The organism is Anaerocolumna xylanovorans DSM 12503, from assembly GCF_900143645.1.
Classification (GTDB): domain Bacteria; phylum Bacillota; class Clostridia; order Lachnospirales; family Lachnospiraceae; genus Anaerocolumna; species Anaerocolumna xylanovorans.
Window position 1 is genome coordinate 1 of the sequence record NZ_FRFD01000012.1, and the last position, 57,671, is coordinate 57,671.

49 protein-coding genes (1 of these 49 running past the window's edge) are annotated in these 57,671 nt (G+C 41.9%); 20 read left to right on the plus strand and 29 right to left on the minus strand.

Annotated elements, in window-relative coordinates:
• From BUF11_RS19015 to BUF11_RS19105, 19 genes are all read right to left on the minus strand, one after another.
• Positions 1-456 (minus strand): hypothetical protein (locus BUF11_RS19015; protein ID WP_139243462.1); only part of this gene is annotated, 456 nt, incomplete at its 3' end.
• 20 nt (positions 457-476) lie between these two features.
• Positions 477-4,529 (minus strand): DUF5702 domain-containing protein, encoded by a 4,053-nt coding sequence (locus BUF11_RS19020; RefSeq protein ID WP_073590458.1) that lies wholly within the window; start codon positions 4,527-4,529, stop codon positions 477-479.
• A 100-nt stretch (positions 4,530-4,629) separates the two neighbouring features.
• On the minus strand, positions 4,630-11,625 hold the full coding sequence (locus BUF11_RS19025) for a carboxypeptidase-like regulatory domain-containing protein (RefSeq protein ID WP_073590459.1): 6,996 nt from the start codon (positions 11,623-11,625) through the stop codon (positions 4,630-4,632).
• Positions 11,626-11,628: 3 nt separating this feature from the next.
• Entirely contained in the window at positions 11,629-12,072 is a 444-nt protein-coding gene (locus BUF11_RS19030; RefSeq protein ID WP_073590460.1) for a hypothetical protein, read from the minus strand.
• A 41-nt stretch (positions 12,073-12,113) separates the two neighbouring features.
• The gene (locus BUF11_RS19035) at positions 12,114-12,521 is read right to left on the minus strand and encodes a hypothetical protein (RefSeq protein WP_073590461.1); all 408 of its coding nucleotides are present in this window, start codon (positions 12,519-12,521) and stop codon (positions 12,114-12,116) included.
• Positions 12,522-12,535: 14 nt separating this feature from the next.
• Entirely contained in the window at positions 12,536-14,239 is a 1,704-nt protein-coding gene (locus BUF11_RS19040) for a serine/threonine protein kinase (RefSeq protein WP_073590462.1), read from the minus strand.
• Positions 14,240-14,254: 15 nt separating this feature from the next.
• A complete protein-coding gene (locus BUF11_RS19045; protein WP_242952417.1) occupies positions 14,255-15,037 on the minus strand; it encodes a PP2C family protein-serine/threonine phosphatase in 783 nt (260 codons plus the stop codon).
• Positions 15,038-15,065: 28 nt separating this feature from the next.
• On the minus strand, positions 15,066-16,529 hold the full coding sequence (locus BUF11_RS19050; RefSeq protein WP_073590464.1) for a DUF6382 domain-containing protein: 1,464 nt from the start codon (positions 16,527-16,529) through the stop codon (positions 15,066-15,068).
• A 19-nt stretch (positions 16,530-16,548) separates the two neighbouring features.
• The gene (locus BUF11_RS19055) at positions 16,549-17,778 is read right to left on the minus strand and encodes a CpaF family protein (RefSeq protein WP_073590465.1); all 1,230 of its coding nucleotides are present in this window, start codon (positions 17,776-17,778) and stop codon (positions 16,549-16,551) included.
• A 15-nt stretch (positions 17,779-17,793) separates the two neighbouring features.
• The gene (locus BUF11_RS19060) at positions 17,794-18,861 is read right to left on the minus strand and encodes a P-loop NTPase family protein (protein WP_073590466.1); all 1,068 of its coding nucleotides are present in this window, start codon (positions 18,859-18,861) and stop codon (positions 17,794-17,796) included.
• A gap of 44 nt (positions 18,862-18,905) precedes the next feature.
• Positions 18,906-20,222 (minus strand): WG repeat-containing protein, encoded by a 1,317-nt coding sequence (locus BUF11_RS19065; RefSeq protein WP_073590467.1) that lies wholly within the window; start codon positions 20,220-20,222, stop codon positions 18,906-18,908.
• 18 nt (positions 20,223-20,240) lie between these two features.
• Entirely contained in the window at positions 20,241-20,921 is a 681-nt protein-coding gene (locus BUF11_RS19070; protein WP_073590468.1) for a prepilin peptidase, read from the minus strand.
• A gap of 44 nt (positions 20,922-20,965) precedes the next feature.
• Positions 20,966-21,643, minus strand: coding sequence for a TadE/TadG family type IV pilus assembly protein (locus tag BUF11_RS19075; protein ID WP_073590469.1), 678 nt, complete (start codon positions 21,641-21,643; stop codon positions 20,966-20,968).
• Positions 21,644-21,726: 83 nt separating this feature from the next.
• Positions 21,727-21,951 carry a Flp1 family type IVb pilin gene (locus BUF11_RS19080; protein ID WP_242952418.1) on the minus strand — a complete coding sequence of 75 codons (225 nt, stop codon included), beginning with the start codon at positions 21,949-21,951 and terminating at the stop codon, positions 21,727-21,729.
• A gap of 39 nt (positions 21,952-21,990) precedes the next feature.
• The gene (locus BUF11_RS19085; protein ID WP_073590470.1) at positions 21,991-22,863 is read right to left on the minus strand and encodes a type II secretion system F family protein; all 873 of its coding nucleotides are present in this window, start codon (positions 22,861-22,863) and stop codon (positions 21,991-21,993) included.
• A 12-nt stretch (positions 22,864-22,875) separates the two neighbouring features.
• A complete protein-coding gene (locus tag BUF11_RS19090; protein WP_242952419.1) occupies positions 22,876-23,730 on the minus strand; it encodes a type II secretion system F family protein in 855 nt (284 codons plus the stop codon).
• A gap of 434 nt (positions 23,731-24,164) precedes the next feature.
• Positions 24,165-24,398, minus strand: a complete 234-nt coding sequence (locus tag BUF11_RS19095; protein ID WP_073590472.1) for a hypothetical protein — start codon at positions 24,396-24,398, stop codon at positions 24,165-24,167.
• Positions 24,395-24,985, minus strand: a complete 591-nt coding sequence (locus BUF11_RS19100) for a DUF1700 domain-containing protein (protein ID WP_073590473.1) — start codon at positions 24,983-24,985, stop codon at positions 24,395-24,397. Before BUF11_RS19100 ends, BUF11_RS19095 begins: the two co-directional genes overlap by 4 nt.
• Entirely contained in the window at positions 24,978-25,298 is a 321-nt protein-coding gene (locus BUF11_RS19105; RefSeq protein ID WP_073590474.1) for a PadR family transcriptional regulator, read from the minus strand. Before BUF11_RS19105 ends, BUF11_RS19100 begins: the two co-directional genes overlap by 8 nt.
• A gap of 183 nt (positions 25,299-25,481) precedes the next feature.
• Between BUF11_RS19105 and BUF11_RS24975 the strand changes: the two genes are divergently transcribed.
• The gene (locus BUF11_RS24975; protein ID WP_278277167.1) at positions 25,482-25,610 is read left to right on the plus strand and encodes a hypothetical protein; all 129 of its coding nucleotides are present in this window, start codon (positions 25,482-25,484) and stop codon (positions 25,608-25,610) included.
• Positions 25,611-25,688: 78 nt separating this feature from the next.
• Positions 25,689-28,979 carry an FtsX-like permease family protein gene (locus tag BUF11_RS19110; RefSeq protein ID WP_073590475.1) on the plus strand — a complete coding sequence of 1,097 codons (3,291 nt, stop codon included), beginning with the start codon at positions 25,689-25,691 and terminating at the stop codon, positions 28,977-28,979.
• Between the two features lie 48 nt (positions 28,980-29,027).
• Here BUF11_RS19110 and BUF11_RS19115 read toward each other — a convergent pair whose 3' ends face one another.
• Both BUF11_RS19115 and BUF11_RS19120 read right to left on the minus strand, forming a co-directional pair.
• A complete protein-coding gene (locus BUF11_RS19115) occupies positions 29,028-30,614 on the minus strand; it encodes a M56 family metallopeptidase (protein WP_073590476.1) in 1,587 nt (528 codons plus the stop codon).
• A gap of 6 nt (positions 30,615-30,620) precedes the next feature.
• Positions 30,621-31,061 (minus strand): BlaI/MecI/CopY family transcriptional regulator, encoded by a 441-nt coding sequence (locus tag BUF11_RS19120; RefSeq protein ID WP_073590477.1) that lies wholly within the window; start codon positions 31,059-31,061, stop codon positions 30,621-30,623.
• Between the two features lie 224 nt (positions 31,062-31,285).
• Here BUF11_RS19120 and BUF11_RS19125 point away from each other — a divergent pair, with 224 nt between their 5' ends.
• The 7 genes from BUF11_RS19125 (at position 31,286) to BUF11_RS19155 (ending at position 38,312) form a co-directional block, all read left to right on the plus strand.
• A complete protein-coding gene (locus BUF11_RS19125; protein WP_073590478.1) occupies positions 31,286-33,007 on the plus strand; it encodes a menaquinone biosynthesis decarboxylase in 1,722 nt (573 codons plus the stop codon).
• On the plus strand, positions 32,976-33,848 hold the full coding sequence (locus BUF11_RS19130) for a UbiA-like polyprenyltransferase (RefSeq protein ID WP_175562106.1): 873 nt from the start codon (positions 32,976-32,978) through the stop codon (positions 33,846-33,848). Before BUF11_RS19125 ends, BUF11_RS19130 begins: the two co-directional genes overlap by 32 nt.
• Positions 33,849-33,965: 117 nt before the next feature.
• Positions 33,966-34,997, plus strand: coding sequence for an ABC transporter substrate-binding protein (locus BUF11_RS19135; protein ID WP_073590480.1), 1,032 nt, complete (start codon positions 33,966-33,968; stop codon positions 34,995-34,997).
• A gap of 26 nt (positions 34,998-35,023) precedes the next feature.
• Positions 35,024-35,803, plus strand: a complete 780-nt coding sequence (locus BUF11_RS19140; RefSeq protein WP_073590481.1) for an ABC transporter ATP-binding protein — start codon at positions 35,024-35,026, stop codon at positions 35,801-35,803.
• A complete protein-coding gene (locus tag BUF11_RS19145; RefSeq protein WP_242952420.1) occupies positions 35,796-36,557 on the plus strand; it encodes an ABC transporter permease in 762 nt (253 codons plus the stop codon). Before BUF11_RS19140 ends, BUF11_RS19145 begins: the two co-directional genes overlap by 8 nt.
• 88 nt (positions 36,558-36,645) lie before the next feature.
• Positions 36,646-37,236 (plus strand): UbiX family flavin prenyltransferase, encoded by a 591-nt coding sequence (locus BUF11_RS19150; protein ID WP_073590482.1) that lies wholly within the window; start codon positions 36,646-36,648, stop codon positions 37,234-37,236.
• A 53-nt stretch (positions 37,237-37,289) separates the two neighbouring features.
• Positions 37,290-38,312 (plus strand): aromatic acid exporter family protein, encoded by a 1,023-nt coding sequence (locus BUF11_RS19155; protein WP_073590483.1) that lies wholly within the window; start codon positions 37,290-37,292, stop codon positions 38,310-38,312.
• Positions 38,313-38,334: 22 nt separating this feature from the next.
• Here BUF11_RS19155 and BUF11_RS19160 read toward each other — a convergent pair whose 3' ends face one another.
• Entirely contained in the window at positions 38,335-39,612 is a 1,278-nt protein-coding gene (locus BUF11_RS19160; RefSeq protein ID WP_073590484.1) for a LysM peptidoglycan-binding domain-containing protein, read from the minus strand.
• Between the two features lie 579 nt (positions 39,613-40,191).
• On the opposite strand from BUF11_RS19160, the gene BUF11_RS25240 reads away from it, so the two are divergent.
• On the plus strand, positions 40,192-40,296 hold the full coding sequence (locus BUF11_RS25240) for a putative holin-like toxin (protein WP_073590485.1): 105 nt from the start codon (positions 40,192-40,194) through the stop codon (positions 40,294-40,296).
• 174 nt (positions 40,297-40,470) lie between these two features.
• Here the strand turns inward: BUF11_RS25240 and BUF11_RS19170 are convergent, their stop codons facing one another.
• On the minus strand, positions 40,471-41,520 hold the full coding sequence (locus tag BUF11_RS19170; protein ID WP_084558772.1) for a helix-turn-helix domain-containing protein: 1,050 nt from the start codon (positions 41,518-41,520) through the stop codon (positions 40,471-40,473).
• 352 nt (positions 41,521-41,872) lie between these two features.
• On the opposite strand from BUF11_RS19170, the gene BUF11_RS19180 reads away from it, so the two are divergent.
• The gene (locus BUF11_RS19180) at positions 41,873-42,385 is read left to right on the plus strand and encodes a QueT transporter family protein (RefSeq protein WP_073590486.1); all 513 of its coding nucleotides are present in this window, start codon (positions 41,873-41,875) and stop codon (positions 42,383-42,385) included.
• Between the two features lie 184 nt (positions 42,386-42,569).
• On the opposite strand, the gene asnS is transcribed toward BUF11_RS19180, so the two are convergent.
• The gene (gene asnS, locus BUF11_RS19185; protein WP_073590487.1) at positions 42,570-43,961 is read right to left on the minus strand and encodes an asparagine--tRNA ligase; all 1,392 of its coding nucleotides are present in this window, start codon (positions 43,959-43,961) and stop codon (positions 42,570-42,572) included.
• 157 nt (positions 43,962-44,118) lie between these two features.
• Here asnS and BUF11_RS19190 point away from each other — a divergent pair, with 157 nt between their 5' ends.
• From BUF11_RS19190 to BUF11_RS19205, 4 genes are all read left to right on the plus strand, one after another.
• Positions 44,119-44,430 carry a (2Fe-2S) ferredoxin domain-containing protein gene (locus tag BUF11_RS19190; RefSeq protein ID WP_278277166.1) on the plus strand — a complete coding sequence of 104 codons (312 nt, stop codon included), beginning with the start codon at positions 44,119-44,121 and terminating at the stop codon, positions 44,428-44,430.
• The gene (locus BUF11_RS19195) at positions 44,417-46,168 is read left to right on the plus strand and encodes a [Fe-Fe] hydrogenase large subunit C-terminal domain-containing protein (protein WP_073590489.1); all 1,752 of its coding nucleotides are present in this window, start codon (positions 44,417-44,419) and stop codon (positions 46,166-46,168) included. Before BUF11_RS19190 ends, BUF11_RS19195 begins: the two co-directional genes overlap by 14 nt.
• A gap of 206 nt (positions 46,169-46,374) precedes the next feature.
• Positions 46,375-47,547 (plus strand): SpoIIE family protein phosphatase, encoded by a 1,173-nt coding sequence (locus BUF11_RS19200; RefSeq protein WP_073590490.1) that lies wholly within the window; start codon positions 46,375-46,377, stop codon positions 47,545-47,547.
• Positions 47,548-47,631: 84 nt separating this feature from the next.
• Positions 47,632-49,089, plus strand: coding sequence for a 4Fe-4S dicluster domain-containing protein (locus BUF11_RS19205; RefSeq protein WP_073590491.1), 1,458 nt, complete (start codon positions 47,632-47,634; stop codon positions 49,087-49,089).
• Position 49,090: 1 nt separating this feature from the next.
• Here BUF11_RS19205 and BUF11_RS19210 read toward each other — a convergent pair whose 3' ends face one another.
• Genes BUF11_RS19210 through BUF11_RS19230 form a run of 5 tightly spaced genes read right to left on the minus strand, consistent with a single transcriptional unit; the run spans position 49,091 to position 52,235 of the window.
• Positions 49,091-49,807 carry a PHP domain-containing protein gene (locus tag BUF11_RS19210; protein WP_073590492.1) on the minus strand — a complete coding sequence of 239 codons (717 nt, stop codon included), beginning with the start codon at positions 49,805-49,807 and terminating at the stop codon, positions 49,091-49,093.
• Positions 49,800-50,135 (minus strand): hypothetical protein, encoded by a 336-nt coding sequence (locus tag BUF11_RS19215; RefSeq protein WP_073590493.1) that lies wholly within the window; start codon positions 50,133-50,135, stop codon positions 49,800-49,802. Before BUF11_RS19215 ends, BUF11_RS19210 begins: the two co-directional genes overlap by 8 nt.
• A 27-nt stretch (positions 50,136-50,162) precedes the next feature.
• Entirely contained in the window at positions 50,163-51,446 is a 1,284-nt protein-coding gene (locus BUF11_RS19220) for a [Fe-Fe] hydrogenase large subunit C-terminal domain-containing protein (protein WP_073590494.1), read from the minus strand.
• 16 nt (positions 51,447-51,462) lie between these two features.
• Entirely contained in the window at positions 51,463-51,888 is a 426-nt protein-coding gene (locus BUF11_RS19225; RefSeq protein WP_073590495.1) for an ATP-binding protein, read from the minus strand.
• The gene (locus BUF11_RS19230) at positions 51,885-52,235 is read right to left on the minus strand and encodes a DRTGG domain-containing protein (RefSeq protein WP_073590496.1); all 351 of its coding nucleotides are present in this window, start codon (positions 52,233-52,235) and stop codon (positions 51,885-51,887) included. Before BUF11_RS19230 ends, BUF11_RS19225 begins: the two co-directional genes overlap by 4 nt.
• Before the next feature lie 340 nt (positions 52,236-52,575).
• Between BUF11_RS19230 and BUF11_RS19235 the strand changes: the two genes are divergently transcribed.
• The 5 genes from BUF11_RS19235 to BUF11_RS19255 all read left to right on the plus strand — a co-directional run.
• Positions 52,576-53,070, plus strand: coding sequence for an NADH-quinone oxidoreductase subunit NuoE family protein (locus tag BUF11_RS19235; RefSeq protein ID WP_073590497.1), 495 nt, complete (start codon positions 52,576-52,578; stop codon positions 53,068-53,070).
• Between the two features lie 8 nt (positions 53,071-53,078).
• Positions 53,079-53,636, plus strand: a complete 558-nt coding sequence (locus BUF11_RS19240) for an ATP-binding protein (protein WP_073590498.1) — start codon at positions 53,079-53,081, stop codon at positions 53,634-53,636.
• A 183-nt stretch (positions 53,637-53,819) separates the two neighbouring features.
• The gene (locus tag BUF11_RS19245) at positions 53,820-54,194 is read left to right on the plus strand and encodes a (2Fe-2S) ferredoxin domain-containing protein (RefSeq protein ID WP_073590499.1); all 375 of its coding nucleotides are present in this window, start codon (positions 53,820-53,822) and stop codon (positions 54,192-54,194) included.
• A gap of 3 nt (positions 54,195-54,197) precedes the next feature.
• Complete coding sequence (locus BUF11_RS19250) at positions 54,198-55,985, plus strand: NADH-quinone oxidoreductase subunit NuoF (RefSeq protein ID WP_073590500.1); 1,788 nt, start codon at positions 54,198-54,200, stop codon at positions 55,983-55,985.
• A gap of 32 nt (positions 55,986-56,017) precedes the next feature.
• Positions 56,018-57,671, plus strand: partial view of an NADH-dependent [FeFe] hydrogenase, group A6 gene (locus tag BUF11_RS19255; RefSeq protein WP_073590501.1) — the 5' portion only. 98 nt of this gene lie beyond the right edge of the window; only the first 1,654 of its 1,752 coding nucleotides appear in the window; the start codon lies at positions 56,018-56,020; the stop codon falls past the right edge of the window.

Consider the following 57,671-nt stretch of genomic DNA (forward strand, 5'->3'; position numbering starts at 1 on the left):
AAAATCTTCATTTAACTTTGATGCCATTACATCTTTCGCAGTCAATTCCGGATGCTCCTCTTTCAATACGGAATATGCTATAAATAGCGATCCAGCTCGGTTAAATACTTGGGTTCGTCCTTCCCTCACAAACTGATACATGGGACGGTCAAAGGCTAAATTTTGAGAAGAAGCTCTGAACTCAACCGCATCTATCGGTTCTCCATCATATAAAAACTGTGGCTCTTCTGTGGTTTCCTTACTATCCTCTAACTCTTTTTCCGGCTCCTGGGTTGGCTTCTCCCCATCATCCGGTTCCGGTGTTCCTGTTTCCTCACTAACCTCCGGAGTGGCAGTCGTATCAGCTGGTGCCTTGATATTTTCTTTTGTTTCTTTTTTACTGCATGCTCCTACACACAGCACCAGTCCCAACAACAGGACGTATATTCCTTTTTTTACTACTTTATTTTGTTTCATATTTTTCTCCTCTTCTTTTATTAATATCCTTGTATTCCATGATATCGGATCGTATACCACCTGGTGTCTTCTAAAAGCTCCTCGGTATCCTCCGGCATAAATGGCAGCTTCATAAAGAGTGGTTTCACCTCCAATACCGCATCCAGCTGCAGGTAGGTCCCGCTGTTCTTAAGCAGGAAACCCTCTCGCTTTAAATTCATGTTGCTCTGGATCACGTCACCCATCCGCAGCAATGTTTTCTCCTGATTCGCCATCAGGCTAATCATCAGGAACAGGCGGAGATAGTCACTGTACTGATAGGAATACAGCGACGCTACTACATTGACATTTGCATCTACTTTAGTCCCGCTGCCGTATTTTGAAACCATACCGTCAATGGAAGTATTGATAGTATCCTTTAATTCATCAGCTCCCTGTGATACTGCTGTACTGACCGAATTGACTGCCTTATCAATATATTTATTTACTGCATTTTCACTTTCTGTAAATTTACTTTCTATTTCTTCACTCATATCAGATATAAAATCATTATATGCTGAAATAGTCCCTTCACTCATATTTTCTACCCAATCCAGCGCTTGGGCAATAAACCCTTCTGTCACGATTACATTGATAGCTTCTTTTTTGGCAAGATACACGACACTTTCCTTTATATCGCCTCCCCCTTCCAGCCAATCGGTCAATGCCTGCTCTACATAAGCCTCTTCGGATATGGGATTCCCATTCTTATCCTCCAGCTGTCCGGCATTCTTTAACATCCGGGCTTTTTGGCATATGGTATTTAACTGGTCAATTGCCGTACCGGCATACTGGTTTACCGAGGTTGTTAACGAATCCTGCACCGCATCGCTCAATTTTTTTATTTCAGCTCCGGACTTATTCTTCAACTCCTCCCCCGTCATACTCAGCCATTTATCCAGTTCCGATGCCGCGGTATCCACGGTCCGGTCCGTCCAGCTCTTCGCTTTTTCCGCTGCTGTATCCAACAGCAGATCCTTTGCATTTTCAAACAGGTTCTGAAAGCTTAACATCCAGGTATTCTTATTCTTATACAACGGCACTGCCATTCCTGCCTTTAAGCACTGCAAGTCCAGGGCCGATTCTGCTAAGGCCACCCCGATGATGATTGCTGCCTGTGCAATGGGGACCAGGAAGGTCAGGGGCGGTGTACCGAAGATGGCCATGGCGATACCCCTGGCTCCGTCTCTTATGCTGGAATCGGAAAAAGCATAGACCGTATTAAAAGCAAAGCGGATTCCATAGATGGTTCCATAGGCAGTACTGCTGCTGTTCTTCCCATATACCATGTATTCCACCTCGGACAGATAGGCCGCATTATGCTCCGGGCAGACCGGTACATTGGTCAGGGTCAACAGTGCCTTCTGAACATCCTGGGAATGCTCCAGACCTTCCTTTAAGGATTTTCCGTCACTGCCATATGCAACGGTTGATACGCTGCGGCCCTCAAGAGTGAAGGAACTGCTGTGCAGGCTGCTCTTTACTACGGACAGGCTTGGCTCCGAACCGTTGGCCTCCCATAGGGCTTCCTTTTCTATGGTATCGTAGCTGAACATGTTCATAATATAGTCACACAGGAACAGATTATCCCGAAGTCCCACTCCCAGGTCGGCAATGGCACTGCCAAGCCCGGAAAACATAGTAATCAGCGACTGCCCAAGCCCCTTCCCTTTAGAGTCCACCGTCAGGTCCAGCTTCGGATCGCTCCCGGTTTCCGTTTCTGCCTGATACTCCGACATGGCCGTCTGGTTCTCCTTGATTACCTCTGCTTTGATTCCCGGCCACTGCACCGAAGGGCGGGTATCTCCGGTAATCTGGTAGCTTGTGCTTCCCGAATCGCCCTGAACCTCATCCTCACCTGTTTTTGCAAAATCGTCCAGTTTCTTTTCTTTGTCTTTCAGTTCCTTGTTTTTTGCTTTTTTATTTGTTTCGTAGCTGTCATTATCATCCGTTACCGCATGGAATGTATTTTTTAAAAAGGCATAAAACCGGTGATCTATTTTTTCCAGGTCCGGGTTATCTATGGGATCCGCCCATTCCGCGGTGATTCCATTCTCTGGTTTCTGGTAGGCCTCTTCAAAAAGTGTGTCTGCGGCTTCTGTTAAATCTTTGCTTAGGATGGACTGATTCTCCCAGCCTGCTGTAAAATCCTTTTGTGCGGTCTTTAGTGACTCTATGGCTGCCTTAAAGTCTGTAACCTCCCGGATGGGTTCTTTTCCATATTTATACTTATCCATCTGTTCCTGGGCTGCTTTCAGCGTCGCTTTTGCGCAGAAGATGTGCTTTAGCAGATCACTTACATCATTTTCATTGATGAACTCATGTACCGAATCTACCTCCGCCAGATTCTGCTCTGACACGGCCATTCCCTGGATGCTGTCCTTTCCGGCTGATTCTTTCCAGGCACCTTCCGCACTTTCTAAGGCACCTCCGGTTTTTACCTTTTCCAGTACACTGGACAGTTCCGTCTCGGCTATCCCAAGCTGCTTCTTGCCATCCTCCAGCAGATCATAAAAGGCCTGAGCCTCCCCGCTGATTTCCCCCAGTTTTGCATTTGAGAACACTCCCTCTGCCAGGTCTGCATTGGAAAAGGTATCCATACTTCCGTCATAGGAGAGCTTGGATGTTCCGTTTACCGTCGCTTTCATCTTTTGACTGATGTCGGCAAAGCGAGGCATTACATCACTTCTTTTATAAAATGTGTCAAAACTGCCGGTCCAGCCTGCTGCGTCTGCCTTCCACTTTTCTCTTTCCGTAATTTTTTCCCGGTCCCGTTCATTGGCATCTTCCAGGCTGTCAATGGAAGCCCGTATACCCTCTTTCCGGGAGGCCGATTGTTCCGGACTCGTTTCCTCCCCTTCCGGTGCCTCTTCTGACAGGGAGTCCTCCAGATCGCTGATTCGCTCATTCCGGTCCGATATGGCTTCCTCAAGGTCATCTATGGTATCGTCAATATCCCTTAATGCGGCCCTGTAAGTTTCATATGCCACATAGACATCATGCATCAAGTCTCCGTAGTTCCCTCCCGCTCCAATGGTTTTGTTGTATTGGATAACCCTCTGAATCTCATAGACGCCTTCTTTCAGATCAATATGCAGGCGTTTAACCGCATCCGTTTTAATTCCCTGCTCGTAAGCTGCCATGGCTGTCTGCATTTTATTCGCATATCCTTCCAGTGCACTCCAGCTGCCTACGGAAGCACTCCCAATCTGTACCGGCCTTGTACTCTTATAATAAAAGGTATAATCCATGCCTCCTCCCGTTGCATAGGTGGGAGCCTGCTTGATAAAATACTTATTCCCCTCATAATAATCCTTTATCAGATTATCACTGATAAAGATATACTTTCTAAGGTATCCGTCAAAGGATTTCTTCTCTGTTTTAAATTTTTCTTCCTTCAATCCCAGATTCTGATAGGCATACATTGCCTTCCAGGCCGTCTCACAGCTCTCGATTACGGTCTTCTGCTCGTCATAATACTCATTCCTTTTATCCACCACATCCATCTGATCCCCTAAAGTCGTAAAACTTTTTAGGGAATCCAGAAAGCCCAAACCCATGTTAATGGGTCCCCGGTATTTCATAAACTGCACAATCTGGCTCTTTAACAGGGCCGGGTTAATGAGTGTTGCCCCCTGTGGATGGCTTACCGTAATCGAATCCTCCTCTGCCGGATGTATCTGCAGCAAATCTGTAAAATCTCCGCTCCGGCTGACCCCTTCCAGGTAATCCATGATCTGTCCCAAGTAATCATCCGTTTCCCGTTCACTTAAGCCCGTAGCCTGCAAGCTGTTCCGGTAATAATCCGACAGATTGGACATTAGCGAATCGTAGTCCTGTGACACGGCAAACAGTCCATACATATCCTTCAGTACATTGTCATAACAGGTCAGCCCTGTATTCAAAGCCAGATCCCCTGCCGATTCCGCCGTGGCCCGGGCCAGGCTGATCCGGGACATATCTACCATGGTACAGCCTATAGTCAGCATCGGAAGCAGGATGATGACAAGGAAGATAGATATGGCTCCCTTTTGCTTCTGTATAAATTTCTGCATCCAGACATCCTCCCTATTCCGGAAACCGGTTCTGTTTCACCGTTACCTTCTGTTCTTTCATTTTAACCTAACTCCTTTCTCAATCAGCTGTTTTCAAAGCTTAAAATAACCTTCTTCTCCGGAAGAACGCCGTTGCTGTAATACCACCTGCCGATACGGCACCTCCTCCGGCTACAGTTCCCCAAAAGAGAGGTTTATTGGAATAGAACAGTACATACCATTCTGTAGATACAGTAATCTTATCATACTTCTGGACAGTTTCATTTCCTGCCTTGTCCTTGCAATAGATGGCTACCTTCTGGTTCATTCCTCCTGTTACATTAAACTTAAGTTTTTCATTCTGGCTGACCAGCTGTTCGTCCAGTTTATTTTCCGACAGATACAGAAGATCATCCGTATTGTTCTTTATAACCTTAATCTCCTGAACCTTGCCGCCCGGATCTCTTGGTATGACGGTTACATCCTTGATATCGGTACGGTATCTTCCTTCACTTTCCAGTCCGGCAACTACAATCTCCGGCTTAGTCCTATCCACTACAAACGCCATTTCAGCCTTTTTAATATCACTGTAAGCCATGGTTCCTGTCTTATCTTTTGAAGCTGCAACCACTGAATACTCTCCTTCTGCCTCAAACAGTTCCGGCTTTAGAATGTACGTATAGCGGCACCAGCCTCCCTCTTTGCTGCTCTCTTCCACCGTATAATCACGCCCTTTTTCCAGCAGCTTTTTATTAAGGGTTATATCATATTCCTGCAGCGGATCCACGTTAATCTCTTCCAGGATAATGCTTCCTTCTACCTTCTGAACATAATAATCCTTCATCAGATTCAGAGCACTCTTATTAAAATTAAAAGTGGAGCCATTTCGGTTTACTGAGAATTTTAAAATCTCCCGGCTGTTTCCATACTCTTTTTCATATTTATTTTGATCCTTATCTCCCAGTGATACGGCAGTGCTTACATTACCCGCCTTGTCAGCTGCCTTGCAGAACAGGCTATAGACCCCATCTGCTTCAAGATTGGCAACAGTATAGGTATATTCTTCCCCCTGCTTGATAACCTTCGGATTACCCAAAGGTATATTTACCTCCTGAAACTTTCCTTCTTCATCCTGCACAATAGAGGTAAGTTCCGGCTGAAAGACATTGAGATTAATATCTTTTGCCCGGATGGTAAAGCCGACTTTATCCTCTTTATTGGCAGAGCGGTCTGCAATGCCGGTAACTTCCACCGCCGGGGCCGTGGTATCTATTACAATCTTGTCTGAGACATAGTCACTCATACCGTTACCGGAACGGTCCTTATATTCCGATCTAAATTGATAGATTCCATCTCCGCTGTGGTCTTTCGGAGCCGGCAGCGTAATATTTGCGGTCCAGTCACTTTGGTTCTGCAGCCAGGATACCTGAATATTCTGGGGACTTCCTCCATCTCTTTCCAGCGTCAGAGCAACATCCTCCTGATAGAAATTAGCTTCGGTTATACGGAAGACCGCATTGACTTCCCCATCATAATAGTTCGTTCCATTTTCTTGTTTTTTTGGTTCATTATAGGTTACGTTCATAACCGGCGAGATGTTATCTACAACAAGTTCCTTTTTGTCTTTCACCTCGGATTCTATACCGGCATAATCAACCGCTGTAAAAGCAACCGTTCCTCTGAATTGTTCCAGCTGGTTAAAGTCTTTCTTCGGTACTGTGAATCTGGCAGTTGCCGTCTTATGGTCATCGGAATAGGAAATATCTGCTTCTTTTAACAGTGCATCCAGCAGTTGGGCGCTGGCAGCATTCAAGCCTTCTTCTTTTATATAGTCATATGTAAAGTGCTCGATTCCGGAAGTTTCATCCTCTGCTGTAATTGTCACCGTAACCGGTGCATTATAATATCCCATGGTAACAGCCTGGACTATATTATCAAGAACACTTTCACTGTAATGAATAGTCAGCCCGCCGGGAGCTTTTGTGTCAACGGTAAACTGGTCCATACTGTAAGGTGGTGCCTCATTGCAGGCAAGATCTTTACAGCTCATGGTAAATGTATAATTTGCATCCGTTGTATAATCCAAAACGGCTTCGTATACATCACCACTTTGTGTCCAGTTATTCTGATTCTTTAAATACCTGTTATAATTTTCAACAGCGACTTCATTTCCCTGGACATTCTCTGCCGTAACAACTGCTTCTACATCCTCCGCTCTAAAATTCCGGTCTTTTATCTGAACCGATACCTTCTTTGTTCTGTCGTAATAGCTGCGGTCTCCGTTCTTTTGTATGATATCCTTTTCAGGGTAGGTTACCGTTATAACCGGTTTTGTTGTATCAATAACAAGCTTATTGGAGGTATAGGAGGTCATGGCATTACCGGACCGGTCCGTGTATTCTACCTTAATAATATAATCTCCATCACCGGCAATTCTGATATTATTTTTCCATACGTCCCCGTTCTTTGTCCATTTATCAGGGGCATATGCCTTTTGGACAACGCCGTCTTTCGATATTGTTATCCTGATGTCATCCTGATAGAAATTCGATTCGGTTACTTCTATGCCGGCAGATATCATAGTATTAAAATATAAAATGGAATTATCCCCATTCTGGTAAGCTTCCACAGTTTTAAGATCCGATCCGTTCACTACCTGAATCGGCTGATAACTAAGCTTACAGGTGGGTGCAATATTATCCACTACAACTGTCCGGTCCCCCGTCAGCTTCTCACTTACATTTCCTGCTTTATCTGACGCACTGAATTCCACTTTCCCGTAAAATTGCGCCGGTATATCAAAAGAATAACTGGCTCTCATTTTATCATCAGTAAACTTAAGCTTATCTTCATTGACAACCGCCTCCGTCTCCATTCCCTTATTCACACTGCTCGTATTCTTGTCAACAGAATAGCGGTATGTCATACTGCTTACACCTGATGTTACATCTTCTGCATTCAAAGTTACGGTAACCGGTGCCTTATAATATCCAAAGGTAATGTTCTCTACAATTTTCTCTATGACCGGAGTACCGTATTGAATCTGCATTTTATCTTTTTCCGGTGCCTTCTTATCCACAGTAAAGGATATACTCGCTTTGCCGGAATCCTGATTATCTGCAAAATCCTGATAGGACATATCGATGCTGTAATTCGCATCCGCATCAAAGGTTACCTTACTGGTCCATAATCCGTCCGAAGACCGGGTCCAGTTCTGTCTGTTTTTAAGATAGGATATTGTGGTTCCTGTTTCATAGCCGACGGCTGAATTCCCCCGTATATCCTTAGCAGTAATATTAATAGTCAGATATTCCGGATTAAAGTAATATTCCCGTACTGAAAAATGAATATCTTTGTTTTCTTTATAATAAGAACTGCTTGACGTACCGGAGCCATCAATACCAACTACCGGACTGGTTTTATCAATAATGATCACATTGGAGGTATAGGCACCGGTGGCTCCCTTTGACTCCTGCGACGCACTATATTCCATTATATTTCCGGATTTATCCTGATATTCGATTAAAAATTTGTACTCTCCTTCTTCCGTTAATTGTATGCCAGCCGTATATCCGCTCTGGGTCTTATTCCAAACTATCTCTCCTTCAGCCGAATTTGCAGGGGCAGCCGTATAGTATTGGGACGATATCACATTTCCATCCTTTAAACGCTGTAAGTTGATTTTAATATCTTCAGGATAAAAATTATTCTCTTCCACATTCAGAGTCGCGGTGACCGTTCCATTGTAAAATAACAGCGTATTCTCATTTATTGCAGATACCTTAGCAAAAGAGGTCTTATCCACTGCATTCCTTGGCGCATTATAAGTTATCTTTAGTTTAGGTGCTATGGAATCCACTACAAGAGTCTTTTCATCCCTCTTCATACTTGTATGCTCCGCACCATCAACTGCAGTAAAGGAAACATATCCGTAGAACTGTGACGGTATCTCAAAGGATGCACTGGCCTTGCTTCCATCATTGGTATAGCTGATATTTTCTTTTGGAATAACAACATCCTGGACACCTGCATTAATTCCATCTTCATTGGTAACAAAGCAGGAGTATATAAAACGGTCAATGCCTGATTCAAAGTCCTCTCCCTCAATAGTTACCTTAACCGGTATTTTATAAAAACCAAAAGTAATCATATTCAGCATTATATCCGTCACCGGCTGGCTGTATGAAATTTTCAGGGATTTTTCATCCGGTGCGGTTTTATCAATCAGAAGTTCCGAAATTGTACATCCGGCTGTTATACCGTTATCCGCCTTACTTCTGAAATACACTGTTTTATCATTTCTTCCCTCCCGGCTGACTGTAATGTCGTCCTCCCACAGGGAATCCACATCATTTCCTTCTGATATCCAGTATCCCTCTTTTGCCTTTATCTTTACATCGCTGATATACCATTTGCCGGTCTTAGCCTTCTCTCCATCGAGTGTATATGCTTCATCCGGTACCTGGGCATATTTAAGTTCCGCCGCATAGGATACACGGGCCTCGAGATAGCAGTCATCCGCAGCCTTGATTGCCGTTACCGTAATGGTCCCCAGACCTCTTTTGGAATACAGAATTGTTCCGTCCGCGGTTACATCAGCTAATTCATTACCTGATCCTTCCTGAATAACATAACTGATATCACCATGGCCGCTTCCGCTGTCCGGTGTTAAAGCATTTTTAAAGATGGATCCATAAATAATCTCCGTAACCTCCGGATTTTCAAAAACCAAAGGAGCCTGATCAATCTTTTCCACTGTCAGTGTGTATTCTGTAAATGCCTCCTTATAGCAATCATCCGCTGACTTCACAGCCTTAATTACAACAGTGCCGCTCTTTAAGGTAGTAATCTCACCGGTCTGCCCGTCCACAGTTACCGCACCGGTATCCCCGCTTTCCGCTGTGTAGGCAACCGCACCGGCTCCACTTCCGCTTTCTTCCTGAACCGCATTCACGAATGCATCAAGGTACTTAATGGTCTGTACTCCTTCCTTCTGGAAAAGAAGAGGTGCCTGTTCCGCTTTTTCAATATGAATTACAATCTCACAGCTGCCCTCGTTATACAGGTTATTTCCCGTCTTAACTGCCTTAACAGTAACACTTCCCGCTTTTAGCGTTGTCAGTTCTCCGGTATCTTCATCTACTTTTGCTGTATCACTTCCCGCTATGACATAATATTTAACTGTTCCTTCGGCAATTCCTCCTGCTGTGGACAGGGTCTGTTCCTCTCCATATACCATATTGGTTTTCATTGCCGAATCAAATTCGAAATCTTTTTGTTCTGCTTTTATAATAATAAGCTTATAGGTTATTTTTTTCTGCTGATACCTGTCATCCATATCTCTGATGGCTGCAATAACAGCAGTTCCAACTCCCGTCGTTGTAATATTCCCATCCTGGTCCACTGCCGCACATTCACTGCCGGATTCCACATGGTATTCAATTTCACCATGATAAGAAGCCGATGCTCTTGCCGGATTGGAGAGAGACTCACCATATACAATTTCTATTTCTCCTCCATTTACAAAAGAAAACTCCTTGTCCTCTCCTCTTAATATTGTTATTCCATATTCTGCAACTGCATTTGCGTATATATCGTTCCCCGCTCTGAAGGCCGTTACATCTACCTTACCGGCTTTCTGCAGGTGCAGTTTTCCGTTATTATCAACCTCAGCCACACTGGAATCAGATGAATGATAGGTAATCTCTGAGTTTGTCCCAATACTTCCCGATGCAGGATTCGTAAAAAACTCATCAATATCAATATCCGCCGGATTGGTTTTTTCAAATCCAAATCCTGTCTGCGGTGCCTTGCTTATGTTGATGGTAAGTTCATCGCTTACAGCCTCTTTATATAAATCATCTTCTGCCTGAACCGCCTGTACTTTAACTTTCCCCGCTTTTTGGGGTACCAAAATATTACCGGATTCAAAGCCGGCTCTCCCGGTATTCTCCCCCTCGTCGCTTATAACTTTATAGGTAATACTTCCTGTTCCTTTCCTGCTCTCTGCCGTATAAGAAGGCCTGCCCGTAGCCAGAATCTCTGTCTGAGCTTTTGAAGCGCTGGTGAAGTCCAGGGTATCATTCTCCGCCTTTTCAATCTTTAGCATATAAACAGCTTCGGCAGGGGCATAGGTATCATCACCGCTGTTTGCTGCCTTTATTTCCACATCTCCTGCCTTCAAAATCCCGGTGATCTTTCCTGTCGTATGATCAAGCTCGATCTGGCCGTTTCCCGGTCCTCCAGGTACAATCTCATATGTAACAATTCCGCCAATTGCTCCACCGGTAACCACGTTAACAGGATAACTATTATAATTCTCCACAGTAACACCGCTTACCATATTTTCCAAAAATTCAAAATCTTCTTGTCTAAGCTTTTCCGTTAGTTCTATCTTCTGATAAACTTCAAGATTCTCCGGACTTATTATCATATAATAGGTCTGATATTTCTCATGGGTAACTTTTAATTGATAATTCCCATTTTGGACTACATTATCAATCTCAAAGCTTCCATCCGCATCAGTAGTGGTTTCTGCCTGCCCTTTACTTCCGGTTAATATTATCCGGGCATTATCTACGCCCTTCTCCTCACACTTAATTACCCCGCTTACCGTTACCGCCGGTAATTTCTCCAATTGAACAATTCGTATGTCATTTACCTGGCTTTCGTCCGTAAATGTATAATTCTCTGTTACCGTCTGGTAATCCTCCAGGCTTATGGTGCAATTCACCTCATATTGCTTTCCATCCGTAAAATCCAGATCAGCAAATTCGCCGATTACTGCCTTTCCATTCTCATCTGTTGAGTAAGTCAAGGAAATCTCTTCCGGCTCATCCGTGCCAGACGAAGCTTCCGTAATTGCCGAACCAGTTCCGACTGTAATTGCCGAACCGGTTGCAGCCTCCGCATCAAGAACCTTGTATGTGATATATATCTGTGCTCCTTCCAGAACATTATTATTATCCTTATCCTGTACACAGATTGTATAGCCTGTCATTTCTGTCTCCGCCGCATAGATATAGCCATAACTGGATACCGGTGTACTGACTGCCAGAATAAAGGCTACGAATAATGCTCCTATTCTCCTTATTAATTCAGATTTCAGCCTTCTCATTTGTTATTTCTCCTTCCCCGTGTTATCCGCCAAATTACAGTTATATAAAATATGCATATGGAATGCAAAAACAAGTGCTGCCAGCATAATACAACTGACATATTGACTTAACCTGTCCGTAACCGCACAGAGTGCAAAACCAGCCGCACTAATCAGAAACATCCAGTCATACAGCTTTGCTTTCGTACTTTTAAAAAAGCAGAACACTGCCGGCAGCCTTCTGTCCTTCTTTTTTCCCTTCCCTCGATTCCTTACGTATAGAATCACAATCAGAATATACGCCGTGCTTAAGGAGGCCCAGAAAAGGATTCCCGTATAATACATAAAACGAACATCTCCATCCAATACCCTGCTTCCCGAATAAGGCATAAACAGTATGGATACTGCCACAAGAGCCAGCATTCCAGTTATACACCCCATCAATATCCGTCCCGATTTGTCTTCCATCTTAATCCCCCTGCACTTCGTACGTTTACTTGCGAGACTTCCTAATCAATTACTTCATCCGTATGGACAAATGTGATATCCGTATCCGGTGTAAGTGATACATTTTGAAGCAGAACCGTATCCTCCGCCGGGGACAGTACCATTGTTTCCTCTCCTGATGGGAGAAGTACTGCCGTTTCCTCTCCTGCACCATTATCCATCTTCAGAGTTTCTGTAATTACATTCTGATTCTTTCTTTTTATTTCCATTGTAATTTCGTGCTTTTTCAGGGATGTCGTACGGTTCTTCATCCTAATACCGTATATGGCCTTCTTTGCATTCCTGCCGGTCAGGTCACCGATGATCTTAGGAATACGAAATACAAAGAACAGTACTACCGTCCCGGCAAGAAATATACCGGCCAGTATTTCCCCTATGATATATATATTTCTATAAATTTCATACGTCATAATGCCCCTCCCCTTTATTTATACGCGGACCGGATTCTTTCCTCCGCCTCCCCCGTAAGCTGCACCACATTGTCTATGGCATTCTTAAGATCATCATATTTCGTTTCTTTCTTAAGCTTTACCGCATTATCCTTAATATCCTCAATTACACCGATAATTTCATCTGCTCCGATATTATAGGCAAAATAAGCTGCTTTATCAGATGCCACAGTAATCAGCTCTTTCCAGACAAGCAGCTTTATATCGCTGTCTTCCATATCCTGAACTTCCCGTTTTAACTGCGTCAGCTTTTCCCATAGTTCTTTGTAAGTCTCATACATCTTCTCCGTACGGTTTTGTCCGGCGTATTTCTTAATCTGCTGCTGGCATTCTCCGATATCACAGTACAAAGCTGCCATTGCATTCACATCCCCTGCCTCCCGGAACCATTCTACTGCCAGGGTATACCGGTCGGAAGTCACCTCATAATCATACCAGTACAGCATTGCTATCTCAAAGCAGACTTCCTGATATCCCTTCAGATCTGCTTTCTTTAACTCATCTAACGGATAAATTGTCTTTAAATACCCTCCGGCTTCCTTCACATCAACTCCGGCTTTCAGTCTGGTAACATAATTGGCTTCTTCTTTCGAAAAACTTCCTTCCTGACTGTCACCATTCAGAAACAAATCAATAATCTCCATGTAGGCCTTCGTGTTGGCAGGATCAATACCGATTGCATCGGTATATAGCAGAAGACGCTGCTCTTCACTGTTATCCGTATCCTTGGCCTTTGCCAGCATGATGTCATAGTTCTCTCCCTGTTTACTCTCCGCCGATACATAACCAAAGGCCGACACAAATATACATATAAGGCTTAACATTGCAACACCGATAAAGGTACCCAGTCTTTTTTTCTGTTTCCTTTTGTATAGGTCATCCATTTCATCATAATGTTCCAGGGCATACATAAGCTCTTCACAGGATTGGTATCTGTCGTCCGGATTTTTTTGGGTACATTTTAAAATGATTTTTTCAAGACCGTTCGATAAACCAGGGTTAATCTCCCGTATCGGAAGTATTTCATAAGGCGGCTCACAGGGATTGTGCCCTGTTACCAGGTGATACAGAGTTGCTCCAAGGCAGTAAATATCCGTTCTTACATCCGTCTGTCCCTGACCTCCGAACTGCTCCGGTGCCGCATAGCCTATCGTTCCCAGGCATGTAGTATCGGCAAGATTCCTCTCCTTAAATTCTCTTGCCGTTCCAAAATCAATCAGCGTCACACTTCCATCCGGTTTCAGCATTACATTGGCAGGCTTCATATCCCGGTAAATAATCGGAGGCTTTCTGGAATGCAGATAGGCAAGCACATCACAGAGCTGCTTAGCCCATTCTATTACATCTTTCTGGGGCTGGGCACCGTATTCCTCCAGATACTTGCTAAGAGGATTGCCCTGTATATAATCCATAACAATTAAAAGGGTATCTTTCTCCTCGATTACATCAATAATACTGGGCAGATTAGGATGGTCAAGTTTCTTTAACAAGTCTGTCTCGACAATCAGCCCCTGCTTTACTACCTCAAAGTCCTTGATTCCGTCTTTTCGCACTTCCTTAATAGCCCACTGCTTATTAGCCTTCTCATTCATCGCCAGATAAACCACGCTCATACCACCCTGGCCTATCTTATTGAGTACTTTATATTTACCGTCAACAAGCATTCCTATCTCAAGCATAACAGTCCTATCCCCCTAAAACGTCCGAATGGTGACAATCGAAATATTATCGGTTTCCATTCTGCGCTTATTCAAATCTATCAAATATTCCTCGCTTCTTTTCATGCTTCCGGTATCCAGAAGCACTGAAGGATTTAACATAGAACGTATCTCCTCCGCGGTAATCTGATGCCGGAAGCCATCCGAACACAGCATATAGACCGCATCTTTTTTCGTCTCTCCAAAGAACATATCAGGGTATACATCACCGGATGCCCCAATACACTGCAGCAGCACATTTCGCCTGAGGTCCTGCCTGGCTTCCTCCTCGGTCATTCTCCCAAACCGCACCTCTCTGGCTACCACAGTCTGGTCCTCCGTAAGCTGCCTTATCTCTTCGGTAATCTCATAAGCTCTGGAGTCACCTACATTTAATATGTAATATCTGTACTCGGTCAGCAGCATGACAGTGGCGGTAGTCCCCAAAGATACTCCGTTTCTCCGCCCATAATCCATAATTTTTCGATTCTGTTCCTTCACCAGCTGTTCCCATTCATTCCTGATAATGGAGTCTTCCATATTCTCCCGGAATATCCTGTTCCTGTTCATATACAGCCAGTCAGTAAACGCTTTTACCACCGTTGCACTGGCCAGCTCTCCCTTCTGCAGTCCGCCCATTCCATCACACATTACGGCAAAAGCAAAATACCCGTTGTCTGTCTCAATTGTTTTTACCGTCAGGCTGTCCTGGTTCGTAGTCTTTTTAATTCCCACATCCGTACTGGCCGATACCAGATAGTTCATACTAACTCCTTTCAATCTATTCCCCCTGAAAATACTAATTGCTTTAATACTGCATATATTCAAATTCTTCATTTGCCAGCAGTATCTTCATCCCATGCTTTAAAGGTATCTCTACGTTGCTTGAAATCTGCTGCCCGTTTATGTAAGTGTGATTTTTAGAATTCGTGTCAATGATATATACATTATTACCCTTGGTGAGTATACTCGCGTGGCTCCGGCTTACTGCCGCATTATCTCCTATAAAATAATCAACAAAGTTCTTCTCTTTGCCTATACGGAATACCGGTTTATCCAGATAGACTATTTCACGGCTTTTTAATCTTACCAGATAAGGGCGGAAAGTGTTCTGTGCGCTTGGTCCAAGTACAACCGTTCCGCCGTCCATAGCATTGGATAATACCGTTGTTTCGCCAAAGTCCCCCTTCCTCTCACAGGTAGCAGCTATGGGAGGAACCTCCTGTGACAGGGGCATTCCCACGTTTTGATATACCGCCTGTCCGGCCGTCGGCATCGGCACCGGTTTGTTTGCATTGGCATAACTGGTATCCGGCATAGGAGGTACAGGTACAGATAACTGTATCTTACTTTTCTTATCTTCCTTTTTTCTTCCCAGTGACCATAAACCTTTCTTCTTTCCTTCTTCCTTGGGCTGACTGGTTTCTTCCGGTTTCATACCCGGTACGGCAATCTGCCGGCCTACCGAATTTGTAACTATCTGAGGTTCCTTCTTTTTTATATTCTTACTATCGTTATTGTTCTGGGGTACCATTGCCTTTGGTATCTCCGCCGCAGGACGGGAAGGCGGTATTGCTCTGGCTTCCTGTGATACAGGCTGGGGCTGGCTGGCCATTACAGGCTGGCTCTGTGGAATCGGCGGAACCGGCCTTGCAGGCTGTATTGGTCTTTGGGCAGAATCTTCCGGCTTTGCCTTTGCTCTATTGGGATTATTCTGACCATATAGCAGACTCTCTACTACACGCTTAAAGTTATCAAGAGAAAATGTACCGGTGCAGTTTAAGAAACTTATCAGTTTTGCTACATAATCACAGTTTTCACTTTGATCAAATTGTGTGCTGAATACAATTTCTTTAAAGAACCGGCTGATTTCATAATTGGCAGACTCTTGCCGGACAACCGGCAGACAGATAAGTGATGCCTCACTGGCAGTCACATCTACAAATATATAATCCAGATCTAACATAAAGCTTCCCGCATCTATCATGTATTCTTCTGCCTCCAGGATGCCGGAAGCTATACTTAAAAATACCCCCAGCAGTCGTTTCTTTGTGGCCGTTCCTTCAAAAAACTGCCTAAGACTCACCTGGGATGAAACATTATATTTAAGATATCTCGTATCGTCCATTTGTGTAAATATTACGGGAAGTACACCCTTTATCTTATTATTTGTAATCATGCCAAGGCTTAATGTATCAATCAATTCTTCTTTTTTCATTTCATATACCAGATAAGTATAAATACCCTGATTCTCATACTTAAACTCATTCATACTATTCCCTACCCCCTGTCTATATTTCCTGCCTTACTCCGGCAAGCTTCAACTTAAAATCATTTTTCATCGGATTACCGGTTCTCTTAAGGCTTCCTGAAACTTTCTCAAGTGTACTGTTCTCATCCTCTTCAAATACATAAAGCGGGTTTAAAATAATCTGTCCGTTCTCATATCCGACAATCTCAGTAATCTCCATTGTCTTTCTGGAATGGTCCCTTAATCTTGACAAATGGATGACAATATCCACTGCAGAAGCAATCTGCTGGCGGATTGCTTCCAATGGCAGCCCTTGTGCACCGGTTAATACCATGGTTTCCAGGCGGCTTAGCATATCTTTTGTCGAATTGGCATGGCCGGTGGAAAGAGAACCGTCATGACCGGTATTCATGGCCTGAAGCATGTCAAGAGCTTCCCCTCCACGCACCTCTCCTACTACAATACGTTCAGGACGCATACGCAGTGAGGATTTGATAAGCTGTCTTATCGTAATCTCTCCGGTTCCGGATGCATTTGCATTTCTGGTTTCCATACTTACAAGGTTATCCACTCCTTTAATCTGAAGCTCCGCCGAATCTTCTATCGTAATAACACGCTCTTCCTTCGGTATAAAGTTAGATAATGCATTTAAAAAGGTCGTCTTACCTGACCCGGTACCTCCGCTGATGAAGATGTTATATTTAGCCTTAACAAGGAGTTTGAGCTTTTCTGCAATTTCCCTTGTAATAGAGCCATATTCAATCAGCTTTTCCACCGTCATTGGTGTCTTGGAAAACTTACGGATTGTTATGGTGGGTCCGCATAATGCAATGGGCGGCAATACGACATTTACACGGGAGCCGTCCGGCAGTCTCGTATCTACGATGGGATTGGCCTGATTAACTTCTCTTCCTGCCAGACTTACTATACGCTGTATGATATCTTCCAACTGTCTCTGGCTTTCAAAGGTCCGATCCAGCTTAAATAAATGCCCGTTTTGCTCTATAAAGATATTTTCCGGCCCATTAATCATTACCTCTGTTATCGTATCGTCACTAATAATACTGTCCAGCAGGCCAAGACCTCGGATTGAACTGAATACCTGCTGCACAATTGAAACCTGACGGTCAATCGGTATATAGCAGTCCTTTAACCTGCTGCGTACGATATCTTCTATCTGTCCCTGTAATTCCTCATCGCTCAGGCTGCTAAGAGGAAGATTATCGTATATATATTTTTTAACCGAAGCGATTAATTTTTCATCATCCATGCCACATTCCTCCTGTTACGATATCAGCTCATTAAATACGCCCATAGATGCCATCTGTTCCATTATCTGCTGCAAGGAAGCTCCTTCAAATTTGGGTATTCCTCCTATGGTCTTATAATCGTTTCCTTCTATTGTGCTGCTTGCCTTATTACTGAATTTATTATACAAGATGCTGATATGATGGGAAATCTGTTGATTCTGGCTGTGATCAAGCTCTGCCAGAGATGCAGCCGCCCGCTGGAACTTTAGATTGGAGGTCACTGAACCATCTGATACGCAGACTATATCGCTGGAATACTTTAATATGCAAAAGCATTTTTCATCCATATTAAAATCCGTGTCCATAATAATATAGTCATATAATGTTGTTACTTTCAGCTCCTGAATTAATCTTTCAATATCCTCTTTTTTCAGTCCGACAATATCCAGAGCCATATTGCTTGATTCATAAAAATAAACACCGGACAGATCACGTTTTACAGCACTTTCAAGCTTTAACGCCAGATTGGACCGTTTGCTTTTTATAGCATAAATCACATCATTCATATCCATCTGTCCCTCTGCATGAAAGTAAAGCTTCGTATCGCCAAACTGTTCGAGATTCAAATAAAGAACCCTTTTCCCCCTTCTTGCCGCAAACAGTGCGCATGCAGCCGCCGTCAGGGAACTTCCCGTACCGCCGCCGGCAGACAGAAAAGTGATAATTTTAAGTTCGTCATTACCATCCAGCCGTATACCGGTAATACCGGCGGCTGCTTCCGAATAGATTCCAAGTATCTCTTTATAAATCAGATCGGCTTTCTGAAATTTGCATATTGTACCTGAATCATATAAAGTTTCAATACTACTCGATTCTACCAGATAGGCAAATCCACATCTCTTAGGAAGTTTTTCCGTATCGATTCTGAAATTTTCACTGGCCGCGAGAACATCGATATTTGCCGCCTCCAGCTGCTTCATTGCAATATCCTGGTCCGTAAAGGAATAAATTTCAAGCTTATCCGCATATTTGTTATTAAACACCGTAACTATTCTATTGAGATAATTAGGGTCTTTTTCCAGTATAGCTAACTTAATCTTCATACCTGCTCCTTCTCTGTGGAAGAATCCACGTAAAATTAATCTTTCTAACGTTTATTCAACCGGTATAGGAATAACATATTCCAGCGTCCCTCTTTCATAACCCAAGCACAGCCTCCATCATTGAAATTTCCGGCGTCATCAAACTCACATGGGATTACCTGTTCTTTCTGCTCCAAATCGATATACCCCCAACCGCTGTCTGTCCGCACCGGTGCCAGGCCATTTGTAAATGGCTTTGCATCCAGATAAGAGGGTTTTATCACCCATTGTCCATTTGCATCAACAAACCCCCATCTGCCCTGGGATTTCACACAGGCCGGCAGATCTGAAAGAAACAGCTTCGCATCCTCCCATGCCTGGTCCCCTACCTGCTCTCCCTTTGTATTAATCATCCGATAGGTATCATTTATTTGTACAAAAGCACAGCTATTGCGGAAAGCCACCTGCTTCTCATCAATTATGACATTCTGATATGCCTGCTCCTGTATCTTTTCTCCATTTTTATTTATAATAAACCAATTCTGCCCTTCCTTCACAGCTGCCACCCCATTATTAAATGCAGTAGCATAATCGTAATCACCAAATTGTTTTTTAAAGTTTACATCCACATAACAATAACGTCCGTCTATCTTAACCGCCATCTTGTCCTCAGACAAGGGCGAGCACTCTTCTATCTTCTTCTTTTCAATATCCACATATTTTTTATTGCCGTCCTTGTCAATCAGGTAAAACTCACCATCCATACTTTTTACCGGCGCAAGTCCGCTGCTTGTAAAGCACTGGGCCTCGGCATAGTTATATGCTATTTTGTTATCCCCTCTCGCATCACAGTACCCCCAATTTTTTTCTTCCTTTTTGACTGCATAATAGCCTGATGAATATATTTTATAAGCCTCAAGGGATACTTTTTTAAGCTCATATTTATAGTATATATTCTGTTGAATCTTACTTAACTGTTCAGATTTTAATTTTCTCTGTGCCGCAGCATTCAATATATCATAGCACTCATAATAATCCTCTGTTTCCTGATAATAAGAAGCCATTTTTTCATATCCTTCTTTTTTCCTGGGATATTTCGCCATTAGCGTATGGCACCACTCGTCATAATTGTCATATTGTCCGGTTTTATAATAGTACTCTGCAATTTCAAGCCTTAAATCAAGGCTCTCGTACATAGATAAAGCTTTCATATATTGATCCGTAGCATCCTTCGTTATACCCATTTCCATCTTCTGTCTGGCATCTGCCAGGCAGCTTTCATATTCCTTTTGGAGCCTGGTACTGTTGGAAAACAGCGTGTACCATGCAAAAGCAAAAAATACTATAATTCCTGCCGCTACTATTGTTTTCGTTCCTCTCATGGTCAAACCCTCCTTCTGCTAGAAGCCTGTTAATATAATAGATAAATAGGTGCCTGCCAATATAAAAGGAGCAAAGGGAATCGTATCTTTCCTCTTTTTCTTTTTGGTAACTAATAGATATACCGAACCGACAAATGCTATCAGCAATGAGAAAAATAAGGAACTGATAATACCTGTAAGTCCCTGATAGAATGCCATAACCAGAAGCAGCTTAACATCACCCATACCAAGGCCACTTCTGACAATCAGCAGTCCAATTAGTAAAAAAGCAGCTACCACCAGAATTCCAATTAAATCATCCTTCAGAACCGAAAAAAAACCGGCTTGGTATAAAATCAGCTCCGGTATATAGTAGAGCAATCGAATACCTGCTCCGATCAGGATAATAAAATTAGGTATAATATACTTTTCCATATCAGTCCACGCGCATGCAAACAATATCATGACCAGTGTCAGAACCTTTATTTGCCCCATACTTAAGTTGGAACGGTCACCATACAGCATTTGCATCCATACCATCAGAATAATACCTGCACATAGCATTACCAGCCAATAGAGTTTCTTTTTGTCCTCTTCTCCGCACAATACCGCCCATTTCTGCTTAAATCCTGCTGTCTCTTTCATTTTATCCCAAGATAAATATACAATAACTCCTATCAAAAGTATAAATATTACTATGCCGTCAAGTATCCAACTCATTTCATTTCTCCTCCGACCCTCACTTACAAAAACCAAAAATATTTTTACTTCTGGCTGAACTTGTTTATATAGCCATTTACCTTGGAGAAAAGCTCGGATATTTTCTGTCCGGCCTTGGTTCCGGCTGTCAAATCAATTGCCATATCTACATTACGGATAAATTCCGTCGTATCATCCACTGCCACCTCCGCACAGGATGCCAGCTTCAATATGGAAGGCTCCTTATCTCCCAAAAACTTAATGGGAAACTTAATTTCATAATTCAGCTGGACGGAAAAGGTAGCGTATATGATATAATTATGAAATTCCGCAATACTGCTTTCATTGGAGGTGACTTGAGGCTTCATCTCAGAAAAAAAGCCCACGCTACGGCTGACCTCATCTAGAACTTCCTCCGTGACTTTCTTTTCCGTCTTATTGATGCTGCCATCACCGATTTCTCCCAGAATATAACGGTATGGCTCAACATTTTTAATTGCTACGGGAAAGGTCCCGTACTTTTTCATATCATACTGCTGGGGGTCCGCCACATACTGTGCTCCTCTGATTGCTGCCTGGGCCACGCAGGAGTCCACCTGGGCAATCTGATAATAGGCATTTCCGATAAATATAATAAAAAATAATACAAAAAACATTACCGGGAAAACAATAGAGGCTTCAACAATAGCAAAAGCATCTTCAGCCATAATTCTGTTTTTTGTTTTATTCTGTTCTCTTTCCATCTTTGCCTCCATTCATACCGTTACATAGATATGATCCGGTAATGTCAAATGACTTACCGAACCATATCCTTCCTGTTTTTAGGCTAACTTACATTCTTTGTAACTGCATCAGATGCCTTGCCGCTGATTGCTGTAAATAGTGTGTCCAGCAATTTCTTAATCTGATCCTTAAAAAAAGCAGCAAGTATAACAGCAATTCCAATCAGTACTACAATTGCGACAATATTTACCTCACCTCTTTCATCCATAAATAAATCGCTCATTTTGTTTTTCAATACAATCCTGAAGTAAATTAAACTTCCCATCATTTCTTCTCCCTCCGGTTCTTTCTTTATTTTCTATGTTCATCAAACTCCAAGGTTTGTGAAAATAGGCACAATTATCATAATCAGGATGCCAATAAACATCAGACAAATGGGCAGCAGCAGCTTACTTGCCGCTTTCTCACCCTGCTGCTTCACCAGGTGCTGCTTCTTTTCCCACATTTCCTTACTCTGTTCCCTTATCATAATGGCAAATTCCTGATTTCCCTTAACCAGTCCCTGCATCATGGTTGAAGTAAACTTCTTAATTTCCGGAATAACACACCGAACACCGAAATCATAATAGGCATCCAGCTCAGCCTTTCCATTCTCCATTTCATCCACCGTTTTTTTCATTTCCTCATAAATTAATCCGGTACCGTTAAATGCAATCTTCTTCCAGGCCTCTTTCATAATCATTCCGGCATTAATCAGAAGCGCCAGCTTGGCAACCACATCCGGAAACTCGCTTAAAAGCTCTTCCGATTTTTTTTTAATAACCTTCGATGCAAGGGTAGCGTAATAATAATAGGCCACTCCTGAAAACATAAAAAATACCATCAATACCGTAATATCATTTACAATGCCAAAAAAAGCAAATCCGGCAATAAACAGAGTAAAAGATAAGGTTATTCTCTGTGCCGCATTAGCTGATAAATAGAAATCCGCATACCGTTCTCCATACACCAGTTCGAACTCTTTGTGCCGTTCCAGTTCCCGTTTGGAATTATACCGGTAGTGAATAACATCCAGCAACCGGTATCCCACACCGTAAAGATCATGCAGCGGATAATTTTTCTCATCCAGTGCCAGTATAAAATCCTTGTATTTTCTGGAACCTGCAAGAAGGATAATATAGATTAAAGCAAATAAACTCCCAATAGAAAGCAGTACAACGCTGCCTATAGATAAAAACATATCTCCTCCCCCTTATATTTTAATATTTAAAATTATTTTACCAATGTAATATGCAATTACAAAAATCACAACAGCTGCCGTCGTAGCAAGAATACCCGTTACTGTTGCAAAATTAGCCGAAAACTCAGGACTCATCATCTTTATAATTCCAATTAATGCAATCGGCATTGCCATCATAATCTTTTGTTCCGTCTTACTGCTGGTTACAATAGTTTCAATTTGCTGCTCCACTTCCATCTTCTCCGTAATAATTTGGTGAGTGCTTTTAATAACGTCTTTGATATTACCGCCTTTCCGGTAAACCGTATCAAACACATTGGAAAAGCTGGATATATCCTCTACACCACTCCGTATTCCAAAATCTTGCAGCATATCCTCAATTCTAAGATTATTAACCAGTCCTTCATTGATAATTTCCAGCTCTTTTACTATATAAGAATCCTTTGTGAAAAGCACCTGCAGATCTTCATAAGCCTCACGAAACGCATCTACAACAGTTTTACCGCTTCCTACAGAGGTTTCAAGAGAATCTAACAGCTCTCTGAATTGCATCTTCAGTATTCTTCTCCGCTTATCTATAATCTGCGCAGTCCTGACCGGCAGAAACATCACCCCTGCTATACATCCTACAACAGTACAAATTGTAACATTAAGCATATAGGTAAGCCGGGTAGCTTCACCAAACTGGTTTTTCCCCATTCCTCCATAAAACAAATATGCAACTGCCGCACCAACGATAAACGCCAGTATAAAATAGCCCACTCTCTCAACCATATTAAAATAATAGACCTTATAATTCAGAGCAGGCATATTCGTATCAGTTGTGTAATAAGCCGGCTCTTTTTCTTTTGTTTTTGATTTAAACAATATTTTCCACTCCTGTAATAATTTGATTTAAACTTCCACTACTTAGCGTTATTTTCTACATTCTTCCATAGATATTTTTTCCTATTATATCTGATAAATTATTCCATGTCAATTTTAAATAATATTTTCTGTTTTCTGACAACTAAATGGTGTTTTTTCCCTTAAATCTTGATGTGGAATTATTATTTTGTCATATTTTTTGTTTCTCTGTTATGGTATCAGCTGTAGGAGACTTCTTTGAGCGGACAAGGAATAATATTAATAATTAACTCTCATCCGTTCCAGCAAAAATATGCTAAGGAGTAAAAAATATGATGATGGTTTCTTCTGCTTTACCCAGCTCCTCATTATGGAGCCGATTTGCCGGAATAAACTTAGAATAATTATTATCCAAGCAAAAAGACAGCTGCCTGGCAGCTGTCCTTCAATTAATATCAATCACTGTTTCCAATAACAAATAAGTTTATATCATCATCCAGTTTTATTCCATACCATAAATTATTACCGTCTGTATGGATTGTTTGATACCATACATCACCCTTTGCACTTTCCTTTAATCGGCTGTAATGAAAACCGGCCGTGCCAAAACCAATAATGGAAATAAGTGTACCCGTTACAATTAATATAAGACTTAATATCATGCATTTTTTCTTATACTTTTGAATCATCTTTGTACCACCACCTTCCTCCTAAACAGGGAAATCATCCTGTTACTGAAGTTTTTCGTTATAATAACAAACTTCTTTGACAGGATAATTGTTACTATCCCTAAGAGTATTGAAATACCTGTTAAAGCAACACCTGCTCCTAACTGCATTATGCCTGCCGATATCCCCTTTGCCATAATAAAAGGAGAGCCGATTATTCCAATAAGAGAGGAGGTAAAAAATCCGATACAGCCAACTCCCGTTATAAAAGGAATACACCATAAAAGCATGTAAGCTGAAAGAATCATTAAAACTGCTGCAAGCAGTATGCTTCCCCACAGCGGGAAGCCAATAATAATCAACGTGACATTTAATATTTTGCTGCCGGTAGATGGAAGCTTTATCTGTACGCTGTCATACTCATTCAAAAGCTCCTCCGCAATTTTCTTCGGATCGCCTATTTTTTGTACCGCATCTTCTTCGGATATACCATTTTCCGTATAATCAGCAATCATTTCCTCGTAGTAATTCGTAAACTTATTCTTTTCCACATCCTTCATCCTGTGCAAATCAGCTGCCAGTTCTTTCAAAAACTCTGCTTTATTCATCACCGTTCTCCTCTCCTTTGATAAAATAATAGATTTTCATTACCTGCTGCCATTCTTCCAGAAAATCATCGACATAATCTCTTCCGCTACCGGTAATCCTATAGTACTTCCTTAAGCGGCTGTTATGCTCAACAGAATATGTTTCCAGATAAGAACCGGCTTCCAGCCTTTTCAATATTGGATACAAAGTGGATTCTGAAATTTCAACACAGACAGAAATATCCTTAATTATCTGATAACCATAGGAATCCGACTTTTTCAGAACAGCAAGTACACAGAACTCCAACAGCCCTTTTTTTAATTGTATATCCATATTGGCTCCTTCTTTGATTATTTAACCTTTGCTTCATTCCATACCTCTTTATGTCTTATACTATATATTACATAGTATAAGATGTCAAGTGGTATTTCACTTATTCTATTGATTGATTTTTTTATTATAAAAGACTATGCTATACTATAGTTCAATTGTTAAAACTTGCTAAGGAGGCTTATCATGAGTGCTTTTGTCCGGTTTGAAAAGGTGGGAAAAGTATATCATTCAGGTGATGTGAAAGTTCATGCTTTGCGTGATATCAGTTTTGAAGCAGAGAAGGGAGAAATCTGCTTTAACCGCTATGGCTGACCGCATAATCCATGTCAAGAACGGCAGCGTATCGTCAGTACGTAAGAATGAAAAAGTAATATCCATTGAGGAGATTGAATGGTAATGATGAATTCTGCATGGAACAAAAACAACCGTCGGGAAGTAAGCCATACCTTAGGGCGCTATATTGCAATCCTTGTAATAATTGCCCTTGGTGTCGGCTTTTTCTCCGGACTTAAGATAACCAAAGAAGCGATGATACAAATGGGTGACACTTATATTAAAAAATCCAATATGTATGATTACCGCTTGCTGTCAACCCTGGGATTTACGGATGAAGATATCCGTTACATGAATGAACTGGATGGAATTAAAGCTGCAGAAGGTGCTGTATCTGCCGACTTTATGGCGGATTTTAACGGCCAGGACGATGTCATTCTAAAAGCCCATTCCATAACCGGGAAATTAAATCAGGTAAACTTAACTGCCGGCAGACTGCCTAAGGCAGATAATGAATGTGTTGCTGATGCTCTTAACTTCACAAAAGATGATATTGGTAAGACCATAAGCCTTTCCGGTAAAAATGATAAAGATATCATAAACAGCTTTGCCTATGAGAAATACACAATTGTGGGTCTATGCAACTCTGTCAATTATATGTACCGCAGCGACCGCGGCACCACAAAGCTTGCGGGGGGCTTTGTAAACGCCTTCCTCTACATCCCGAAGGGCGGCTTTTCCTTTGATTATTATAGTGAAATCTATGTCACTATGAACAATGATAACGGCCAAATCTTCAGTAAAGATTATGAGGATGCCGTCTTTGCTATGAAGCAGCCCTTAACGGATGCTGTCAATTACCGGGCGGAACTTCGCTATCAGGATATCCTAAAGGATGCCAATGAAAAAATAGCCGATTCCCAAAGTGAATATGACGCTTCCCAAGCCAAATATGTGACACAGAAAACAGGCGCAGATAATAAATTGAATGCCTCCTTAAAAAAGTTAGAGGATGGCAAAGCTGAAATCACCAAAAAGGAAAAACTGTTAACAGACAGTACGGGGCAGCTGGAGGAAAAGGAAGAAAAATATAACACATCCCTGGCTGATTATACTAATTCTAAAGCAGAATATGAGAAGAAAAAGAAAGATACCCAGGATACTCTTGCGGCCAAACAGAAAGAGATTAAGACCAACCGCTCAAAAGTGGCTGCTGCAATGAAACAGATTGAACAAAGCGGTGTCCTTGACCAACACAGCAAATTGGAACAATCAAAAACTTCCCTGGAAGGTGCCCTTGTCCGGCTTACAGACAAAACCAGTACAGAATATAAAACCTACGCCGCACAACTGGAGCAGGTAAAACAGGCTTTGGCTCAAATGGACGATTCCGACGTAATCAAGCAATACCAGGCTTTAACGGTCTCTTTGGCGCAGATAAATGCAGCGCAGGCGCAACTTGATATTTCAAAAGAAACTGCAAACGCCAAATTTGCCTCAACCAAAAAGCAGCTTGTCTTGGCTGAATCACAGCTCACAGAAGCAAAACAAACTCTTGAAAACTATAAAAAGCAAATTGCTGACGGTAAGACAGCGCTGGCAGATGCAAAAAAGCAATATGATGATGGTTTAAAGAACTATAATAAGGCAAAAAAAGAAACAGAGGATTCCTTATCCGATGCCAAGTACAAGCTGGCAGATGCACTTGGCAAAATTAATGATGCCAAAGCCAAAGTACAAGATATTGCTAAGCCAACCTGTTATGTATTGGACAGAAGCAAGAACGTCGGCTACGCAGGCTTTGAAAATGATTCCTCCGTTGTTGAAGGTATTGCAAAGATATTCCCCATCTTCTTCTTTCTCGTTGCTGCCCTGGTCTGCAGTACTACCATGACGAGAATGGTGGACGAACAGCGAACCCAAATCGGAACCTTAAAGGCTCTTGGCTATAGCAATAAATCCATTGCCTTAAAATATGTATCCTATTCGGGAAGTGCCGCAATTCTTGGCTGTATCCTGGGGTACTTTACCGGCACGAAGCTATTCCCCTTTGCTATCTGGCAGGCCTATAAGATGATTTATAATTTTGCAGAGATAAAATATGTATTCAGCGGATATTTAGCTCTGCTTACTCTGGCGGTTTCCCTCCTCTGCTCCGTAGGTGCAACCTATGTCGCCTGCCGGACAGAACTGTCACAGATGCCGGCAGAACTAATGAGGCCAAAGGCTCCAAAATCCGGTAAGCGTATTTTCCTTGAACGGATTCCATTTCTATGGAGCAAAATAACTTTCCTTCGCAAAGTATCCGTCCGTAATATTTTGCGTTATAAAAAAAGGCTCGTTATGATGATCCTTGGTACGGGAGGCTGTACGGCACTCTTGTTAGCCGGATTGGGGTTAAATGATTCCATCAGCAATATTGCCGATGATCAGTTTGATACCATTATGTTATATGACTACACCATCTCATTTCCCCAAGTGCAAACAGATGAAGAGACGTCCCGCTTTAAAAGGGATACCGCTAACCTGCTTTCCGAATGCGTATTCATCTGTACTGACACCTATGAGGTCACAAATAAAAAGGGAAGCCAGAAGGTGAATGTAATTGCAAGTGATGACCCTGCTATCACAAAGGTAATCGACCTTCATTTTAACGGTAAGCCATTTTCCTTTCCAAGTTATGGCTATGTTGCAATCAATGACCGGCTTGCGGAAACGGAAGGGTTAGAAACAGGCGATACCATGGCCATTACTCTGAACAATACCGAGAACTACACCGTTACCATCGGCGGCATATTTAAGAATTATGCCTATAACTACATGTATATGAGCGGAGCAACCTACCAGAAAGTCTTCGGGCAGAAGTGTTCCTATAAGACAGCCTATGCCAGAACGGATTCCAGTCAGATTTATGATATTTCCGCCAAACTCATGAAGGATTATGGGGCATCCAACGTCATTGTTACCGCTGATACCAGAAAACGCGTAACCAATATGATGAACAGCCTTAACTATATTGTCTGGCTGGTTATTGCCTGTGCCTGCGCACTTTCCTTTGTCGTTATGTACAACCTTAGCAATATTAATATTACGGAACGTAACCGGGAAATTGCAACAATTAAGGTTCTTGGCTTTTATCCTTCTGAAACCTACAGTTACGTTTTCAGGGAAAATATCGTAATTACCATCATCAGTATGATATTCGGCCTTCCGGCAGGCATCCTGCTGCACCGTTTTGTCATGGAGCAGATTAAGATTGAAGCGGTATCCTTTAATATACGGATATTGCCCGCAAGCTACCTTTATGCTCTGGCGGTAACCATTGGTCTGACCATATTTGTCAATGCAGTGCTGATTCGGAAAATCGACCGGATTAATATGGCGGAGTCCTTAAAGTCCGTTGAATAAGATTAGATTAACAAAAAGAGGGCTGGAAACAGCCCTCTTTTTGCTAAATCAAATAACTCTGCCTGCACTTAATGGTTTACGGTAGTTAATATCTTGAATGGTCACACCATCATGCGCATTCTTTGCATGAATAATCTTATCCTCTCCAATATAGATGCCGACATGATTTACTTCATTATCTCCTGAACTTGCATAGAAGATTAAATCGCCTGGCTGCAGACTATCCAATGAGACTTTTTTGAATGTTTCAGCCTGTTCCCTTGATGTCCTGGGAATGTCATAACCAATTTCTTTATAAATTGCCTGTGTAAATCCGCTGGAATCAACACCAATACTAAGATCATTCCCTCCCCATATATACGGGGTACCCTCTGCCTGTATTGCATATTCAACTACTGCTTCGCAATTGTTTAAATTTGAATCAGTAACTTCAATATTTTGCTCCGGTGTTTCGCTGTCAATTGAATCACTGTTATTATTTGCTGCTATAGCATCCTCTGATTCCTCTATTTGCGTTGACGCTTCTTCCGTTGGTACTGTAATATTATCAGATGCCAATGTGTCTGTGCGGTTGCTTGCAGACACAATTGCTGTTGTAAATACGGCGCACAGCACCGCTAAAACGAGTACAATACTGGAACGCTTCTTTCTATGTTCGACTATCAAACGCAGTCTGTTTTTCATATTATTCCCTCCAATCATATTGATCATAGATGTCATTTGTTTTTCAACTTCTGTATACTTTAAAAGCAGCTCTCCATACCCCAGGCAGTCAGACCTGGTTGAATTACGAAGAACCTGTTCGTCGCAGGAAACTTCGCACCACTCCTCCAAATGCCTGGAAAGTATATAGCAAAGTGGATTATACCAGTTAAGCGACAGCACTATCAACCGGATTAATTTAATCAAAGAATCCCTTCTAAGAATGTGGATAAGCTCATGCCTGAATATAAAATAGAGGTCTTTTTGCGAGTATGCTTCCTCCGGCAATAGAATTGCAGGTCTGAAAATACCAATTGACATGGGTCCTGTAATAACAGAGCATTTATGAATTTTAATTTTTCTGTGATTACAGTGTAATTCCTGAATGCATTGGCTATATTCTTTCATTAAGTCCTCTTCATCAATAGGCATTATGAACCGTTTTAACCATCTTCGGTACAAATAATACTTAACACCTTTTACGGTCAGCAGAAAGATTGCTCCAAAGCTCCAAATCAGACTCAAAATAAAATATCTGTTTTGAATAACATAGGAAGCTTTAGCTGTTACTAATTCCCTGATAAAGTGATTCCAAATCCCTTTTCGGCTATTATTGGTACTCATTGTATCTCTGGCTAACTGTTTTTGTGGCGGATTATCTTTTTCTATTTTACGATAGGCTTCCCTACTTTTTTGAATGTCAGTATCAACCTTATTCTCAACAGATATCCGCGGTAAACTGATGTAAAATAAAGATTTCGTGGCATCAAAACGTATTGGTATTAATAATCCGATCAGTAATATCACCCAGATACGGTATAGACAAACCGCAGAAAAATATCTTTTTAATAGTGGCTCCAGCAGAACCAGTAATAAAATGAAGAAGGCCATATTAAGAGAATTTGTAAAACATAAATAAAATAGTTCCATCATAGTAACCTATTCATCCTTTTGATTTTTCAGCCAGGAGCTTAATTCGTTTATTTCATCTTTGCTTAGTTTATTGTTCCCCGAGAAAGCATTAACCAGCTGAAATAAGGAATTATGGTGATACCGTTCCACAAAAAGTGCAGTTTCATATTGGATGTAGTCCTCCTGTTTTACACAAGGATAATAGGTGCGTTCTTTTCCTAATTTCTCACTGCGCAAAAAGCCACGTTCTGTTAAACGGTTTAATAAGGTGACTAATGTCTGCAGCTTCCACCCTTTTTCATTGCCAAGTTGATTCATGAGTGCTGCAGTTGTTACAGGCGGGATGTTTCTCCATACCACTGACATAACCTCAAACTCTGTTTCCGGCAATCTGGTTAAGAAATCAACCGGTACATCAGAAGCCCTGTTAATTGTACTATCCTCATTTATCTGCTCTTTTCTCTTCATATTCCAATCTCCCAATATTTATAATCTACATTTGTCTATGTTAATAATATACACTTGTCTATAATGATTGTCAACTGTTTTTTCTTTTACCATTCATATACTAATCTGTACCGGTGTTAAATTCTGCTATTGAATAACTTTTGTTTCTGATTTAGTATATATATGTTACTTTTCTAAGATATGGTTAAAATATATCCATTAATTCCAAACAAAGGGTGTGTCACATGTCACATAAGGATTTACATTCATTTATAGAAGAGCTGGAGAAACTCGGAGAATTAAAACGGATTCGTACAGAGGTTTCTTCGGAACTTGAAATTACAGAAATTGCAGACCGTGTTTCTAAAGCACATGGACCGGCCTTATTATTTGAGCAGGTGAACGGTTCAAAATATCCTCTTCTAATTAACGCAATGGGCAGCTACAATAGAATGAGTAAGGGGTTAGGCGCGAAAGAGTTGGACGAGCTTGGTGCCCTGATAGCCGAATACTTAAATTTCGGGAATTACCTGTCCGTAAAAAAGCTTATAAAAAGCACTCCGCGCTTATTACGCCTTCTATATGCACTGCCTTCCAAGTCAGGAAGAAAGGGCAAATGCCAGGAGGTCATTGAACGGGAGGTAGATTTAGATACTCTTCCTGTTTTAAAATGCTGGCCGGAAGATGCAGGTAAATTTGTAACCCTGCCCCTGGTCTTTACAAAAGATATAAACACCAGGCGCCAGAACGTGGGAATGTACCGTCTCCAGCTCCTTGATAAAACCAGCACAGGTATGCATTGGCATAAGCATAAAGATGGTTCCGAAATTTATAAAGGATATCAGGAACGGGGACAGCGAATGCCGGTATCGGTAGCCCTTGGCTGTGATCCTGCCATTACCTACGCCTCCACGGCTCCCATGCCCCCCATGCTTGATGAGATGATGTTAGCCGGATGGCTTCGTAAATCCAGGGTGCGGATGGTAAAGTGCATTACCAATGATATTTATGTACCGGCTAATGCAGAATTTGTACTGGAAGGCTATGTAGATCCAAAGGAAGAGCTGGTATTGGAAGGGCCCTTTGGCGACCACACGGGTTACTACTCTCTTGCGGATTATTATCCACGGTTTCATGTCACCTGCATTACCCACCGGAAAGATGCAATCTATCCGGCTACTGTGGTCGGAAAGCCTCCCATGGAGGATTGCTATATGGCAAAGGCAACGGAACGAATCTTCCTGCCGATGCTTCGCATGATTATTCCGGAGCTGGTGGATATGAATCTGCCTCTGGAAGGAGTCTTTCACAACTGCGCGATTGTATCCATCAAAGCACACTATCCCGGAGCGGCTATAAAGGCAATGAATGCCATCTGGGGAATGGGTCAGATGATGTATACCAAATTGATTGTTGTGGTAGATGCTGCGGTAGATGTGCAGGATATAAAGCAGGTACGGGATGCCGTACTGACTCAGGTAGATGCAGACACAAGTCTTATAATATCAGAAGGACCACTGGACGCCCTGGACCATTCTTCCAATGAAGCTTTATACGGAAACCGCCTTGGAATGGATGCAACAGGCAAAAGAAAAGCACAGAAGACGAGTCCGCTGACCAATACCTATCAAATTATAACCCTCTGCAAAGAGCACCCCGGGCAGGCAAAGGAAGTTCTGTCCGAATATATGAACCGTCATAGTGATAAATTTGTGATTGCAGTGGATCAGGAAGTTAACCCAGAAGACTTGTCCACCGTTATGTGGAAGGTGTTTAATAACATTGATGCAAAAAGAGATTTCGTCATTATCGACGGTAAAATCGGCATTGATGCCACTAAAAAGTGGAAAGAAGAGGGCTTAACCAGAGAATGGCCAAAAGATATAATGATGACACAAGAGATGAAACAACTGGTTAACGAAAGATGGAGGCATTATGATATTAGCGAAAGTTATACAAAAAGTTAAGGATTACGGGAAGCTGGTGATGTTTTCCCACACTATCTTTTCCTTAAGCTTTGCACTCCTGTCCATGCTCCTGGCAGCAGGGAGGCTTCCAAAGCTCATTACCTTATTCTGGATTTTAGTGTGCTTTTTAGGTGCCAGAACCGGTGCCAATGCAATTAACCGTGTTATTGATGCTGAAATTGATGCCAGAAATCCCAGAACAGCAGGCCGCCAGATACCCAAAGGAGAAATAAAGAAGAAGGATGTAATTCTCTTTGCTTCCCTCTGCTTTCTGGTTATGCTGGTTGGCGCCTATCAATTGAATTTTATCTGTTTCCTGTTATCACCGGTTGCTTTATTTTTAATGATTATCTACTCTTACTGCAAACGTTTTACCTGGCTGTGCCACCTGGTTTTAGGTGTCACCTGCGCCTGTGCACCTGTTGGAGCCTGGCTTGCCGTAACCGGAAAGCTGACTCTGCTCCCTCTCTTTATGGGAGCTGCCAACACCTTATGGGTTGCCGGCTTTGACATTATCTATGGCTCACAGGATTATGATTTTGATACAGCCAACGGACTTCATTCCATCCCGGTTAAATTCGGTGTCAGGAATGCCCTGAAAATAGCTATGCTCTTTCATATTATAACCGTTCTGTGCCTTGGAATAATTGGCCTGCTGGCACCGGAGCTGGGCGCGATATACTTTATTGGACTAATCATTATCATATGTTTATTTATCATGGAATACCGTCTGGTTTCACCAACGAATTTAACAAATGTCAATATTGCCTCTTACAGCGTCAACCAATTGGTCAGTATTGTCCTGCTAATCACCGGGGTATTGGATGCACTGCTGTTTTAAGCCGCAAAATATATAATGAAGAATACTTAAAAGTGAAAAAATCTAAAAAGAAAATGGGGTAGGAGATTTGTGCTACGCACAAAGTCTCCAGCCTTTGAAAGGAGCAAGGATATAACAATGAAAAAAAGCTTACAAATTCTCCTCACATTCTGTTTCATTACGTTACTTTTAGCCGGCTGTAAAGCCGATAACAAATCAACAAATACAAATGCTTCAACAAACGCACCGAAGCCTTCTAAAGAAGCAGCTTCCGAAAATGTTACAAATGCCCCGGAAACAACAGCAGCTCCGTCTGCAAAAACGGTTCTTCGGATCGGAATGATGTCCTCCTATGATGTTATTCCCTATGTCATGATTAATGAACTGGGTCTAGCCGATAAATACAATTTGGATTTGCAGCTTGAAGTCTTTACCTCTGCCAAAGACCGGGATGCTGCTTTTCTTGCCGGTGAGCTGGATGGGGTATTGACAGATTATATCGGAGTATGCATCTATCAAAATGCTGACTTTGACGTTAAAATCACAGGAATTACCGATGGTGACTATGTACTGGTAGCAGGCAAAAGCAGCGGTATTACTTCTATGAATGATATTAAGGGAAAAAGTATTGCAATCTCCCAGAACACCTTAATTGATTATACCTTGGATCAGATCTTAGCGAAAAATTCCATGGAAAGTGACTCTGTTGTAAAGGAAATCGTTCCCCGTATTCCTGACCGGGTTGAACTGCTTCGTAATAATAAAATTGACCTTGGCTTATTACCGGAGCCCTTTGCTTCTATTGTACTAAACGACGGAGCCGTATATTTAGGCAGTGCCAATGATATCGGCCTGTACCCGGCTGTATCTGCCTTTACCAAGAAAGTTCTGGATGAAAAGTCCGAAGCCGTCAGGGACTTATACTTAGCTTATAACGAGGCAGTTGCATACATTAACAAGACCGATATCTCCAGTTATGAGGATATTGTAATTAAAACCGTAGGATATCCGGAAGAAATGAAGGGACAGATTACTATAGAACCCTTCCGCGAGAGTAAACTTCCGCCAAGAGAAGATGTAGAATCCGCCATCGCATGGGCAAGTAAAAAGGAACTTTGCAGTTCTGACCTGACCTATGAACAGATGGTATATGATGTTTATTCAAAATAAGTTATCCCGAATAGATGAGGAATGCTATGCTGATTATAAATGATTTATCCATTCACTATAAATCCAAACAGGGTGACAATCCGGTAATCTGCCATCTCTCCTTTCAATTGCAGGAAGGAGAGTCATTGGCGATACTGGGTCCCTCCGGCTGCGGCAAATCTACCCTGATAAATGCCCTTGCAGGTTCTCTGGCAGCAGAAAGCGGTACTATGGAATTTGCTGCCAGGGACCAAGGATACCCCTTAAGTCCAAAGCAGCACAAAATAGGTCTCATCCCCCAAAACTGCGGTCTGCTCCCCTGGAAAACCGTCAGGGAAAATTGCCTGCTCCCCCTAAAAATCCGCAAAGAATATCATAAGAATAAGCATACGCAAGAGTTGAACCGGCTCTCAAAAGCTCTTAATATTCAGGATATCCTTAATAAGTATCCAAATGAATTAAGCGGCGGGCAATTACAAAGAAGTGCCATCGCAAGAGCTTTTCTCCTGGAGCCTGATTTACTGCTGATGGACGAACCCTTCTCCGCGTTGGATGAAATCACCAGGGCGGAAGCCCGAGAGCTGTTCTTAAGAGTATGGAAGTATCAGAAACCCACTACTATTCTGGTGACCCATAGCATTGAAGAGGCTCTTTATCTGGGCAATATCCTTTCTGTAATGGATGCTCAGGGCGGTAACATCAAGTATCAAAAAAATAACCCGTACTTCGGACAATTATATCCCGATCATGCGGACTATCTTACAGCAAAACAGATACTCCGCCAGCAGTTAGTAACGAAGGAGGAAGGGATGGACACATTTGAATAAACTATTAAAACAATGTATGATATTTGTACAGGGTTTTCTGTCAATCAATCTAATCTGGCTTATTGCATTTCTTCTGACAGATACCCCCGTAATTCCCAACCCCCTCCGTGTATATCAAAGCTTTGCTATCGTTTTGAAAGATCATATGCTGATACATATTTTGTATAGCTTAAGAAGAATTGGAGCCGGTCTGGCCATATCCTTAATCATTGGTGTTCCCGCCGGGATACTCCTTGCTTATTCCAGGAGGGCAAACCGCATCCTGTACCCTTTGATTTATTTTAGTTATCCCATTCCCAAAACCGCTCTGCTGCCCATTGCAATGCTGCTTCTTGGCATGAGGGACGGATCAAAAGTAGTAATTATGGTACTGGTCATTGTATTCCAGGTTATCGTCTCGGTACGTGACAGTATTCAGGCCATTGACAAAACCATGTATCAGTTCATTAAAAGTACGGGAGCCGGTAACCTTGCCATCATCCGCCATGTTACCCTGCCTGCTATTCTGCCCCAATTACTTACCAGCCTTCGGGTATCTCTTGGAGCTGCAGTGTCCATACTATTCTTTGTGGAGGGCTATGGTACCACCTATGGAATGGGGTATTATATTCTGGATGCGTGGTCACGGATTAATTATATAGAAATGTACATCGGGATTATAACGATTGCAGTAATCGGCTTTTTATTATTTGTATCAATTGATTATCTCGCTTACCGCATATGCAAATGGAGTTATACCGGGAGCAGCCTGTAACCAGATCTACAAAATAGCATGGATATTAACAGGCTTAATACTCCTCACCCTATGAAATTGAAATAATAAGAAGAAAGAGGAAATAATTATGGAGCAGAATCCCCTGTCAAATGATAAAAAAAGATTAGTCGTCGGAATGAGCGGGGCAAGCGGCGCAGTTCTTACCATAAAGCTTCTTCAGCTGATGAAAACCTGTCCTGGCTGGGAAACACATCTGGTAATCTCCAAAGGTGCACAGCTGACCATAGCCCAGGAGACTAGTTATACCCTATCCCAGGTAGAAGCCATGGCTGATGTTATATATGATATCAACGATTATGGCGGAAGAATAGCCAGCGGTACCTATCAAACGGAGGGAATGGTAATTATTCCGTGCAGTATGAAGACTGTAGCAGGCATTGCCTGCGGTTATTCCGATAATTTGCTCCTTCGGGCAGCAGACGTTACCTTAAAGGAGCGCAGAAAACTGGTCCTAATTCCAAGAGAAAGTCCTTTAAGTACCATTCATTTAAGAAATATGCTGACTCTGGCAGAGACAGGCGCATATATTATGCCTCCTGTCGTACCTTATTACAGCAATGTTGCCAGCTTAGACGATATGAATCTCCAAATCATCGGCAAGGTACTGGATAAGTTCCATATTCCTGTTAATAAATTTCACCGGTGGGGAGACGTGTGAAAAAGCAGTTATAATAATTACGGAAAGACTTAGGAAAGAAGGGAGCGCCGCCCATGAATCAACCTGTTCGAAGAAACCTGATAAGGAAGATAAACTATATACAGCTAATAAAAATAGCCATCGGAAGCTGCATTGCCATTCTTTCTGCAGACAAACTTGGCCTTCATTACAGTGCTTCTGCCGGAATAATCACTCTTTTGAGTATACAGAGTACAAAGAAAGAAACCTTTCTTATAACAGGAAAACGTTTTCTATCCTTTCTTTTATCCATTGCAACAGCCTTTCTTATTTTCAGCCTCCTTGGTTATCATGCGTTTTCATTTGGGGTTTTCCTGCTTGTCTTTGTAGGCTGCTGCTACTTCCTTAAGCTGGAGGATGGTATTGCTATGAATGCCGTTTTGACCACTCATTTTCTTATTGAAAAATCAATCGACTTCTACTGGATTTCAAATGAGCTATCTCTGCTAGTCATCGGGGCCGGAGTGGGCGTTCTTCTTAACCTTTATATTCCACGAAATACTCTGGCAATAAAACAAGATCAAATAATGATCGAAGAGGATATGAAGTTAATTCTGAACAGCATATCCTCTGCCCTTTTAGCCCATACAAAGGAAATGATCCAAATCCAGTCTTTTCTTCCATTGGAAACACACCTGAATGAGGCGATCTCCAGAGCATATGAAAATATGAATAACACCCTGCTAAGTGATACCAGATATTATATCCAGTATATGCAGATGCGAAAAAATCAAAGTACTATCCTAAAAAGAATCTATTCCCACATTGCATCCGTAGATACTGTTCCCGATCAGGCATACAAAATTGCAAATTTCATTCGTCATATCGCGGCAACGTTTCATGAATATAATAATGCTCTTGATCTTCTTAAAAGGTTACAGGAAATAAAATTGGAGTTTAAGTCGGACCCGCTCCCAGGCAGCCGTGAAGAATTCGAAAACAGGGCAATCCTGTTTCAAATTCTGAATGAACTGGAAGCATTCCTGTTGTTAAAAAAGGAATTTGCCATGGCTCTGACAGGCTCACAGCTGCAAAAATACTGGAAGCAGCAGAATTAGGGAATGTATATTTTGCAGATAATTAAATTTTCTCAATGGCATATAATGAATTAACCATCAGCCAAATGTTTGTTATGAAGTACATTATATTCCATAATGAAATACCCTCTAATCCGTAACCTTGCGAATATGCCAATGTTGGATATATAACTCTGCTGTCTTTGAACCATGCCATATATTCACGTTCATTTTCTATATACTGAAAATAGGAAGAACGGGAAGGTTCGTTAAATTCAATAATAGAACCCGTATCCTTTGCCAATTCGATTGCAGAGTGATAGTTTAAAAAATTTGTATTGGTTCTGGCTGCAAAATAAGGAAATTCCCAAAGGTAACCGACAATTGAAGTACCTACAATACATTTTTCCGGCGGAATCAGTGTTGTGGCCTTATCCAGTGTCCGCATAACTGCTTCAAAAGGCAGTACACTTATCGGAAGACTATAGGGATATTTCCATGCATATGTTAACTGATATAATACATTGTTTGCAGCCTGGCTTAGACCGATATAATCAATTCCTTTATATATAATTCCTGTTGATACTTCAAAAGTACTGGGAGCTATTGTAACAATTACTAAAAACCCTTCGCTATTTAGACGCTCTGTTATACCTGCTATGAAATCCACATAAGACTGCCTATCCTGCGGCTGTATATACGGGGTATTAATATTTATTCCGTAATAACCTTTATTATGGAGAATACTTAAGGTATCATCAATGAATGTATTTTGTACTTGCTCGTCGCTGATTAAGATATGCGCTATATCTGTATCAACGTTATCTCCTTCATCTGGTGCAGTTATAAACATAATCGGTGCCACACCATAATCCCCGGCCATCTGTATAATTTCTGAATCATCAATATCTATCAGATTGCCCTTTCGTGTAATCTCATAAGAATAAACAGTAAGGTAAGTCAAATATGGCAAGGTTTTTCGAAGAACACTTCTGTCAATAAAAGGATATGCAAATCCATTTGTTTTAATTGGTACAGTTTTTCTGCCGATATAACTTATCACCAGCTCTTCACCTGTATAAAGCTCCCTGCCTGAAACATTCGGATTATTTCTAAGCAGCTCCATAACATCCATTTCATGGTTTTTTGCAATACTCTCTAAGCTGTCTCCCTCTTGTACAATATAGGTCTGACCTGGCCTGATAATTACAAGGGCTTCTCCTATTGTTAAACTGTTCGGGTCTATTATATCATTTTCTACAGACAATCTTTCAGGCGATACGCCATAACTGTTTGCTATGGTGTAGATGGTCTCACCAGGCTGGACTACGTGAATATTCATTCATACCCTCAAGTTGATTTTTATAATATAATATGATAACTAATACAGATGTTGTTATGTTCTGTCTTTTATCAGCCTTTATCTTTCCAAGGGATAAAAGCTTCTTAGTTGCTTAGGGCAAGCAGAGGCTTTAAACTTCAACAACGCTTGACAAGCCCCATTTTCATGTTATACTTAAGAAGCTGCAATTCCTTATAAACAAAGGGCTTGCCAAATATTATGACGTCAGTTCGAGACCTTCCTGACGGAAAACAAAACATTCGGAGTAGTTCTTCTATCTGGTTCTATCAGCCTTTATCCTTCCCATGGATGAAGGCTTTTTTAAGAATTTTAGCTTTATCTCTTTTTATCTGATTTCATCTGAAAAATACCGAGTTGAGTCAGAAAATTGAGTCATAAATAAAAACATTAATTTCCAAATATCATCGTTTTTTACTACTCTATGCCCCAATACTCCTATGGTAACAGGAGTAAATTCAATTTTATTGGCCTGTGATAATTATGAATGCTCGTACTCTTATTTTTACATAAGAGGAGGTGAACTTACCTTGACTTTACATAGAAAGGGGAGTGAGCCTTATGACAGTTGCAGAAACTTTATCTTTAATGATAACATTTTCTACCTTTGTTATAAATTTAATCACTCTTGCTGTTCATTTGATTAAAATGGTTAACAAAAAATGATTATCCTGCCCCCTGTGAAAGCCTAGGATAATCATTTTATTCAACATTTAGAACAAGCATAGGTTTTAACCCAATGTTTCCTTTTACCTATGTTGTAGTAGTAACATCACTTTTTTAAAGTATATATTTTATGGTGAAATATATTAGATACATCATAATACCAGTCCAAAATAATCACTTTGTAGCTTGTATCATCAGCCACTGTGGCAATGCTGCATATGGATTAGTCTTCCAATCTGCACATTTATCTTTTTCCTCCTTCGATATATAGTGTTCATCATCACGCCCAACAAACCAGAAAGTACCATATTCTGCATATACCTCCTCCATTCGTATCATTTGAAGCCCTGATTTAATAATAGAATTGCATAAATCCTGCATACGCCATGTATATGTCATTACGCCATTAGGAACGCCATCATCATCGTCTTCAAAAGGCCCTGTGCAATCATATGGTTTTAAAATTTTCAATGTAAGTTCAGAATCGTCAAAAGGACGTAAAAACGGATGTACATCATACATCATAAATGAACCATTTTTCTTAAGAATTCGATAAATAGACTTATACATGGAAACCAGATCATCTATCCATACATGAACTCCATTGGATGTATAAACCAAATCATAAGTCTCACTTGTCAATTTTAATAAATGTCTGGTATCGTCACAAATAAATTCTATATCCCAATTATATTCTGCTGCAATTTTGGAAGCATTGCCAAGCTGTTGTTCTGATATATCACAAGAAGTTACCTTAGCACCAAGTATAGCAAATGCAAATACGGCGTGATTATCACCACTTGATGGGACACATATTTTCTTTCCTTTCATAGATGGAAATACTTCTTTAATCCTGCTCCATACCGTAGGATGAAATGCACTTGACGGATCATTCACAATTCCATCTATTATTTCCTTTGACCTATACCGCTTATACCAATTGTCAGAATAACCATCCCATAATTTTTGAACATCTCTTAATTCATCCGGCAGTTCTTCTCTTGCCGTTTTTATATCTTCTTTATCAGACAAAAGCCCATCTACTGAAATCTGGAGAATTCTGCATAAATCTGTTAAAATACTGGTTTCGGGTAATGTATGACCGTTCTCCCAGCGACTGACTGCTTGAGGTGTAATTACCAGCTTTTCAGCTAAATCATCTTGCGTCAAATTATGAATTTTCCTATACTTTGCTATTCTATTCCCTATTATTCGTGAATTCATATACCCTCATTTCCTTACATAAGCATGCCCGATATGTAAAATTAGTTCTTTGATAAAGCAAGTATAGCATTTATTAATGTGATAATACCATATTAATTCTTATAAGTATAATATTTAACTAAACCTGTCGTTTACTTTTTTATAAGTCCTTTGCCAAAATGTTTCTTCAATCTTTTATCTCTTTATGCCCATTCTAGCATCTGGTATCAAAAATTGAGTCAACTCTTGACAGCCCTCATTTTCATGTTATACTAATAAGGTCGTAAAGTCTCATAATTCAAGGCTTTCCTCAATCTAATATCGAGTGTTCGTGACCTTCCACTCGTAAAACAAAACTAAAGGAGAATTTCACATGAAAAACAAAACACATTTTATCACTCAGGCTGCGCTTATCGCTGCCATCTATGTGGTACTGGTCTTTGTGTTTAAGCCCATCAGCTTTTCCAATATTCAGATACGAATTGCGGAAGCATTGACCATACTGCCCTTTTTTACTCCAGCTGCCATTCCGGGACTAACCATTGGCTGCCTTTTAGGCAACTTCTTAGGCGGTGCTGATATTCTGGACATCACCTTTGGTACTCTGGCAACCTTACTTGGTGCAACAGGCTCCTATCTGTTACGCCGCAGCAAGTACCTTGTCCCTCTGCCTCCCATTGTATTCAATACTCTGATTATTCCCTGGGTGTTACGCTATGCTTATGGGCTTGTTCTTCCAATCCCCGTTATGATGGCAACGGTGGGAATCGGAGAGGTATTATCCTGCGGAGTACTGGGCATATTCCTGTTGATTGTCCTGAACAAATATAGAAATGTTATTTTTCCGGAGAAGGGTTTTCTCTTCGCAAAAAAGAACCGGTATTAATACATACCGGCTTCTAAATAATCCGTAACATTTACCAAGGTCTAAACAAAGCAAAGAGGATATCTTCAAAATGATAAACTGTCATTCTGGGGATATCCTCTTTCTTTGCTTATTTTATCTGCTTCATGAAACCAGCTTTGTGCATTTGCTTCATCGAAAATTCTATACTTATCTTTTTGCTCTCTTACAGCTCGCAGTTATTTACCGTACGTGGGAAAGGTACAACGTCCCTGATATTACCCATACCGGTGAGATACATTACACAGCGTTCGAAGCCGAGTCCGAAACCTGCATGTCTTGCTGAACCGTATTTTCTTAAGTCCAGATAGAAATCATAGTCCTCTTTCTTAAGACCAAGCTCATCCATTCTGGCAACCAGCTTGTCATAGTTGTCTTCTCTCTGACTTCCGCCGATAATTTCACCGATTCCGGGAACCAGTAAGTCCATAGCGGCAACGGTCTTGTTATCCTCATTTAATTTCATATAGAAGGCTTTGATCTCCTTCGGATAATCTGTTACGAATACAGGCTTTTTAAAGATTTCTTCTGTCAGGTAACGTTCATGCTCTGTCTGAAGGTCACAGCCCCAGCTTACCTTATATTCGAATTTGTCGTTGTTCTTTTCTAAAAGTTCAACTGCCTCTGTATAGGTAACATGTCCGAATTCAGAATTCATCACATGGGTTAACCTGTCAAGTAAGCCCTTATCCACAAATTCATTAAAGAACTTCATCTCTTCCGGTGCATTTTCCAGTACATAGCGGATAACAAACTTAATCATACCTTCTGCCAATGCCATATCATCTTTTAAATCCGCAAAGGCAATCTCCGGTTCAATCATCCAGAACTCGGCGGCGTGACGGGTAGTATTGGAATTCTCCGCACGGAAAGTAGGACCAAAGGTGTAGATGTTACGGAATGCCATGGCATAGGTCTCTCCGTTTAGCTGGCCGCTTACGGTAAGGTTGGTTGCCTTACCAAAGAAATCCTCATTAAAGTCAACTTTACCCTCCGGAGTAAAAGGAATCTTCTCCAAATCCAGCGTTGTTACCTGGAACATCTCTCCGGCACCTTCTGCATCGCTTCCGGTAATTAAGGGTGTATGGACATAGACAAAATCCCTGTCCTGAAAATATTTGTGAATGGCATAGGCAATCAGAGAACGGACTCTGAATACCGCCTGAAAGGTATTGGTTCTGGGTCTTAAGTGGGAGATGGTACGAAGGAACTCTAAGCTGTGTCTCTTCTTTTGAAGGGGATAGTCTACCGAAGAGCTTCCTTCTATTTCAATAGAAACTGCCTGGATTTCAAAAGGCTGCTTGGCCTCCGGTGTCGCCACCAGTTCTCCCTTTATTATCAGCGCAGAGCCAACATTCAGCTTTGATATCTCCGCAAAGTTTTCCATGGTATCATGATATACGATCTGAAGGGTCTCAAAGTAGGTTCCGTCATGAAGTACGATAAAGCCAAAGGCTTTTGAATCCCTGATACTTCTGACCCAGCCGCCAACTGTGATTTCCTTTCCGATATATTTCTCTTTTTCCCGGTAAAGCTCCCGGATTGTTATTAGTTCCATTTTACGGGCTCCTTTGTTCTATAGAATAATAAATATTATACCACAATTTAGATGAATTACCAATGTAAAATCATTTTGCAGATTCAGCGAACAAATAAAGAATATCCTCATTTATCCTTTGACAGTTCCCTTATAAAGTGCTAGAATTCTTTTAGATATTGTTAAATTTATGACAATCTTTTCTAATCAGTCTGTTTACAAGGAGGATATGACTATGGTAGTTACGATTTGTATAGGAAGTTCTTGCCACCTGAAGGGTTCAAGAGAAATTGTGCATACATTGGAGTCTCTGATAAAGGAATACAAGATAGAGGAACAGGTACAGCTTACGGGCTCTTTTTGCATGGGTGAATGTGTGAAGGGTGTCTGTGTAAAAGTGGATGATAAATCCTATTCCCTGACACCCGGCAACACGAAGGAGTTCTTTATGGAGGAGGTTTTAGGGGGCCTGAAAGATGAATGTCATTAGTTTTAAAGAAGCCAAATGCAGAAATTGCTATAAATGTGTAAGGACCTGTGAGGTAAAGGCCATAACTGTAAACCACGAGCAGGCTCAGATTATGAATGACAAATGCATTCTCTGCGGTCATTGCCTGGAAGCCTGTCCCCAGAATGCCAAATATTTTATCAGTGATCTTGACAAGGTGAAGGGTTACATCAAAGAAGGGGTCGAAACAATCGTGTCTCTTGCCCCCTCCTATCTTGGTGTACTAAAATATAAAACCCCCGGACAGGTAGTTACCGCCCTTTTAAAGCTTGGTTTTTCTTCCGTACGTGAAACCGCAGAAGGCGCCGCTTTCGTTACAGCGGAGTATGACAAACTGTTAGCAGAAGGTAAGATGGAAAATATTATTACAACCTGCTGCCCCAGCGTGAATGACCTGATAGAAATATACTACCCCTCCCTTACCCAATACATGGCACCGGTAGACTCTCCTATGATAGCCCACGGCAAGCTCATCCGCCGTACCATAAATCCCAAGGCAAAAATCGTATTTTTAGGTCCCTGCATCGCGAAGAAAAGGGAGGCCGAGAGTGATTCCCGAACCAGTGGGTTTATTGATGCTGTCATCAATTTTACGGAACTGGAGAGCTGGCTTTTAGAAGAAAATATTCAGATAGATACCCTCCCCGATTCTCCCTTTGATAACCCGGATCCGAAAGTAAACCGTCTCTACCCTATCAGCAGCGGCGTTTTATCCTCTGTGGTTGCCACAATGGAGGCACCGAATTCATACCGGAAGTTCTATGTACATGGTATAAGAAATTGCATAGAACTATTTGAAAGCATGGAACGCAATGAGGTAAGCGGCAGTTTCATAGAAGCCGACATTTGCAGCGGCGGCTGTATTAAAGGCTCTGCATTAAACAGAGAGAACATCTCACGTTTTAAAGTCAAGCTTGATATGGAAGAAGCAATCCCCAAGGTTGCACAAAAAGAAGAAAGCTTCTACGAACGTGCAAAAGATATTTCCTTTAGCAGAGTTTTCTTTGACCGTTCTCCGAAGGATCCTATACCCTCCGATGAAGAAATAACTGCCATTCTCCAAAAAATCGGCAAAATCACCCCGGAAGATGAATTAAACTGCGGTGCCTGCGGCTACCGGAGCTGCCGTGAAAAAGCAATTGCCGTATACCAGGGCAAAGCGGAGCTTACCATGTGTATCCCTTACATGCATGAAAAAGCCCAATCCATGGCAAATGTAGTCCTGGATACCACGCCCAATATGCTGATTATTGCCGATTCCGATATGAAGATTGTGGAATTTAACAGCGCAGCGGAGAAATATTTTCATATAGCCCGTGCAAAAGCTCTTGATATGTACTTATATGAACTGTTGGATTCTGCTGATTTTGAAGAAGTTATAAACACCAAATCCTCTGTCTTTGGTAAAAAGGTGACTTTAAAGGACCCTGGTATTACCGTTCTTCAAAGCATCGTATATATTCCCAAGCTTAAAGGTGTCCTTGGTATCCTCCAGGATATTTCGAAGGAAGAAGAGAGAAATCAGGTAGCTTACAAGATAAAGATGGACACCATTGAGATGGCCCAGAAGGTAATCGATAAGCAGATGATGGTTGCCCAGCAGATAGCCGGCCTTTTAGGCGAAACCACAGCAGAAACAAAAGTCACTCTGACGAAACTTCGTGACACTATCCTCTACGACGGTCTGGATGCTCCCGATAAGAACCCGTACAACCAGTAGGAGCTAATGTGAATTATTGAAAAGCATAATTCACTTTTGATTTGGGCAGTTTCGCAAGCAGACTTGCGAAATGCATGGGGATTAGTGTGAAAATTAAAAAGATAATTTTCACACATAAATTTGTGCCTGCGAAATCCTCGGCACAAACTTGCGGCGCGTTGGAAAGGGCATGGCTTAACATGAAATAAAAAGCAGTAGGTGTAAATATGAATTTTAGTATTGATGCAGCATATAAAAGTTTAAATAAAATAAAAGAAGAGCTATGCGGTGACAAAGTAGAACTTCTTAAAACGGTTGATTCCGATATTATGATTCTGGCAGACGGTATGGGAAGCGGAGTAAAGGCGAATATTCTTGCCACTCTGACCTCAAAAATATTAGGAACCATGTTTTTAAACGGGGCCTCTATTGATGATTGCATTGAAACCATCGCCAAAACATTACCCGTCTGTCAGGTAAGGCAGATAGCTTATTCGACCTTTAGCATTCTTCAGGTTTCTCATGACGGGCAAGTCTATCTTGCCGAATTTGACAATCCTTCCTGTATCGTAATCAGAAAAGGAAAAATCTTTTCCCTTCCTTTTACAGAACGTGTTCTGGAAAACAAGGTGATTAGGGAATGCCGTTTCCAGGCTGAACAAAACGATTGCTTCATCCTTATGAGCGACGGAGTAATCCATGCCGGTGTAGGAAACCTGCTCAACTTCGGATGGAGCTGGCAAAATGTCGCCGAATATGCCCTGTCAGCAGCAAAGGAAACCCTCTCTGCCTCCAGACTTGCCAACACATTAATCAAAGCCTGCGACGATTTGTACATGCAGCTTCCGGGTGATGATACAACCGTTGCGATTCTGCGCATTACACAGGCAAGAAGCATTGACCTTTTTACCGGTCCTCCCTACAACCCGGAAGATGATACGCGTTTAATCCATGACTTCATACACAGCCAGGGAAAGAAAATCATATGCGGCGGTACCAGTGCAAATATAGCCTCCCGCATTTTAAAGCGCCCTCTGGTTACCTCTTTGAATTACACGGACCCTTCCCTTCCTCCTATTGCAAAAATGGAAGGCATTGACCTTGTTACAGAAGGTGTTCTGACTCTGTCCAGAGCTTTGGATCTGATTAAGCAGTATAAGGACGGACCCGTTGATGAACAATTCTTTGAAGAGCTTGATAAGGACAACGGAGGTTCCAGGGTAGCCAAATATATTATAGAAGACTGTTCCATCCTATGTCTCTTTGTCGGAAAGGCAATGAATGAAGCCCATCAAAATCCTTCTCTTCCCTTTAACTTAAGCATCCGCCTTCACCTGGTAGACCAGCTAAAGGAAGCTGTGACCGCTATCGGAAAAGAAGTACACATACAATATTATTAGTGAAATGCCTTATATTTCACCAGCCCCGTCTTCCCCAGGCGGCACACCTTAGTACCCGCAAACAACCTTAAAAGGAGTAATAGAATGTTTGGAAATGATACCAATATTGACACTATTAAACAGGAAGTCCTGTACCAGGTAGCAAAATTGTCTTTTCTGGGTGAACTGGATGAAAAGAAAGACGCTCTGCCTTATAAACTCATACCCGGTCCGCAGGCAAACTTTCGCTGTTGTATCTATAAAGAGCGTGAAATCATACGCCAAAGAATCCGTTTAGCCGAAGGGAAATCTCCTTCTGCCGGAAAAGATAATAAAAATATTGTTCAGGTTATTAACTCAGCCTGTGAGGGCTGCCCCATCACACGTTTCGTCGTAACAGACAACTGCCAGAAATGCGTTGGAAAACGCTGCCAGGCTGCCTGTAATTTCGGAGCCATCACTATGCTCCGGGACAGAGCTTACATCGACCCTGCCAAATGCAAGGAATGTACAAAATGTTCCCAGGTCTGTCCCTATAATGCCATTGCTGATTTAATGCGCCCCTGTAAAAAAAGCTGTCCGGTGGATGCGATCACTATGGATGAAAATAACATTGTCGTAATTAATGAAGAACGCTGCATTGACTGCGGCTCCTGCATCAAAAACTGTCCATTTGGTGCCATCTCAGACCGTTCCTTTATCACGGACGTTATCGACCTTTTGCTGAATTCCCCCCGCCCGGTTTATGCCATGCTGGCTCCTGCCTGGGAAGGACAATTCGGCGCAGACATTACCTTCTCTTCCATGACAAACGCAATTAAAGAGCTGGGATTTGCCGGTGTATTCGAGGTTGCTTTGGGCGCGGATTTCGTAGCTGCCAGTGAAAGCGAAGAATGGGCTGAAAGCTACAAGGAGGGAAAAAAGATGACTACCTCCTGCTGCCCTGCCTTTGTTAAGATGATACGCAAGCATTTCCCGCAGCTGGTTTCCAATATGTCGACCACCATATCTCCCATGACTGCTACCGCAAGGCTTATAAAAGCTCTGTACCCGAATGCTGTCTGTGTATTCGTCGGTCCCTGCATTGCCAAAAAAGGAGAAGTTCTGGATACCATCACACTCCAGGGTGCTGATTATGCGCTTACTTTAGATGAACTCGCTGCTATGCTTCGGGCAAAGGAAGTTGAACCGGCCGCCTCCCCTGACACTATCCAGCAAGGAAGCATCTACGGAAAGAAATTCTGTATATCCGGCGGTGTAACTGCTTCGGTTCTTGAGTCTTTAAAAGAAAAAGAAGAAAATGCAGATATAACTGTAAAACAATGCAACGGTGCTTTGGAATGTAAAAAAGCCCTTGCACTTTTAAAGCTGGGAAAGCTTCCGGAAGACTTCCTGGAGGGTATGGCCTGCGAAGGCGGATGCCAAAATGGTCCGGGAGGCGTTTTGACCGGAAGACTGGCAAACGTTAACCGCGACAAATTATTTGGGAAAGCCGATGAGCGCAAAATCCATGAAAACATGGACAATTATAAGGATTTGGAATTCTCCATGCATAGAAAGTAAATCAGGGAGTTATTAATGCCTTAAGAACTTCCCGTCTGTTTCTTTCCGCTGCCTGGAGGAAATGAACAGGTTCATTGATGTGTTCCAGGTAATGGGCGTCGGAATCGTAGATAATCCTGCACTGATTCAGATAAGGATGTTTCTCCTTTAATTCTTTCGTCCTGCCTTCCTCCTTTACTTCCACACAAGTAAATCGGGAGTCCGGAGGGATGAATCCGAGATTTGCTATAAGGCTGTTGGCACTTTTGTCAATATGCGCCGGTATCATTATTCCGTTATAGCCTTTTACCAGATCGTATACCTCATCAAACCCAATATCAGCTGCATTCAGAAGAAGGTACTCTTCCTCCCCATATACTTCATCTTCTTCATTTACCAGAAGCTGTTCTCCAAAAATCTCTGCTTTGTTTTTCACTTTAAAGAGATGGCTGTAAACATACTTGTCAAATTCCATGGCAGCCTCTAATTCCTCAAAAAGGCATAGAACATGTACTTCTTCTCTGGTACAAAGCTCCATTCCGGGAATGGCAAGTATTCCAAAATCATTTGCCTGCTTTAAAAAGGGCGGACAATTCTTACAGGTATTGTGGTCTGTAAGTGCTATTACATCCAGCTCCTTAACAGCAGCCATACCTGCAATATTACCCGGGGTCATGTCCGTATCTCCGCAGGGAGATAAGCAGGAATGAAGATGAAGATCATAAGAAAGGTTATGCATTTAGTAAGTTATAAACCTGCAGGGAAGTCTCAAATACCGGCTCTTCTGCCGCCAATAGCGTAATACCCTGCTCCTTTGCTTTATTTACTGTTTGTTCATCCGGCAGTACCCCTTCTGCCAGAATAATACAGGCCACTTCTGTTAAGGCAGCAACCGCAAGGGTATTAATATTTGCCATAACCGTTACCCAGGCTGCTCCGCTTGGAGCCTTTCCCATAGCAATGCTTAGTAAATCACAGCAATAAGGCACCGAAATTTCCCTGCCTGTATTTTCTCCTTCATTCACCAACTTGAATATGTTTTTTTCAAGAAGCTCTCTTACTGTCATATTCCTGTCCTTTCTAATATTATATTTCTAATTATCAAGCTTACTGATTTCACCGGATAATTTATGAATATACTGTCTTAGGATATGGATGCAGTCCTGCTCTCCGGCAATTCCTCTCACTACATCCTCTGCCAGCGCCTTACAGGTGGGTGCTCCGCAGGAACCGCAGTCAAGTCCCGGGAATTTTTCGCAAAGTTCTTCTACCTTGGCTAACCGCTCAATACTTTCTTTCATATTAAGTCCAAGCTTAAATACCGGTTCATAGGTAACCCCTTCGGTCCATTCCCAATCCTTTACCTTAGCTTGCGGCAGATGATTACAGGCTACCGGCATATATTTGCGGAGACGTTTTAACTTTACTTTCGCCACAAAAGGATTTTCAACTGTAAGTACTCCTCCCACACAGCCTCCGTTACAGGCATTCAGCTCAATAAATTCCAGAGCGGAAAATTTCTGGTCCTCCAAATCTTCCAATACCCTGATTACATTTTCAATACCATCGGCAGCAAGATAATTATCCGTTAAGAGGCCTCCCGCTTCTCCGCCGGTGCCTCCCCAGCTGATACCTATTTTACCGGATATGGCAAGATCCTCGACTTCTCTTTTCTCCTCCACTTCCTTCATAAGGCTTAAAAGTCTGGGATAGATATCCTTGATGGCAAGAACACCGTCCACATCGCTCTTTTCATATCCAAGGGGATCCTTTACGGCACTTACTTTGGCAGGGCAGGGTGAAATAAAGATTATTCCAATCTTATCCCCGGGAAGTCCCGTGTCTTTCATAGCCCTTTCCCTTGCCAGGGAAGCTGCCACATCAACCGGTGCTTTTATAGGAAGAAGATGCTCAATCAAATTTGGAAACCGCACCCTGATTAACCGTACTACAGAAGGACAGGCCGTGCTGATAAGCGGCAAATCCTCCTGATGCTCTTCAATATACTTTCTTGACAATGCCGAAACCACTTCCGCCGCTCCGCTGACTTCATACACATCATCAAATCCGAATTTCTTTAATGCCGTCAATACTATATTTACGTCCTCCAGGTTGTTAAACTGCCCGTACAGAGCAGGCGCCGGAAGGGCAACCGTGTATTCATAGTTATTTAATATGCTGATGGGATCATACACCGCCAGCTTTGCGTGATGGGGACAAATACGAATGCATTCCCCACAGTCAATACAGAATTCCTTTGTAATGACAGCTTTTCCTTTCCGTACCCTGATAGCCTGAGTAGGACACCTCTTAATGCAATTTATACACCCCTTGCACAAATCCTCCTGCAGGCGGACGGCAGTAAAAAACTTATCCATACCTACTCCTATCTGACTATTGCAACTTAACCGACATAGTCACAGTAGTCCCTATCCCCAATTCTGTTTCTATATTCATCTCATCCGAATACTTCTTCATATTAGGAAGCCCCATTCCGGCTCCAAACCCCAGCGACCGGACCTTATCCGGCGCCGTAGAATATCCGGCCTGCATGGCAAGATCAATATCCGGTATTCCAGGCCCCTTATCCTTTAACACCATCAGTATTTCCTCCGGCGAAATCGTAACCTTGATTTCCCCTCCATGAGCATGGATTACCATATTAATTTCGCCTTCATACATGGCAATGGCAACCTTTCTTACTGACTCCGGGCTAACCCCCATCTGTTTCAGTTTTGACTTAACATCACTTGAAGCTTCTCCGGCCCTCGTAAAATCATCTGCTGATATGTTATACTTTAACTCTATTTGCTGACTCAATGGGAAGCACCTCCCCTTAATCCTTTCTCATAAAGCCTGCCGCAGGCAGAAAACATCTGACGGTTCGTGGCAAGAATCACGATATGGCTGTCCTTTGCCAGCTCAATCATAACCTCATCCGGCCTCTTTCCCCTGACAAACACAATACAGATAATATCCATCATTTCCGCAGTCCTGATAACCTGTGGATTGCAAAGTCCCGTAAGCAGTACGGATTGATCCTTTACAAAAGCAAGAACATCACTCATCATATCCGAACCGCAGGCTGTATGAACCTCTTTGTTCAGATGCTCTTCTCCGCAGATAAGGCTGGCACCTAATATATCCATTACATCCTGAATGGTCATAATAACCTCTTTCCTGAACATCCAATCTTTGACTGGATGTTCATTAATTGGTAGTTGAAAATTTCACCGCCGAAACCTTCGTTTTGTATATTTGTGTTCATATTTCTTCCGCTATAAATCATCTCCAGTATATCATTGCCAAACATTTTTTTCAATGCTTATCATTTTTGTGTATTATCATTACATTTTATCGAATTTAGTTTGTAAGATTTGTTAAATTTAAGTTACCTGTAGATTTTTTATCAATACCATGTTATACTGATGTTGTTTGTCGAAAGAAGTTTATCTATAGTTCGGCAGGTAGCGTATAAAACAGCTAAAAAATCAAGGAGGTTAAAGAATGAGTTCCCAGAAGAAAACAGTTCCATTCAACGGTTCCAAGGAGCAGGAAGCGGAACTTCTCAAAGTCATTAATGCTCATAAACATGACAAAGGTGCCTTAATGCCTGTCCTGCAGGAAGCACAAGAAATCTACGGCTATCTACCCATAGAGGTTCAAACTATCATATCAAATGAGATGGATATTCCCCTCGAAAAAGTATATGGTGTAGCAACCTTTTACTCACAATTTTCCTTAAATCCCAAGGGAAAATATAAAGTTTCCGTATGTTTAGGTACTGCTTGCTATGTAAAAGGTTCCGGAGATATTTTTAACAAAATTTCCGAGCTTCTGAAAATCGAAGGCGGCGAGTGCACCCCTGACGGCAAATTCTCCTTAGATGCCTGTCGCTGTATCGGTGCCTGTGGTCTGGCCCCTGTCCTTACAATCAATAGTGATGTATACGGAAGGCTTACTGTAGATGATGTAAAGGATATAATTGCTAAATACGAGTAACAAATTCCATGATGACTGAAATTTCATTAAACATATTAGATATTGCACAGAATTCGGTAAATGCCCATGCCACTCTTATTGAAATATTGGTAGATATCAATCAGGGCACAGATTTTCTAACGGTAAAAATCAATGACAATGGCTGCGGGATGACAAGTGAACAGGCTATAAAAGCACAGGATCCTTTCTATACAACAAGAACTACCAGAAAGGTAGGCCTTGGAATTCCATTTTTCAAGCAGGCATCCTTAAACTGCGGTGGTGAATTTCACCTGGACTCTGCTCCCGGAATCGGGACAAAGATAAAAGCCACTTTTAAACTGACCCACATTGACCGAATGCCTTTAGGCGATATGACAAGTACCATGTACAGCTTAATAACTTTTTATCCGGATATTGATTTTCTCTATACCTATAAGGTAAACAAAAATTTCTTTGTACTGGACACAAAAGAATTACGCGGTATACTTCATGATGTTCCTTTAAATGACCCCGAGGTTTCATCCTTTGTCAAGGATTTCTTAAAGGAGAATCATGCAGAATTGAACGGTGATACTTACTTTTAATTATAAAAATCCCCATGCATTTCGCAAGTTCACTTGCGAAACTGCTTAAATAGAAAGTGAAAAATGCTTTCTATTTTTCACATTATATATCTAGATAAATATAAAACAATCTTGTAGTTATTTCTTATTTATTGACAAGTTTTTAACAATGGCGTTTTATTAAAAAAATAAGGAGGATATCTTATGAAAACTCTTGAAGAGTTAAAGGCCATCAGAGAAAAAATGCAAGGCCAGATCGGTCTTCGTTCTGAAACTGCCAGCCAGACCAGAGTGGTTGTCGGTATGGCTACCTGTGGTATTGCAAGCGGTGCAAGACCTGTACTCACAGCTCTTTCTGACGCTGTTCAGGAAAAAAATCTTACAAATATCGCTGTTGTACAGACCGGATGCATCGGACTGTGCCAGTATGAACCTATTGTGGAAGTATTTGAACCCGGTAAAGAGAAAATAACCTATATAAAAATGACACCGGAGAAAGCACTGGAAGTTGTAGAAAAACACCTTATCGGCGGTAAGGTAGTTGAAAAATACATTATCAGTTCCGAAGGGAGGATATAAAGCATGTTTCGTTCACATGTATTAGTTTGCGGCGGCACAGGATGTACTTCCTCCGGAAGTGTTAAAATAATTGAAGCTCTGCAAGAAGAAATCAAGAAAAACGGCCTGGAAAAGGAAGTATCCGTTGTTCAGACAGGCTGCCACGGTCTTTGTGCCTTAGGTCCCATCATGATCGTATATCCCGATGCCTGCTTCTATTCCATGGTAAAGGAAGAAGATGTTTCGGAAATCGTATCCGAGCACTTATTAAAGGGAAGACCCGTACAGCGTCTGTTATATACTGAAACCGTTACAGAAGACGGAATCAAATCTTTAAATGAAACCGATTTCTATAAGAAGCAGCACAGAATTGCTCTTCGTAACTGTGGTGTTATTAATCCCGAAAATATTGAAGAATACATCGGAACCGACGGATATTCGGCATTAGGTAAAGTACTTACCGAATATACTCCCGATGATGTAATACAAACCCTCTTAGACAGCGGTCTTCGCGGTAGAGGCGGCGGCGGTTTCCCTACCGGATTAAAGTGGAAGCTTGCCAAAGGAAATGACGCTGACCAGAAATATGTATGCTGTAATGCCGACGAAGGCGATCCAGGTGCTTTCATGGACCGTTCCGTTTTGGAAGGTGACCCTCACGTAGTATTAGAGGCTATGGCTATTGCCGGTTATGCTATCGGCGCATCCCAGGGTTATATCTATATACGTGCAGAGTACCCTATCGCTGTTGAACGTCTTCAAATTGCCATTGATCAGGCAAGAGAATACGGAATGCTTGGAGACAACATCTTCGGAACAGGCTTTAATTTTGATATCGGTTTAAGACTTGGTGCCGGCGCTTTCGTTTGCGGTGAGGAAACAGCTCTTATGACCTCCATCGAAGGCAATAGAGGTGAGCCTCGTCCCAGACCTCCTTTCCCTGCACAGAAAGGTTTATTTGGAAAACCTACTATATTAAATAACGTAGAAACCTATGCTAACATTCCCCAGATTATCTTAAACGGTGCACAGTGGTTTTCATCCATGGGTACTGAAAAATCCAAGGGAACCAAAGTATTTGCTCTCGGCGGTAAGATTAAGAATACCGGCCTTGTAGAAATTCCTATGGGTACAACCTTAAGAGATGTTGTAGAAGAAATCGGCGGCGGTATTCCTAACGGAAAGAAATTCAAGGCAGCTCAGACCGGCGGTCCTTCCGGCGGATGTATCCCTGAACAGCACTATGATATTCCTATTGACTACGATAATCTGATAAGCATTGGCTCCATGATGGGTTCCGGCGGTCTTATCGTTATGGATGAAGACAACTGTATGGTGGATATCGCGAAATTCTTCTTAGAGTTTACCGTAGATGAATCCTGCGGAAAATGTACGCCTTGCCGTATCGGAACAAAGAGACTATACGAAATACTTGATAAGATTACAAAGGGCCAGGGAACCTTGGAAGACCTTGATAAATTAGAGGAACTTTGCTATTACATCAAAGACAACTCCCTCTGTGGCTTAGGCCAGACAGCTCCCAACCCCGTACTTTCTACTTTGAAGTACTTTAGGAATGAGTATGTTGCCCATGTTGTAGATAAAAAATGCCCTTCCGGCGTATGTAAGGCACTCCTTTCCTATGTTATCGATGCAGACAAGTGCAAGGGCTGTACTCTTTGCGCAAGAGTATGTCCGAACGGTGCTATCGAAGGTAAGGTTAAGGAAGCACATGTTATTCACCAGAACAAGTGTATCAAGTGCGGTGCATGTATGGAAAAATGCCGTTTTGGTGCTATATCTAAACAGTAAACCTGTTTCTACTAATTTATAGGAGGTTAAAGATGGAAACCGTTAATATAAAAATAAACGGTACAGAGATCGCTGTACCCAAGGGCTCCACTATTCTAGAAGCTGCAAAGTTAGCGCACATTGAAATACCTACTCTTTGCTATCTGAAGGAAATCAACGAAATCGGAGCCTGCCGTATCTGCGTAGTAGAAGTAAAAGGCGCCAGAAGCCTTGTTGCTTCCTGTGTATATCCCGTAAACGAGGGTATGGAAGTATTGACCAATACCCCCAAAGTATTAGAATCCAGGAAAAAAACTCTGGAATTAATCCTTTCCACTCATGACAGAAAATGTTTATCCTGCATAAGAAGCGGTGACTGCGAACTTCAGAAATTATGCAAGGATTTAAAGGTAGAGGATGAAGGCCGTTACGACGGAGAAAATCCGAAATACGATATTGATTATTCCGCAGCACATATGTACCGCGACAATAACAAATGTATTCTTTGCAGACGCTGTTCCGCTGTCTGCGACAAAATTCAGAGCGTAGGTGTTATCGGTCCTAATGACCGTGGCTTTAAGACTAACATTGCATCACCCTTTGATATGGGTCTTGGTGACACAAGCTGTGTATCCTGCGGCCAGTGTATCGCAGTATGTCCTACCGGTGCATTATCTGAGAAAGACTACACATCCGATGTATTTGCAGCAATTGCAGATTCCACAAAGCATGTTATCGTTCAGACGGCCCCTTCCGTTCGTGCAGGACTTGGCGAAGAATTCGGCCTTCCTATCGGTACCAACGTAGAAGGCAAGATGGTAGCTGCTCTTAGAAGACTTGGCTTTGATAAGGTATTTGATACCGATTTCGCTGCTGACTTAACAATTATGGAAGAAGCTCATGAATTCCTTGACCGTGTGCAAAATGGCGGTGTACTTCCTTTAATCACCTCCTGTTCACCCGGCTGGGTTAAATACTGCGAGCACTATTTCCCTGATATGACAGAGAACTTATCCAGCTGTAAATCTCCTCAGCAGATGTTTGGTGCTACCGCTAAGACCTACTATGCAGAGAAGATGGGCATTGATCCGAAGGATATCGTAATGGTAAGTATCATGCCTTGTACCGCTAAGAAGTTCGAAGTAGGAAGAGATGACCAGGAGGCAGCAGGAGTAGCCGATGTGGATATCGCTCTTACCGTAAGAGAACTTGGAAGAATGATAAGCCGTGCAGGTATTAACTTTACTTCCCTTCCTGATGAGGAATTCGATTCTCCTCTTGGTATGTCAACAGGTGCCGGTGTAATCTTCGGTGCTACCGGCGGTGTTATGGAAGCTGCACTTCGTACCGCAGTGGAAGAGTTAACCGGCGAAGAATTAAAGAGCCTTGATTTTAAGGAAATAAGAGGTATCAAGGGTATTAAGGAAGCTACTTACAATGTAGCAGGAATGGACGTTAAGGTAGCAGTTGCTTCCGGCCTTTCCAATGCCAAAGAGCTTCTTACAAAGGTTAAGAACGGCGAAGCAGAATATCACTTTATTGAGATTATGGGTTGCCCCGGCGGCTGTGTAAACGGCGGCGGTATGCCTCAGGTTCCTGCTAACATCCGTAACTTTAATGATATCAGATCTATGCGTGCCAAGGTATTATATGATCTTGACACCTCCATGTCTTATAGAAAGTCCCATGAGAACCCTGCTATCAAGC

What these genes read in the sequence shown, in the direction of transcription:
- BUF11_RS19020 (WP_073590458.1), bottom strand. Translation starts at nt 4,529, where the DNA reads ATGCAGAAATTTATACAGAAGCAAAAGGGAGCCATATCTATCTTCCTT.
- BUF11_RS19025 (WP_073590459.1), bottom strand. Translation starts at nt 11,625, where the DNA reads ATGAGAAGGCTGAAATCTGAATTAATAAGGAGAATAGGAGCATTATTC.
- BUF11_RS19030 (WP_073590460.1), bottom strand. Translation starts at nt 12,072, where the DNA reads ATGGAAGACAAATCGGGACGGATATTGATGGGGTGTATAACTGGAATG.
- BUF11_RS19035 (WP_073590461.1), bottom strand. Translation starts at nt 12,521, where the DNA reads ATGACGTATGAAATTTATAGAAATATATATATCATAGGGGAAATACTG.
- BUF11_RS19040 (WP_073590462.1), bottom strand. Translation starts at nt 14,239, where the DNA reads ATGCTTGAGATAGGAATGCTTGTTGACGGTAAATATAAAGTACTCAAT.
- BUF11_RS19050 (WP_073590464.1), bottom strand. Translation starts at nt 16,529, where the DNA reads ATGAATGAGTTTAAGTATGAGAATCAGGGTATTTATACTTATCTGGTA.
- BUF11_RS19055 (WP_073590465.1), bottom strand. Translation starts at nt 17,778, where the DNA reads ATGGATGATGAAAAATTAATCGCTTCGGTTAAAAAATATATATACGAT.
- BUF11_RS19060 (WP_073590466.1), bottom strand. Translation starts at nt 18,861, where the DNA reads ATGAAGATTAAGTTAGCTATACTGGAAAAAGACCCTAATTATCTCAAT.
- BUF11_RS19065 (WP_073590467.1), bottom strand. Translation starts at nt 20,222, where the DNA reads ATGAGAGGAACGAAAACAATAGTAGCGGCAGGAATTATAGTATTTTTT.
- BUF11_RS19070 (WP_073590468.1), bottom strand. Translation starts at nt 20,921, where the DNA reads ATGAGTTGGATACTTGACGGCATAGTAATATTTATACTTTTGATAGGA.
- BUF11_RS19075 (WP_073590469.1), bottom strand. Translation starts at nt 21,643, where the DNA reads ATGGAAAGAGAACAGAATAAAACAAAAAACAGAATTATGGCTGAAGAT.
- BUF11_RS19080 (WP_242952418.1), bottom strand. Translation starts at nt 21,951, where the DNA reads ATGATGGGAAGTTTAATTTACTTCAGGATTGTATTGAAAAACAAAATG.
- BUF11_RS19085 (WP_073590470.1), bottom strand. Translation starts at nt 22,863, where the DNA reads ATGTTTTTATCTATAGGCAGCGTTGTACTGCTTTCTATTGGGAGTTTA.
- BUF11_RS19095 (WP_073590472.1), bottom strand. Translation starts at nt 24,398, where the DNA reads ATGATTCAAAAGTATAAGAAAAAATGCATGATATTAAGTCTTATATTA.
- BUF11_RS19100 (WP_073590473.1), bottom strand. Translation starts at nt 24,985, where the DNA reads ATGAATAAAGCAGAGTTTTTGAAAGAACTGGCAGCTGATTTGCACAGG.
- BUF11_RS19105 (WP_073590474.1), bottom strand. Translation starts at nt 25,298, where the DNA reads ATGGATATACAATTAAAAAAAGGGCTGTTGGAGTTCTGTGTACTTGCT.
- BUF11_RS24975 (WP_278277167.1), top strand. Translation starts at nt 25,482, where the DNA reads ATGAGTGCTTTTGTCCGGTTTGAAAAGGTGGGAAAAGTATATCATTCA.
- BUF11_RS19110 (WP_073590475.1), top strand. Translation starts at nt 25,689, where the DNA reads ATGGTAATGATGAATTCTGCATGGAACAAAAACAACCGTCGGGAAGTA.
- BUF11_RS19115 (WP_073590476.1), bottom strand. Translation starts at nt 30,614, where the DNA reads ATGATGGAACTATTTTATTTATGTTTTACAAATTCTCTTAATATGGCC.
- BUF11_RS19120 (WP_073590477.1), bottom strand. Translation starts at nt 31,061, where the DNA reads ATGAAGAGAAAAGAGCAGATAAATGAGGATAGTACAATTAACAGGGCT.
- BUF11_RS19125 (WP_073590478.1), top strand. Translation starts at nt 31,286, where the DNA reads ATGTCACATAAGGATTTACATTCATTTATAGAAGAGCTGGAGAAACTC.
- BUF11_RS19130 (WP_175562106.1), top strand. Translation starts at nt 32,976, where the DNA reads ATGATATTAGCGAAAGTTATACAAAAAGTTAAGGATTACGGGAAGCTG.
- BUF11_RS19135 (WP_073590480.1), top strand. Translation starts at nt 33,966, where the DNA reads ATGAAAAAAAGCTTACAAATTCTCCTCACATTCTGTTTCATTACGTTA.
- BUF11_RS19140 (WP_073590481.1), top strand. Translation starts at nt 35,024, where the DNA reads ATGCTGATTATAAATGATTTATCCATTCACTATAAATCCAAACAGGGT.
- BUF11_RS19150 (WP_073590482.1), top strand. Translation starts at nt 36,646, where the DNA reads ATGGAGCAGAATCCCCTGTCAAATGATAAAAAAAGATTAGTCGTCGGA.
- BUF11_RS19155 (WP_073590483.1), top strand. Translation starts at nt 37,290, where the DNA reads ATGAATCAACCTGTTCGAAGAAACCTGATAAGGAAGATAAACTATATA.
- BUF11_RS19160 (WP_073590484.1), bottom strand. Translation starts at nt 39,612, where the DNA reads ATGAATATTCACGTAGTCCAGCCTGGTGAGACCATCTACACCATAGCA.
- BUF11_RS25240 (WP_073590485.1), top strand. Translation starts at nt 40,192, where the DNA reads ATGACAGTTGCAGAAACTTTATCTTTAATGATAACATTTTCTACCTTT.
- BUF11_RS19170 (WP_084558772.1), bottom strand. Translation starts at nt 41,520, where the DNA reads ATGAATTCACGAATAATAGGGAATAGAATAGCAAAGTATAGGAAAATT.
- BUF11_RS19180 (WP_073590486.1), top strand. Translation starts at nt 41,873, where the DNA reads ATGAAAAACAAAACACATTTTATCACTCAGGCTGCGCTTATCGCTGCC.
- asnS (WP_073590487.1), bottom strand. Translation starts at nt 43,961, where the DNA reads ATGGAACTAATAACAATCCGGGAGCTTTACCGGGAAAAAGAGAAATAT.
- BUF11_RS19195 (WP_073590489.1), top strand. Translation starts at nt 44,417, where the DNA reads ATGAATGTCATTAGTTTTAAAGAAGCCAAATGCAGAAATTGCTATAAA.
- BUF11_RS19200 (WP_073590490.1), top strand. Translation starts at nt 46,375, where the DNA reads ATGAATTTTAGTATTGATGCAGCATATAAAAGTTTAAATAAAATAAAA.
- BUF11_RS19205 (WP_073590491.1), top strand. Translation starts at nt 47,632, where the DNA reads ATGTTTGGAAATGATACCAATATTGACACTATTAAACAGGAAGTCCTG.
- BUF11_RS19210 (WP_073590492.1), bottom strand. Translation starts at nt 49,807, where the DNA reads ATGCATAACCTTTCTTATGATCTTCATCTTCATTCCTGCTTATCTCCC.
- BUF11_RS19215 (WP_073590493.1), bottom strand. Translation starts at nt 50,135, where the DNA reads ATGACAGTAAGAGAGCTTCTTGAAAAAAACATATTCAAGTTGGTGAAT.
- BUF11_RS19220 (WP_073590494.1), bottom strand. Translation starts at nt 51,446, where the DNA reads ATGGATAAGTTTTTTACTGCCGTCCGCCTGCAGGAGGATTTGTGCAAG.
- BUF11_RS19230 (WP_073590496.1), bottom strand. Translation starts at nt 52,235, where the DNA reads ATGACCATTCAGGATGTAATGGATATATTAGGTGCCAGCCTTATCTGC.
- BUF11_RS19235 (WP_073590497.1), top strand. Translation starts at nt 52,576, where the DNA reads ATGAGTTCCCAGAAGAAAACAGTTCCATTCAACGGTTCCAAGGAGCAG.
- BUF11_RS19240 (WP_073590498.1), top strand. Translation starts at nt 53,079, where the DNA reads ATGATGACTGAAATTTCATTAAACATATTAGATATTGCACAGAATTCG.
- BUF11_RS19245 (WP_073590499.1), top strand. Translation starts at nt 53,820, where the DNA reads ATGAAAACTCTTGAAGAGTTAAAGGCCATCAGAGAAAAAATGCAAGGC.
- BUF11_RS19250 (WP_073590500.1), top strand. Translation starts at nt 54,198, where the DNA reads ATGTTTCGTTCACATGTATTAGTTTGCGGCGGCACAGGATGTACTTCC.